We start from the raw sequence: 57,671 nt of genomic DNA, 5'->3' as shown, positions 1-57,671 counted from the left end.
CGCTTTTCGGATTAGAGTTGCCCGTAGCGTCTACTGTATGTTCTTCAAGAGGTTGTGTTCTACTTGTCGCAGATTCAGGAGTACTAAACCAAGTTTTCCAAAAACCCATGCCAACGCGGTTCGGGTAGTATAACTAAATTGGTGTCCACTATCGAGAGTGTTGATTCACACCTGACAAAGCAAGTACCATTGTTTAGCCCTTACACTCAATTTTGTGAGAAGTCTTTAGGACTTTCAATGGTGACAGCCCGTTACGGAGTTTTTCGCACCAATTATTTTCAACTTTAGCACTTTGTTGTAAAGGCTAGGACAAATTCCTCAAAACAAGAGTATCTAAAGAGTGAATTGTATATAAAAGAGATTAGGTATTGGGTATTGGGCAGTGTTGAGTACTGGCTACTGAGGTTTTTATTTACCTCGTAATCAGTACTCATTACCCAGCACTGATTTCCAGTTCTCAGTCCCCAGGCGATAAAAGCAAGCGAGTCTTACACTACGATGGCTTCGGGTTTAAAATCTTCGACACTGGAACTTCTCAAACGCTTTAATCGAGCGTTTCCCCAGTTCTATGAACAATTTGTCAGCAGTGAGATTCAACTGCAAAATTTGCGGCTAGCTTATCGTCTCTATAAAACCAGACGTGCCGTAATTGAGTTGAAGCCGGAAGGTAGTAAAAGTGCGCTGCATTTTGCCTACCGCAATCAGTCATTTCTTCTCAGTGATATTTTCGGTGTACTAGCCGCTTACGGACTAACTATTCATGGTCTGAGTCTATATGGACAAATTAGACCACCGATGTTAGTTTTTATCAAACTTTTGGTATCGCGTGGCAGTAAAGCCTTAACAGAGAAAACCGCAGAAAACGTTTGTCGCGCCATTCGTGAGGCTTTGGGAGGGCGGTTTGAGGTAGAAGAGATGTTGGCTGTGGAATTCAACCTAGATGTAGGTTTAGAACAAGTACAGACTGAATTCTATGTCGATCCGGTTTTTCATCTCCCCGCTTTGGTGATTGAAGCTGACAATCAACCGGGATTATTTTACAAAGTCATGTACGCCATTTGGCAGGAAGATCTACTAGTGGTTAATGCGAATTTACTAGTTTGGCGCGGACGCACTCGGCTAATTCTCTATTTGTTGGGACCAAATGAAAGCCTTATTCCTGAATATTTAGGACACAAAATTGCTGAAGGGGTACGCCAAAGGTTGTTAGGGAAATGATGGTAAGTACTAAGGACTAGGGATTAGGGACTACAGAATTTAAATTAAACAATTATGCGTACTGATCTCCTAAACCCTAAACTCTATTTTCATTTTGAATTTTTAATTGCTTATTTCAGTCGCGCCCACCCTTAGGGTTACGATATAAATATGGCAACTATTGAAATCTTAGGCTTTCCCCACGCCTATGAGCTGACAGCTCCTACATCATGCCCAGATGCTTTAGTATTCATTCACGGTTGGCTTAATAGCCGTGGATACTGGCAACCTGTGATTTCTCGCTTGTCAGTTGATTTTCAGTGTCTGTCTTATGATTTACGGGGCTTCGGAGAGTCTCAGTCACAGCTAGCAACTGATTTTCATCGGGGATCAAGTTCTGCCAGTTTATCTGCTCAGTCTCTTGAGGATATTAATTTATCTTTTGATTCTCTCTATACACCAGCAGCTTATGGTCAAGATTTGGCAGCCCTGTTGGAACAGCTAAATATTACCAGTGCTTGGCTTGTTGGTCATTCATTGGGAGGTACCATCGCTCTATGGGCGGCGGCTCAAATTCCCCAACAAATTAAGGGTGTCATTTGTATTAACGCAGGTGGCGGTATTTACCTAAAAGAAGCGTTTGAACAGTTCCGTGTAGCAGGGCAACGTTTTTTACAAGTCCGTCCGCGTTGGTTGTCCCAAGTACCTCTAATTGACTTATTATTCACCAGAGCTAGTGTATCTCGTCCCTTGGATCGTCAGTGGGCGCGTCAGCGTGTAATAGATTTTGTTGTAGCTGACCCTGAAGCAGCTTTAGGTGCTTTGCTAGATTCCACAACAGAGGATGAAGTTAACCGATTACCAAAGTTAGTATCTCAGTTAAAGCAGCCAGTTTATTTTCTGGCTGGCACTGATGATAAGGTGATGGAACCCAAGTATGTTCGCCACTTAGCAAGTTTTCATCCACTTTTCCAATACTGTGGTGATAACGTGATTGAAATTCCTGATTGTGGACATTTAGCAATGTTAGAACAGCCAGATGCAGTTGCTAGTCATATTAAGTCATTGGTAATTGGTAATTGGTAATCGGTCAACAGCCAAAGATGAACAACTGACTACTGTACAGACGCGATTAATCGCGTCTCTGACAACTACTGATATAACTTCATCACTTGGCTAAGACTTAGCCTTGATTCCACGCCTAAGGTGATGGGGGAAGTATGTCCGCGTGATAAGTGGTCTACGGCTGCACAGGCTATCATGGCGGCGTTATCGGTACAGAATTTTAGCGGAGGGAAGAGGACACGGAGGTTATTTGCGGCGGTGGCTGCTTGTAAGTGTTGTCTCAAGCCACTGTTAGCGGCTACCCCGCCACCAACGGCAATGGTATCTAGACCATAATCTAAAGCACAGGCGATCGCTCTCTTGGTTAATGCCTTGGCTACGGTCGCCTGAAAGCTAGCGGCAATGTCCTCTAAAGGCAGTGAATCGCCATCTTTCTCTAATTGCTGCACTAGACGAAGTACAGCCGTCTTTAAGCCGCTAAAACTGCCATCATAGGGATGATATCCCCCACCAGGCAAGGACACTTTTCCTTCAGGCAACGCAAAGGCTTGAGGATTCCCTGTTTGCGCTAGTTTATCAATGACTGGGCCACCAGGATAACCTAGCTTTAACAGCCTAGCTACCTTGTCAAAAGCTTCCCCAGCCGCATCATCACGCGTTTCACCCAGACTTTCATACCTACCACATTCCTTAACGTAAATTAAGCTTGTATGTCCCCCAGAAACCAGTAAGCTAAGAAAAGGGGGATCTAAAGTTGGCTCACTCAAATAAGTCGCGTAGATGTGACCTTCGAGGTGGTGAACTCCCAAAAATGGTTTGTTGTGTAAGATTGCTAAAGTTTTGGCAGCAGTCAGCCCCACTAACAGCGCGCCTACAAGTCCAGGCGCACAAGTGGCGGCGATCGCATCGATTTTATCCCAACCTAGTTGAGCTTGATCCATCGCTTGGGCGATCGCGCCATTTATCGTTTCCAAGTGCGCTCGTGAGGCTACTTCAGGTACTACCCCACCATACTGCTGATGGACGGAAATTTGCGAGGCTATGATACTACTCAAAACTTGACGATTGTTTACAATTGCCACGGCAGTTTCATCACAGCTGGTTTCGATTGCTAAAACAGTTGTCATTGCTACGAAGAAGTAAGGAGTGCTGAGTGGGGACATGAGGCAGATGAGGCAGATGAGTAAGTCAAGGATGTTCTTTTCCCTCCACTTCCCCAGTCCCCATACCCAGTCCCCAGTCCCCAGTACCTAAAGATTTGTTTGAGAAGCTTTAACTTTTATTTACTTAAACTTTACTCGATTCCCGCGCAAGAGTATGATGACTTGCTAGTTAAGCAAATCAAGAATGTACAAGCCGCTTCGTTTTGTACAAAAAACTTTTTCTTGTGTAATAAAAGGAAACAAATCCATGCGTCGATTGTTTGCTTTGATTTTAGTGATTTGTCTGTCATTCAGTTTCGCTCCCCCAGCCAAAGCCTTGGGAGCTGATCTGACACCTTGTGCAGAAAATCCCGCATTTCAAGCACTGGCAAAAAATGCCCGCAATACTACAGCAGACCCCCAATCAGGACAAAAACGTTTTGAGCGTTATTCTCAAGCGCTTTGTGGTCCAGAAGGCTATCCTCACCTGATTGTTGATGGTCGTCTTGATCGTGCTGGTGATTTTCTAATTCCCAGCATTCTCTTCCTCTACATTGCCGGTTGGATCGGTTGGGTAGGTCGTGCTTACCTACAAGCGATCAAAAAGGACTCAGATACTGAACAAAAAGAGATCCAACTCGATTTGGGTATTGCACTACCCATTATCGCTACCGGCTTTGCTTGGCCAGCAGCCGCAGTTAAAGAACTTCTTTCTGGAGAATTAACTGCTAAGGACTCTGAAATTACTGTTTCTCCCCGCTAATTCCGTCTAATCAATTAACTTGTTTGGAGAATAAATCATGGCAGACAAAGCCGACCAATCTAGCTACCTGATTAAATTCATTTCCACAGCACCAGTTGCAGCTACTATCTGGCTGACAATCACGGCTGGGATTTTGATTGAATTCAATCGTTTTTTTCCAGACCTACTTTTCCATCCCTTACCATAAGTTGATACAGGGATTTTAAGACAGTTTAATCTGTTGTTTTTAGCCTATTTTGTGTGATTAATTTGCTTTATTAATTTAGTCAAATTATCACTCAAATAGGCAGTAAAAATCATTTCTGGAAACTCGTAAAGCTATAATTAGCTTACGAGTTTTATAATTTTAAGTAATCTAAATTAATTTTTCTAAACTTATCGAATAAAAAACGTCTTTAGCTACAATTATTATTAATATAAAAATGCCACCATTGTATTTTTGAGGCAAACATAAAATATGGCGCAAGCAGTAGACGCATCAAAAAATCTCCCCAGTGACCCCAGAAATCGGGAAGTGGTTTTTCCAGCAGGACGCGATCCTCAATGGGGCAACCTAGAAACCCCGGTTAACGCTTCTCCCCTAGTCAAGTGGTTTATTAACAACCTACCCGCCTATCGCCCAGGTCTTACCCCTTTTAGACGTGGATTAGAAGTAGGTATGGCTCATGGTTACTTTCTTTTTGGCCCCTTTGCCAAATTAGGTCCACTGAGGGATGCAGCTAATGCTAACTTAGCCGGGTTGTTAGGTGCTATAGGTTTGGTGGTGCTTTTCACTCTCGCTCTATCTTTGTACGCTAATAGCAATCCACCCACAGCTCTTGCTAGTGTTACTGTACCCAATCCTCCTGATGCTTTCCAATCTAAAGAAGGCTGGAACAACTTTGCCAGTGCTTTCTTAATTGGTGGTATTGGTGGTGCAGTAGTCGCTTACTTTTTGACTAGTAATCTTGCTTTAATTCAAGGTCTAGTAGGCTAATTTAGTTTTTGCTCATTGGGGAGCCACTGCGTTGTAGCGGTTCCCCTTATATTAGTATTGAAACTTTTTGATTGTCAGTGATTTATTACCTAGTAATAATTTTTCATGTACCCATTTCATTATGGAAATAGGATAAGGACACAAAAGAAAAACCTCGTCTTTTCCATGTGTCCTTAGTGATTATTATTTGGTTAAAAAAATGCTTGGCTTTGATTTTATAGAATATCGATTATCCAAATAAGGCTACTTCGATCGCCTGGAGTGCGGCTTCAAAATCGTCATTCACAATTTGAATATCAAATTCATCCGCAGCTTGAATCTCTTCTTTGGCACGTTGTAAGCGACGGGCGATCGCTTCCTCTGAGTCCTGTCCACGCCCCCGAATTCGGTTTTCCAACTCTTCAAAGGAAGGCGGCAGAATAAAAATACTCAGAGCTTCAGGGAAAGAGGTACGGATTTGTCTTGCTCCTGCTAATTCAATTTCCAGCACAACTAACTTACCAGATTGAACTTGGTTCAGTACGGCTTCACGAGGAGTGCCATAATAATTACCCGCAAATTCTGCCGATTCAAGAAATTCACCTTGAGCAATTAATTCTTCAAACTTACTGCGGCTAACAAAGTAATAGCTTTCGCCATTTACTTCCCCAGGACGGGGAGGACGGGTTGTTGCAGATACAGAGTAATAAAGTTCCGGATGACGCTGAAGGAGCGATCGCATTAAAGTACCTTTACCGACCCCACTAGGCCCGGTTAAAATAATCAGCTTGCCTGACAACGGATTTTCTTTGGTAGTAGCACAATTCTGGATGGATAAAACTTGCATCATCCGTTAAACCTGTGAATTAATCAAGAAAGAGCATTCATTAGATAAGTTAGTAATTTAATCTAGTCTACGTTACCAGCGCAAACCTTAACTAACGAATTTGTAGCACGAGTGACAGAAAACTTGTCTAATTCACATAGTACTGCTGATGTGGTGCAAATATGGGCGGGTTTTTCCTCCTCCCCCCAACTAATTTTCTACACTCTGATGCTCACGGGAAATGACGAACCGATTTGCTACCGTTTCCGGTTGAATCGCCGACAAAATTACGTGGCTGGAATCAGTGATAATTACAGCTCTGGTTCTGCGACCATAAGTCGCATCAATTAACTGATTTTTGTCCCTAGCATCGGTGATGATCCGCTTGATAGGTGCTGATTCCGGACTAACAATGGCAACTACTCGGTTAGCAGATACAATGTTGCCAAAACCGATATTAATTAATTGTATTTCCATAAAAAAACTGACACCTTATGTGGTGTACTAAACTAAAGAGGATTGTATTCTCATGTTATCCCGAAAAAATAAGAGTTACAACGCATTACATTTAGCCACGTTGAGTTTTTATCTAACCCAAGCTTTTTTTAGCTATTTATTAGTCAAATTTACTTAAAATATTCCTAAAGATATAGGCATTAGCCAGCTAATAAGAGCTAGTGCCAAGTTGACAGTACAAATACTATCTAAAGATAATTGATGAATACTTTCCTCTTCCCCAAGATATTAAAATCTTGAGAGAAATATCTATGTTAAGTGATATCTATAATAAGTTCCCAGTTTTTTTTAAATGGTTAGCTTAAACGCTTTTAAAAGCTAAAAATAAATACTATTTATCAGTTAATCTATCAAAGTAATACCTCAGTAGAATAAATTCAGTCTGTTGCAAAACCTACGACCATTATTCTTGATCATCTTCATTAAAAATAGGTTGTTGGGCGGAGTGTCGCACAAACAGAATCTGAACATTATCATCAACAATAGTAAAAATAATTAGGCTGGCTTGAGAATGAAAAAATTGAGGCGAGCGAAGCAATATGACTTTTTGCTTCACTCGCCCCAGGTGAATTTAGAAAAAGCTTTGTATCTCTACAGGCTACTATTTACCCGATCGCCACCCACCTTTTTTATCTCTTCCCATCTTTGTCGTAGTTGATTTAGGTTAGGCTTTTGACCACCATACCGCCAGCCAACATAAGCTTGACAAATCTCATCTATAACTTGGGCCGTAGTACTTCCATGATGGTGATAGGCTACTTGGGCATACTCTAAGGGTGTTTGGGCTGGATGTTTACCCAAACCTTTTTTAGCTGTCCATTGCAGCATTTGTTGATAAAGGCTTTCCATTGGTGGTAGTTGACGTAATCGGCGATGGTTACGCCATTCTCTCCACTGTGTCCAACCTAACCAACCAAGGAAAGCTGTGGTTGTTCCCACAAGCAAGCCAGTTAATACACCAAACCAACCTTGAGTAAACAGAGTAATAAACCAAGTGATCGCCCTACCAATCCAACTAAATAATGTCCCAAATATGGTATTAAACAAACCTGTCACCGGAGTAGGCAACCATCCAGCCACCCACTGCCAAAATTGCCGCAATACGCTAAAGGTTTGCACATCTTCAACTGAAGGCGGAATCAAGGGATGATTGGGAATTGGGTCAAAAGTAAACCAACCATATTTAGGGAAATACACTTCTGTCATTGCGTAAGCATCAGTGTTACGTACAACATACATTCCCGTAAATGGATTGAATTCCCCCGCACTGAACCCAGCCACTAATCGTGCTGGGATACCAATAGACCGTAGCATTACCGTCAGAACTGTGGAGAAGTGATCTGGATAACCACCCTTATATTTGAACAGAAACGCTTCTACTAAATCTTCCTGCTCACTCAAATATGGCAATCCTAAAGGATTTTCGGGAATGGAATAGTTTTGTTTGAGATATTGCGCTAAATAAAGAGCTTTTTCGTAGCTGGAAGTTAAAGCTTTTTCAGATTGTCCGACCTGTTTTTGGTTGTAGTTAGCTAAGATTTCTTCGGTGCGTTGCTTAACTTTGGAGGCAATTTCTGGGGGTATTTGTAGATAATAATTTTTGATATTCAGGGGATAATCGTTAGTAGCTTTCCCCAATAAAGTGCGATCGCGGTAAGGAACGTCGGAAATAACTGTATAGGTCAAATCTTCAGATAAACCTACAGGTGCGCGTAACCCACCTTCTTTATCAACAGCAATCATCGGTGTGGGAAAGTAAACTTCCCTGGGATAAGACATAGCGGGAATCAGGTTAGGCAAATCCGACACTACAGTGTAAGTCTGCACTACTTCCCTAGTTTTGCCAGATATTGGTGGTGGTGATAAATATATTTGATAAGACCAAGGCGATCGCCTCAGGGTTGTCACATCATCATTGCGGGAAATATCCCAACCCTTACCTGTGTAACGGTCAAACGCCAAAACTCGCCAAAATCCCTCAGCTTGCGATCGCACTCGCATCACTACCTTGGGTTTCATCTCTCCCCGCAGGTTTTGGTTGATCTGGTTATTGAATCCGTAGTAGAAGCTATCATCTACCTTTCCTGGTTGACCATTGCCAGTTTGTTCATTTTCACCACGACCATTACCTTGATTGTCAGCATTACCTTGACGGACATAACCAGGATTAATAATGCTGCGGCCAGTAAAACTTTGGTTGACTTCGATAGGCGAACTCACAGGAAAAGTCCGCAGTTGATAGCCAGGGAATCGTGGTAATAAGGCAAAGACTACCAATCCTAACCCAACAACTACACCAAACAATAAAAAATAAGTAGGTAACCCAGAGGATAATTTAGTTTCTTTTGACTTTTGACTTTTGATTTTTGAATTCCCCAACCCTAATTGGGAACGGTAATTGATAACTAAAGTGGGAATGGCGATCGCTAAAAACAACAATAAAACAGGTGCGAATGCCAGAGTTTGGCTTAATGTTGCGGCCACACCCAACAAAATCAACCCAATCACAATTGAATAACCCAAGTCTTTGCGACGAGGTACATCAAAACTGTGGAGGACTTGTAATTGAATTAGCAATTCTGCTAAAGCCAACCGCGTATCGTTCAATTCGCCAAATAATCGCCCAAAGAAAGCCCCCAGTGCCATTAACATTCCAATAGCAATGCAAAATTTGATGGGAATATTAGGTTTGCGGCGATGATAATAACCCCAAATTGTCCCAACTACACTTATGGGTATTGCCCAGAAACTGAATGCAGTCCCTGCGGCAATATCCATAGCCACAATTCCAATAATTACCAACGCTAGCACTAGTACCCGCAGCGAAATGGAATTTTCTACTTCCATCAAAGGCGAACCTTGCTGATTTTGTCCCCAATCAAGACTTACAGGTAAACGCCAAAATTGATTCATCCTGGTTAATTTAAACATTTCTATCGTCAGTCAAGAAATAAAGTAGATGCTTGTAGATGCTTATAGATACAAACTTTCGGGAAGTTCCTCTAAGAAAACAGGAACTCCCCGAAAGTAAATTTTGGGAGTATGGGTAAGTTGTAAATTTTCATTCTCGCTGCGGGTTATTGTAGAAGCCCTAATGACCCTTGATTGAGAAAAAATCAGCTGCAAAACCACTTATCGATTGGCGCTAATCAATCATCAGTTGAAAAAGGTACAAAAGCAAATGCTAGAAGGTTTATTACCTCCAGCTTCTTTCTACCTTCATCTCTATTGTGCTAGCAGTGGTAATTTCAGCTATGTTGCGGGATTAATGACAAATAGCAATGGTTGCTGATCGAGTTCGGGACAATCAACCTCTAATGTATAAGATGGTTGGAGTTGTTTACAGGTTAACTCTACACTCAGACATCCTGGGCTTGATGACTGGGCGATCGCAATACTGCCATTACCTTGCAGTGTCAAGATTCCTTGAGTAGGTAAATCACTGTGGACAACTAACTGGGTAACATCACCTTTGGTGTAGTATTCTACCCGCAAAGTTAAAGCACCAAGGCTAGTCAGCCAAAGTCTTTCTACCACTGGTTGGGTTGCTGACACGGGCAAGGTTAAATTAGCTAGCAACTGTTTAGCAGCTAACAAAGACAACGCCATTTGTTGACGAGAGTCTAAATCTGCATAATCGCTCTGAATATTAGGCATTGTATCCAGAGTTTCTGGCGATCGATAGTTGGTTCGCAGTACTAACCCAGCTAAGTCATTGATTGTTTGTGACTCATTAGGAAAGAAACCTTCCACTACCTGAACTAATTTTGCTCCTAAGGGTAGTGAAGATGCCACCATCTGCTGACACTTTTCCAATATTTCTTGGAAAACTCTTTCTGGTAGATTTACTGGTAGATTCAGTTTTGTCTGCTGGGCTAACCATCCCCAATTAGGAGCTAAAGCCAATGACGGCTCTTCAATATAATCTGGGTAATCCACTATTTGGCTTTCCCAGGGAAATAGAGGTGGGTGGTTTTCGATGTGAATCTGTAAACGACGCTTGATTACGGCTTGAAAACGTTCTTGCACAGTAGGAATTTCTCCTAATCAAAAGGTTTGGGGCTGCCTTTTCAGATGATGCTGACCTCTTTGTGAAGTAGCAAGTTGAATAGCATTTTCCCCATCGATTCCTTGGCAACTTTCCCTAATATTCTCGCGTTTGTTGACAGTGGATGCCAACAAACCGAGTAAGTACTGTTGCAAAGATTCTGAGTCACTATTCATGAGTGGATGCACTTGATCCGGACACTAGGGAATTACGAATTTCCCAAGCTTGTTCTAAAATCTTAAACCACCGTTTCTGTAGTTGTGCCATTGATAACCCTAAAGTTTTGGCAATTTTTTCATCTGGTTGACCTTGTTGTTTCAAGTCTAATAGAGACCTTTGTTTGTCGTCTAGCTCTGCTGTGTAAGCTTCCCATTGTTGAGGAGTCAAACCCAAATTAGTATTTAAGGAAGCTTCTAACCACTCGTGGACTAATTCCCAGCGATGTAACAAAGCAAACCGAATCAAATGATACTTGAAGCGTTGCTGTAAGTAATCTCGCTGACGTGGAGTTAAACCTAAAACGTTCTCAATTTCTTGAGCTGACATATCCTGAAGACGTAAAGAAAAGTAATCAGCACAGTCAGATTGTTGTTTCTGCTCCAGATAGTCCATTAATTCTGTAATGACTACAGAACGCAAGGTGTCTTCTTCTGGTTCTGGTTCTGGTTGGGTAGCCATTGCAGAGCGTAAGCGCTGTACTGCTGGTTCTTCCCATGTACCATCACCATCATTAGAGCTACCTTCGGCGGCTTGTTCGATATCGACGTTGGTTTCTGGTGGTTGCTGTTGGGAGAAAGTTTGCGCCCGCAGGATAATCAACTGTTGTTGTCTTCCTGGTAAGGGAATCCGGCGCTTACCATAGCGCTCGGTAAATGCCATATACTCTGCCAACTCTAGAAGAGTTTGGGGACGGTAGGTAGGGCCGAGTTGATTTTCGCGGCGGAAAGCGTTTAATGCTTCTAAATAAAAACTTTGTAAGAAATCTTCTATGATAGTCAGTCGCCCTTGGTAACTTAATTGGCGCTGAGGGGGATTAATGTAACGATAAATAATAGCGCTGAGTGTACTGTGTAGTTCGACTCTGCCTCGGTTAGAACCTTGTTGATAATATCTCAAGCATTGTTGTAGCCGATGCTTGGCTAGGGTCATGGCTGAACTTTCTACAGCACCAGAAGCTTGAATCCGTTTACTTTCGGTGCAAATTCGGTATACTTCTGTAGTGATACGATTTGCTACATCATGACAATTCTGGTCGGAAGCTTTGGTAAACTGTTTTAGCTCTTTGTAAATCAGTTTGAAGATGACCTCTGTACCAAAAGAGTTTTCTTCCAGAAGATTTGCGGTTGGAATAGTTGCTGTTGCGGCTGAATTCATAGTCTCGGCTTTCACTAGACCCTAACATAAACTTAAATACAACCTGTGACGACTGTGGGTATTGGCTTTATGGTTTTGCGGATAAACTAAACGCATACCAACTTGTAATGAGGATGTGGTTGATTTTATTATTCCCAACTTTAGTGGGAGAGATCACATTTTGATAAATGTTATTGCCATTACCCAGGAGCCGTTGACAAGTAATTATGGATTTAGAAGCACAAATACAATTGCTGATTAACAATGCACCCAATGATGGCGTTACGCCACATCTTGTTGCAGCAATTGCTCCTTTGCTTGTAGCGATCGCTCAAAAATTACGTCACACCCAGTACTACATTCTTCAAGATTCGGAAGGTAGCTGGGTCTTGACCACATTGAGAAATCGAGCAAACCCAGGAATTGAAAAGCGTGTTGTTTACGCTTTCCCTACCATACAGGATGTTTCTCTAATCCCACCTGCTGGGCTAGACCCTCACATTAGTGGGCAGATCACCCCAGTTACCCATATTTTGTTCCAATTGGTGGCTTTAGAACCCGTAGATAGTATCCTTTTTTTGGAAACGCCGGGTAAGACCACTCACACATATGAATTACGGCGGGCTGATTTCCAGAAACGCATACAGCAACAGTTAAAAAAGCAGCGATCGCTTAAAACCATACCCCCAAATATTGCCTAAAAAAATTTTGGATGTGGGACTTTTTAAATACACCCCACATCCAAAATTGTAAATGTCAGAAAACGCTCATTTAAAATCGAAATTTTTAAATCCGGCTAATACAATCGGCTTATTGCATATTCAGCTATCTTGATCAGTGCTTGGTGAGATTCTGAGGGTGGCAGAGTTGCCAAATGCTCAATTGCTAACTTGGTGTGGTGAGCAGCTAACTCTCTTGACTGCTGTATGCCTTGACTATCTTGTATGAGTTCTAGTGCTTGCTCTAAATCTCCTTCTTGGGCAAACTCTCGTTCAATCAACACCTCTAGGTATGGTTTTTCTGCTAGAGCAAATAAAACCGGCGCTGTGAGATTACCGCTTTTTAGATCCGACCCTACTGGTTTACCAAGGGTATCCGTAGTGCTAGTAAAATCTAAAATGTCATCAACAATTTGAAATGCTATGCCTAAATGACGACCATAGGCGTAAAGATGTTCGGCAGTTTCTGGAGACACTTCACTCAATAAACCAGCTGCTTTAGAACTGTTAGCAACTAAAGATGCTGTTTTGTAATAGCTCTTCTCGATATAAGTCTCAATGGAAATACTCGCGTCAAAGCGGTTTAGTCCCTGCTGAATTTCCCCAGTAGCCAAATCCATAATGACTTCTGAGAGTAGTTTCACCACTTGCAAATTATCCAAGTTGGCTAAATACCAGGAAGATTGAGCAAATAAAAAATCTCCTGCTAGAATTGCAATTCGATTGCCAAACAAACTATGAACGGTGGGGACACCTCGTCGCACTTCAGATTCGTCTACCACGTCGTCATGGACTAAGCTGGCCGTGTGAATCATTTCTGTAATCTCGGCTAGGCGGCGGTGACGCGGTGTAATGCCTTGGTCTAACATTGTTGCTCGTGATATCAGCAGCACGATCGCTGGTCTTATACGCTTTCCCCCAGCTCCGAATAGATGCTCGGCTGCTGCAAACAAAATGGGGTGGCGATTTCCAACTAGCTGTTTCAGGTTATCTGCTAGTATTCGCAGGTCTGCTTCCACAGGGGTAAACAGGGAGGTGGCTGGGGTCATGGATTGGCGGACTCTGACTTTGGTTACGAAAGTTTACATATCCTATACTCATTTTAAGATAAGCCTGTGCCTGTGCAAGGTTTTGCTTGGGATATTCTCATTTTCTCTGCTGGGATGGGAGATTAGGCACTGGAGATGGGGGATTGAGAAACAATTATTGAATTTTGAATTGATTTGCCCCCTTTCCGGAATTTGTTAATGTCTACTGAACTTGACTGACGGCTAAGTACTTACCGTAATAGAATTAAGTTTGCAAAATTTTATACATTTAGGGGAATAATAAAAAGTCCTTGTTGTTTTCAGATAATTCGTGGATCTCAAAAATCTGAGTTGTAGGACACATATCTTTAGTGGCCTGGAATACAACCTTAGATATATACTCATTGTCCTCACTATTACTTCTTACACATTAGTTATTTGTAGGTTAAGACTAAGTTCTTCTAACCTCTGTGTAACCATCTAGAAATTTTGAAATTTAGCCTCAAAGTTGGCTTCAAAGTTTGAGTTGTTGTGTTACGCTAAAATGTAAGGATTTTAAATTTTTCAAGTATTCACCGCACAAAATTAACTCACTTTTCAAGTGATGTTAATTTTCTCGCGTGGCGAATCGAAAATAGTGCATTGTCAAGAATAGAATCAAGGAAGTATTTTCTCGTCTCTTTTCTTGATGATCAGAACTCTTTATTTGGAGCTAGGCAACTCTCATGGGAGAAGTTGCTGCAAGTTTCGAGCTTGCGTTGAGCGTAAGCATGGCTCCTGATATAAGATGTCAGCAAAATTCACGCGGACTAGGTAGGCTGCTGAGACAAGCTTTGTTAGTCACTATTTTAGTGACCAATTTGCTGTCGTATGTATGGTCTGCAAAAATCAATTAAATAGTAAATCCGTTGGGCAAAGAGAATTAAAACTCTACGGAAAGATTTGCCAATGCAAAATGTGGCCATCAAGAGTTAACTTGGTTGGTTGAAGTTTTGCTAATTTTATGCAATTTCATTATGTATTTGAAAAAGTGTGGGTGGCACAATGATTTACGGGAATATGCCTATGATGATTTTTATTTTAGCTTCTGGATACCTATTCACAGTTTACCTATTATTAGGATTAGCTAAACGAACTGGGAAAAAATCTAATATTAATAATCGATCTGTAGTGGCTACAAGTAATAGTCAACAACAATTGTCTGTTTCACCTACAGTCACTGAGATAGCCAATAGTCAATAGTTATTAGTAATAATTTGAAATAAAGATTAGTGAGGCTATAACTACTAATTTTGAATTCGTAATACCCTACAGGAGCGGCGCGCCTAAGCAATTGATTTAGGTAATTTTGTCACAAATAAATTTACTGACAAGTGCCTAAATACTCTACCGTGAAGCAAAAATTTATAGTTAAACAGCAAGACGAGCTTCTATTTGTAGGGTAATCATTACGAATTAGGAATTACGAATTATGCCAAATCCTGTTGAAGTTGGGAAACTGGTACGCCAGCAAAGTCCACGGCTTCAACTAATGGGGTGTAACCTAACCAATGTACTCCTGATTGAGAAAACTGTTGGGGACAACCACTAACGGCAAAGCGCGTTGGTAATGGTGGGTGAGTGTTGCTTAGTCCAAGTAAGTCTAATTCTTGGGTACAAGCTGTGACGACGTGAACAGCAGGGTCAATGATTTTGACTTGGGGAGGGAGTAGCGATCGCAGTACTGGCGCAAGCAAAGGATAATGGGTACAGCCATAAACTAAAGTATCAATATCTTGCTGAATTAGGGGTTCTAAATAAGCCCTGGCTACTTCTGTGGTGTATGGGTCTTGAATACGGTTTTGCTCAATTAGGGGAACAAATTCCGGACAACCAACTTGCCAGACTTCGACATTGGGGTCTATTTCCCAAATTGCTTGACGATAGGCATTACTTTTGGCTGTAGCTGGAGTAGAAATTACACCAATACGCTTACCTTGCTGTACTGCGGCTTTAGCCCCAGGGAGGATGACACCAAGAATGGGAAAGTCATATTCCTCACGAACGATATCTAAAGCGAGGGCAGAACTAGTATTGCAAGCCATGACTACCATTTTGACGTGTTGTTGCTGCATCCAGTCAAGGATGTCACGCACAAACGTTAAAATCTCCGCTTGCGAGCGGATACCGTAAGGTAGTCTAGCTGTGTCACCAAAGTATATTACCGATTCATTGGGTAGTTGGCGATAGATTTGACGCAGTACCGTTAGCCCGCCTACACCACTATCAAATACGCCGATGGGGGCGCGTTGAGGTTCTTGTGCTGAGAAACCGTAAAGATTACCTTCAATGCTGGAAGATGAATACACAGGCAGATATTGTTAGAGATTTTGGAATATTAAAATACAGAATTTAACAGACAATTTACCAATTGACTACTAAATTCTGTATCTACACGCAGTTTACATACCACCTCTAGAGTGAGTAATTGAGACTAAATGTTGAACTTAATGAAAATTTTACTGTCTCTTTAAATATTGCAGGATACCACGAGCGATCGCATCTGCCATGCGATTTTGGTATTCTGGTGAGCCTAGTCTGGGATTATCTTCCCTACCACTCATATAACCTGTTTCTACTAGAATCGACGGCATAGAACTCTTCCTCAAGACGTAGAACCGAGCTTTGCGTGTGCCTCGGTCTTTGAGTGTGCCAATACTTTGGAGAATAGTCTTGCGGACTGATTCGGCTAAAGCATAACCACTATCGTAGTAATATACTTCCAAGCCATTAACATCAGGGCGGCCTTCTACGGAGTTGGCGTGAATACTGACAAACAAAGTCGCGTTAGCTCGTTCGGCAATATCTACCCGTCCTTGTAACTCCACAAAAAAATCTGCATCGCGCGTCAAGACTGCTTGGATACCATTCTGCTCTAAAATAGCGGCTATTCTTAAACCGATAGGTAGGACTACATCTTTTTCTAGTAATCCACCCAAACCAGGAGCGCCAGAATCTTTACCACCATGTCCAGGGTCGATGACGACTAAAAGTCTTCCCCTGGGAACTGACCTGGGTATTGGTTGTGGGATATTTATGGGATTATCGATATTTGGATTTGGCAATTGACTACGATTTGTTGATGGTAGGGGTGGTAAACCTACTGGTGGTATCAATTGCCGAGAAGATTGTAATTCTAGAGCTAAAATTTGGTTACTTACTTGATTGAGTTCCCCTATTTGTACTCCGGCTGCTGGTTGTACCAAAACAACTACTGTATTGGCTACTTGGGGTTGCAGACGGACACGGAGAATAGGGCTGTTAGCATTAAAAGCTGGGCCTGTAACTCTAGGAGATAACTTGGCGTTATTAATAATGATGCGGTAAAGTCCAGAGGTTCTGTCCCAGCCGCCTTTAGCTGTTACTGCTTGGTCAGAGCGAATTAAAAGTTGTGTACCATTATCACCTAGTTCCACCGCTTGAATGGTGGCGGGTGAGTTGGTATTGGATGAAATGGTGTTGGGAGTATTATTTTGGGGTAAGTTGGCAATACCTTTACTGGGGAGAAGCACAAACCCACCAACGCTGCTAGTACTAACTCGCCAGTCAGGACTGTTGCTATCCACCTGCATGGAGATACGTACAGTTTGCGTTGACAATTGCGTCAATTGGATGCTGCTGACACCATAACGATTAATTGATAAATCTCTCTCGATGTTTGGCGATAAAGATGCGCCGGTAATGTTGATATTAATTACCCGATTATCATCTGTACGATTAACTTGAATTTGGGGGGTAGCACCACGGGTACGGATAAAAAATCCATCGCCTGTAACTCGTAAGTTATCAATTTGAGTTACAGATGCAAGATTACTAATCGGTGCTTCCTTGGTAGTTGGAGTGACAGAGTAAACATTTCTGGGTGATAAAACCGAGGGTGTGTCCACTCCGGTTTCTGAGGGAATGGTAGGTACTGGCTGCTGTGCAGTTTCTCTGGGCGATGCGACTCTTTCAACTGTTGGGGTAGGTAGCTGCACAGTCCAGCGACTAGGGCTGATACCGACAAATTTGACTTGTTGGGGGTCGAGTGTGTAACCAGGATTGAGTTCTACGACAATACGCGTGGTCTGTGGATCAAATTGTCCTACACGTATAGCCCGAATTGCACCGCCTATTTGCTGTGTTGATGGGGGCTGACCAAATGTGGTTTCGGGTAAATCAATAACTAAACGTGTCGGATTGAAAATCAGTTGCGCCTTGGGTTGTACAGCGCCATTAGTATTAATCTCTAAACGATTTTGGCTAGGGTCAAATCGCCAAGAGTCTAGCCTTGCTGCTAAAGCTGGTGACGATAGTAAGAAGATGGTTCCAACCGTACCGGATAGTAACCAGTGTAATTTCACAATCTTTTCTCCTGATGTGCGTTCATGAGAGCCGTTAAGGCTCCAAAATGTTGGCTAATCCTCACACCATCACCGTTCAAACTTCAGCTTTACTGCAATAAAAATTTTGCGCTGGTATAAAAATACAACTAATGGCGACACATCTTAACACGCCCTTTTGATTTTGCCATGTCGTGAAGGCATAAGATCCAGGTTCAGAATATAAGGATGTGGTTAGTATTCACACAAAATCTTCAGGAATAACAGGGATAGTGTGGCAATCAGGATGATTATAAGTTTGTGAAGACTGACTGATTATCTATCGTTTGAGGTACTGAAGAATACCGCGAGCGATCGCATCTGCCATTTGTCTTTGGTAAGCTGGACTTTGCAGTTTACCATTATCATCTCTACCAGTTAAATACCCTGTTTCTACCAGAATAGAGGGCATAGAGCTTTTTCTAAGGACATAAAATCTGGCTCGACGTACTCCTCTATCTCGGACATTTACGTTTTGAAGAATGCTCCTATGAACTGCACGAGCTAAACCTAATCCGCTATCGTAATAGTAAGTTTCCAAACCATTGACATCTGCACGATTCCCACCGATGGCGTTAGCGTGGATACTGACAAATACATCAGCCCTGGCTCGTTCTGCCATTTGTACTCGTCCTGGTAGGCTGACAAAAAAGTCAGAATTTCTTGCCATCACCACTTGTACCCCATTTTGCTGTAATACTTGGGCAATTCTTTGACTGATGGGCAAGATGATATCTTTTTCCCGCACTCCACCAATACCAATGGCTCCTGGGTCTTTACCACCGTGTCCGGGGTCGATGAATACTGATAATCTGCCTTTGGGAACTGGTCTTGTTCCTGGTTGGGGTAGAGGACGGGGATTTGTTGGATCTGGTAATTGTCCTTGGATGGGGGGTAAGGGAGGTGTGGTAGCGAGCCGACGTGAGCCTTGTAATTGTAGAGCTAAAAGCTGGTTGCCAACTTTGTTGAGTTGACCAACTTGCACCCCAGCAGCCGGCTGGACGAGAACAACTACTGTGTTGGGTTCTTGTTTTTGCAGACGTATTCTGAGAATGGGGCTATTAGCACTTAAACTTGGCCCAGTGACTTGGGGAGCTAACTGGGCGTTAGGAATAGTGATGCGGAATAGACCAGTGTTTCTATCCCATCCACCGTTACCAGATACTGCTTGATCAGCTCTAATCAGTAGTTGTGTGCCATTACTAGAGAGGTCAACTGACTGAATTGTGGCAATGGCACTGGTTGTAGTTATTCTGTCAGGCAAGGTCGAGGTGTTACCTTCGCCGTTGTCATTATTGGGCAGTCTGACTACACGACTAGGTAGAACTACTAAACCACCTGCATTACTGTTAGTTGCTCGCCAGTCTGGGCTATTCTTATCTACCCGCAAGGTCATACGGACGCTTGGGGTTCTGGTTTGTAATGGAGTGAGTTCAACCCGGTTGACACCATGTTTATTAACGGGTATGTTTCTTGGGGCGCGTGGCGATAAAGTTGCCCCAGCAATATCCATAAAAATAGTAGCGCGATCGCGGCTGCGAATGACTTGAACTTGAGGATTGCCACCACTGGTGCGGACAAAAAAACCATCCCCAGTCACCTGTAAGCCTTCAATTTGTGTCGTTCCGGGTGCAGCACTGATTGTATTATCGGAGAACTCTGGTCTTGTATTATTTGGTAACTCCGGTCTTGTGTTATTGGGTAAACTTGGCCTGGTGTTGGAGTCAATAGTCACCACATTATAAGTGTTGTCTGGTGAAGACTCTGCTTGCTCTGATGTGGGAGTTGGTAACTGGACTGTCCAACGGTTAGCTGTAAGCCCGACAAATTTGATTTGCTGAGGATCAAGAGTGTAACCAGGAGCCACTTCCACAACTATACGCGTGGTTTGCGGATCAAATTGCCCTACGCGGACAGAGCGGATTCTACCACCGATTGGTTGTGTTAACTGCGATCGCCCAAATGTCACATTTGGCAAATCTATTACTAACCGTGTGGGATTAAAAATTAGTTGCGCCCTTGGTTGGACGGCACCTGTAGTATTAATTTCCAAGCGGTTTTGATTGGCATCAAAGCGCCAAGAATTTAACCTCGTTGCTAAGGCTGGCGACGATAGTAATAAGACAGTTCCAACTGTACCAGATAGTAACCAGTGTAATTTCACAATCCATTCTCCTGATTTGCATTCATTAGAGCTGTCAATGTCTCAACATATCGGCAAGTTGTCACATCTTTGCCACCTGATCTTGAGTTTTGATACGCTCTATATTCCTGGGAATTTGGTATAAAAAGACAATATAATGGCTTTGAGTCTCAGTATTCCCTTAATTATTGCCGTACTATCAGAACACAATATTTTGGCTTTAAAGCATTAAATACAACATTAATAGCTCCGCAATTTACTACATTCATCCAAAAGTTTTGGTGAGCGATCTTCGAGCTTACCAAAAATTGGGAATTGAGTTATTTTATGACCAATAAATCAAATTTTTAAATAAACACTCCAACGATTTGGTAAACGGCTGTGGGGATAAAAAAGTTTCAAGGTGTAAGAGAAAAATATTATCATTCTTTGGCAGTTGACCTAATCACAAAAGTGTTTGGTTTTTAGTTTTGCAACAGATAACATTCCGAATACTAATAGTTATGAGATAAAAAATAAAATTGATAATTCCTCAGGACGAAGATGGGAAGATAGAAGTTTCCATGTATGGGGATGGGGAGTAGAAAAGCCACGGGAGCAGGGAGCAGGGTGCAAGGGGGATAAACTTAGGGAAAAACATTCCATCTGCCTACAGCACTCTGCACCCCTACTTTAAGAACTTACATTCCCACTATCCTTGGCAGTAGATACAACAGAAGATGGTGTTTCTATAGCTAATTGTTTCCCCGTGGAACCATCTAAAATCAATTGTGCTGAGTCGTCTATCCCATCATCTGAGTCTGGAAAAACGAATCTTAATAAAGGGGGAGCGAGAAAAGTTGTCAGGATAACCATCATGATGATTGCTGCCCCTAACGGTTTAGAGAGTGCGCCACTGGCTGCACCGACACCAGCAAATACTAACCCTACCTCACCTCTAGGAATCATCCCCACGCCAATCGCTAGGCGGTTGATTTGGGATTGACCAAAGACGCTAAAGCCTGTGATTACTTTACCGAAGATAGCGACCATGATCAGGAAACTTGCCATAATTAACCCTTCCCGATTGCTGGGGATGGCTGGGTTAAGTACGCCTAAATCAGTTTTCGCACCTACGGTAACGAAGAAAATTGGCACTAACATATCAGCAATGGGGCAAACTTGCCTTTGTAGCTCTTTGCGCTTGTCTGTTTCTTCCAGAACTAAACCTGCGGCAAAAGCGCCAAGAATGGCTTCTAAATGGATGATGGCAGCGAGATATGCCATAACAAAAGCGAAGATGAAAGCTGGTATTACTAGTTCACCTCGTGTTTTGAGCATATCAGCGATCGCGACAAAGGTTTTGTTGAAAACATTACCCAAGACAATCGCACCCAAAAGAAAGCCACTAGCACTAATAATCAGATAGATGACTTGACCTACATCTACAGTCCCTTCTTTAGCGAGGCTGGCAACCACCGCTAAGACAATAATTCCCAGTACGTCGTCAATTACAGCCGCACCCAGAATTATCTGTCCTTCTTTGGAATTGAGCCTTCCTATTTCTGAGAGTACCTTAGAGGTAATCCCGATACTGGTAGCCGTTAAAGCTGCCCCAGCAAAGATTGCGGGTACAGCATCGATACCAAACAAAGTCATCAAGCCTATAGTCCCGGCGGCAAATGGGACTGTAACCCCCACCACTGCGACTACTAAAGCTTGGACACCAACTGCCATCAAGTCTTTTAAGTTTGACTCTAAGCCAATTTCAAACAGTAGGATGATCACACCCAGTTCAGCTAAAACAGAAATCACTTCTGATTGGGCTGTAAATACGGCTGGTGTCGCTTCTGGACTTAAACCAGCCGTAGTTTGGAGGAAGGTCATAATCATAGAACTGGAACCGTCTGCACCACCTTCAGGGAACACCAACAGGTGCAGAACAGAAACACCCACGACCACACCACCTAAAAGTTCGCCTAAGACAGGTGGTAAACCCACTCGGTTGGATAACTCGCCACCAACTTTGCTAGCTAGGTAAACTACCACTAAACTCAGCAAGACTGCGGCGACAACCATTGAACTGTCTGCGGCTTCAGTTGTGCTGGCCAGCAGAGGAAAAGCGAAGTTGATTGCATTGAAAAACTGCATTTGTTACGCGTTGTTACGTGAACATCCTTCTATTCCATTTTTACTCTTTTATGGAAAATACACTTCGTTCAGGTGCGATAAATGATGTTTGGCGGACTAATTTGCGTAACATCGGAGTGAATTGAGGAGAATTTTTAACACAGAGGATGTGGAGGTAAGCGCTGAGGTACGAGGAGAAATATCTATGAAGACAATTGAATAAGTTTGGTCTAAGTTTTTTAGTTTCAAAAAATGTAACCGTTTTAACTTTTGACTATGGCAGTGTCAAAGTAGGAACATACAAATCGTATCGACTAACTGCATAAGGTATAACAGTGCAGGGTTCTCAGTGGAGGGATTTTACTTGGAACTCAGCGCTGAATAGATACGGTTTAAAGGTATCTGCATATATTTATGAGGAGTGTAAATCATGGTTAGAACTGCTTTATTTGGTTCTCAGTTGCGTGCTGGAAAATTTTGGCAAAGTTTGCCGTTGGCGTTGTTAGTTTTTGTGAGTTTTGTGCAGCCTGGACTAGCACAAGAGAAAGAAAGAATGTGGCGTACTTTGACTGTCAGTGGTCGTGGGGTTGAATCGATTCCTACCACATTGTCGGAAGTTAGTTTAGGAGTGGAAATTCAGGGTAAAACTGCTCAGGAAGTGCAGCATGAAGCAGCACGGAGGTCATCGGCTGTGGTTGCTTTACTGAAAAGCCGAAATGTGGAGAAGTTACAAACAACTGGTATTCGTCTCAACCCGGTTTATAGCTATAACAATAATGTGCAGAGAATTACTGGATATGCTGCTAGTAATACGGTGAATTTCCGTATTGCTACGGAAAAAGCTGGGACATTATTAGATGAAGCGGTGAAAGCTGGCGCAACTCAAATCAATGGTATCAGTTTTGTGGCTACTGATGAGGCGATCGCCTCTGCTAGGCAACAAGCCTTAAAGGAAGCGACCCAAGACGCACAACAGCAAGCCAGCGCGGTGTTTAGTAGCCTCGGTTTTCAAGCTAAAGAAGTAGTAAGTATTCAAGTTGGTGGTGCAACTGCGCCTCCACCACCCATATTGTACAGAGCCGAGGCTGCCAAACTTAGCAGTGCAGATGCGTCTACTCCCGTAATTGGTGGCGAACAACAGGTTGAAGCCTCAGTCACGTTGCAAATTAGTTATTAGTCAGTTGTCATTGGTCAGTTGTTTCCTTGGCTGCTAACAACTGACCACTTACTTCACCTATTAAAAATTTTCTGGTGCGAAGTCGCTACTACCACCGTCTCTATCTTGTTTGGAACCTAGTAGTTCTAGTTGATCTACTCTAATTACTGGCGTAGATCGATTAACTCCAGTTTGGCGATCGCTCCATGAGTCAAACTTCAAGGAACCTTTAACTCCTATTAAACTACCTTTGCGGACATAATTGCCTGCGACCTCTGCTGTCTTATCCCACAGTTCTAAGGTGAACCAATCAGGTTTATCGTTCTTTGAACGCCGATTGACGGCTAGAGTTAATCTACACTTTACACTCCCAGACTCAAAATATTTAATGTCTGGATCAGTGCCTACGCGACCTACTAGGGTGACAATGTTAATGCTCATCTGCCTTATCCTTTAGTACATAAGTACTTATTAATTTTGACTTTAATCATAACTAATTGTGACCTGATTGAAAATGTGTTAGAAACTTAGCAATAAATTTACAGTATAAAAATATGCAGAAATACTTGACAAAATTGAAAAACTATACGGGTATACTGAATTAGTCAGAGAATATCAATACCGTGGATATTTGAGACTGAGGAAAAATTGCCGAAAGTTATCGACATATAGCCTATTTGGCTGGACTCAGGCTCAAAATCATAATAAAATCCAGCACGATTCGCATTAACAGTTGTAGTCTATAAAATGTCAGGAATAGGGGGCATAGAGACGCGTGGGGCTTTTTAGGAACTTTCGCTCATCGTGGGATATGGGTATCGACCTCGGTACAGCAAATACCCTCGTTTATGTGTCTGGTAAAGGTATTGTACTGCAAGAACCTTCTGTGGTAGCTATCGATCAAAATGAAAAGGTAGCTTTGGCAGTTGGGGAAGAAGCTAAAAAAATGCTCGGTCGCACACCGGGAAATGTGATTGCCCTGCGACCTTTGCGCGATGGGGTAATTGCTGACTTTGATACAGCTGAACTAATGCTGAAAAGCTTTATTCAGAGGGTCAATGAAGGCAGGTCTTTAATATTACCCCGGATTGTAATTGGCATTCCCAGTGGGGTAACTGGGGTGGAAAGACGCGCCGTCATGGATGCGGCGGCGCAAGCTGGAGCTAGAGAGGTATATTTAATTGATGAACCTGTAGCAGCTGCGATCGGTGCGGGATTACCAGTTGCGGAACCTACTGGTAACATGATTATCGATATTGGTGGGGGAACTACGGAAGTTGCTGTGTTGAGTCTCCAAGGTACTGTAATTAGCGAATCAGTACGCATTGCTGGGGACGAATTAACAGAGTCCATCATCATGTACATGAAGAAAGTTCATAACTTGGTGATTGGGGAACGTACTGCTGAGGATATTAAAATTCGCATGGGTTCTGCCTATCCTACCCATGATGATGACGATGCGATGATGGAAGTCCGAGGTTTACACCTGCTCTCAGGTTTACCAAGAACTGTCACGATTAAGGGGCCAGAAATTCGTGAAAGTATGCTGGAACCTTTATCTGTAATCATCGAAGCGGTGAAGCGGACATTAGAACGTACACCTCCTGAACTGGCGGCGGACATTATTGACAGAGGTATTATGCTAGCTGGCGGTGGTGCTTTGCTCAAAGGTATAGATACCCTCATTAGCCACGAAACAGGAATTGTCACCCACATCGCGGCTGATCCTCTCAGCTGTGTTGTGCTGGGAACAGGTCGTGTATTAGAAAACTTCAAACAGCTAGAAAGAGTTTTTAGCGGACGATCTCGAAATATGTAGCGAAAAAAATATTTAGATATTGGGTTCTATTTGGCTGTGATTTGGGTTTTATATAAATAGAATCCAGTATCTTCTGAATCTGAGAATAGGTATAAATGGTTACTGTACGTCGTTGGTGGGATCGCAAAGCCTTACAAGTTGGTTTATTAGGGTTAGCAGTTGGCAGTGCTTGGGTGTTGCGTCAGACTCAAGGCGGGTTTTTAGCGGAAGCATACCAAGTAATTACCCGTCCTTTGCAAATGTTGCAGACAGGCCCAAGCTTAGAGGAACGTCAGGAAGAACGTCTCAAGAAAGCGCAATTCTTGGAGATGCAAACACGCATTACCGAGTTAGAAAGTCAAAACAAAAAACTAACAGATTTATTAGGCTACGTTCAAAACCAACCACTAGCATCGCGTCCAGTACCTGCAAGGGTGATAGGACGCAGTGCTGACCATTGGTGGCAACAAGTAACTATTAATCGCGGTGCTAATGCTGGGATTAAAGAAGGTTATATTGTCAAAGCTGAGGGGGGATTAGTTGGTCTGGTGGATAGCGTTACACCTAACACCAGTCGCATATTGTTAATTAGTGACCTCAAAAGTCAAGTAGGTGTTACTATTAGCCGGACTTCAGCCAAAGGTGTTCTCCGGGGAGATTCTTCTTCGGAGGCTGTGCTGGAATTTTACGAAAAAGTGCCAAATGTGAAAGTGGGAGATTTAGTTTCTACGTCCACTTATAGCCAAAGATTCCCCTCTGGTTTGGCAGTGGGCAGAATTAAATCACTGGATTTGAAGAAATTACCTGCATCAATCGCCAAAATTGAACTTTTTCCAGCGCTCAGTTCATTAGATTGGGTGGCTGTATATCCCAAGGTGACAAACCCCGATTTGGAAAATCAACAGTCCAATAACTCACAGCAACAAAAGTCCAACTAGATTTTCTGGAAATCTCTCAAAACAATGAAGACACCTTCATTTAACGGTAAATCAAAACCGCCGGCGCGAAGATTCAGCGTCCGGCGTATGCCTTTGTCGCGTTGGCATCCGGGTTTGCTTCACCTACTCGATTGGGGAGTAACGATTGGTTCGGTATTGTTATGTTTATTATTGTTACCAACCCGCTTACCAGGCATGGAATTATTGGGGATTGGCCCTAATTGGCTGTTAATTTGGGTGGTAGCTTGGAGTGTCAAACGTTCAGTATGGGCGGGAACTTTTGCTGGTATTGTGTTAGGGCTGCTGCAAGATGCCATTACATCCCCTCATCCGTCCCATGCCATCACCTTGGGGTTAGTCGGCTTTTTGACTGGATTATTACAAAAGCAGCGTTTTATCCAAGAAGATTTTATTTCTATTGCCTTAATTGTCTTTGGGATGGCAATTTTGGCAGAAACGGTTTTTGGTCTGTTATTGACTTTAGCAGGCGATCGCCAAACAGAATACATTTGGGCATATTATCAACGTGTCACCCTAGCCTCTGCTATTCTCAGCAGTCTTTGGGCCCCTGTGCTGTACTATCCCCTCAATAGTTGGTGGCAAAGAATGAAGATGTTGGAAAGTTAGTAGTTAAGCTCATGGGCGGCTAAATTGTATAACTACTGATAAGGGCTGTTAAGTGTTGACCGTTGACAGTTAACAGTTAAGAGCCCTCACGATGGATTGTGCAACTTAAAAGCAGAATAGCTTATGATAATTTTGGTATTGAGTCGAAATCAATAGCTCAATACCTTTTAGACACAAGCTAGTATGGCAAATTTTTGCCACTAAAGCAGACCTATCTCCTGTTAATCGCCCCAGCTTATTCAGCTTGATTTGGTTCAGGCGATCGCAAATTCAGTCAGTCCTCTTTTGCTGGGGTGATGAAAGCCCAAAATAATGTCGGTTTGGGGAATACCTGCTACCAGCATCTCATCAACAATTGCTAAGTCGGTGCTATCTTCTTCTATCCAGATTTTACCGTTTTGAATCTGGAGGTATAAGATAATATGCTGTACCCGTTTTTTGCCATCCCAGCCACAACGTAACCATAGATATTGGTCGCGTTGTTCGTCTATAATCATTCGATCGCCCACGGTGTCCGGAACGCCATCGCTAATTTTAGTTTCTGTGGCAGTAGCGAGTTGAGAATTGCTCAAGTCATAATATTTTTTAATTATTTCTTGGACAGTATGCCGATAGTAGCTTAATTTATCCATTGCACAATTTGCTCCTGTTCAGTGTATCTACGACAATTAATTGCAAGTTGTTTTGACGGGCAATGAGTTGGATGGATCGACGTTGAAAAAAATTGAAATAAACAATGTCGTCAATTGCTAGGTATAAATTATATTCAGGTTCGCTGACTTGGATAAGGTTGCGATAGACGATGTACTGCCCCAGGGCGTTATGAAAGTCATACATCTGAGACTTACCGATAAAGCTTTTAATTTCTACAACAATTTTCTGTCCCTGACGTTCTGCTGCGATTGGTTTTTCTGCGGCTAAATCAGCATAAAGTTCAGCATCTTCATATTTAATTATGAAAGGGTCAGCAATTATTAGCCATCCATCTTTAATCAGAGCATTTTTTACCACATCATGATACAGGTCTTTGGTAGGCATAGGAGAAGGTGCAGATAAACAACCCGCGAAGGGATATTACTGTTTAAATATCACTATAAGAGCATTTAAAGTGCAGAATATTTACAGTAATTCCCAAAGTTATGGATAAATTTCCAGTGGTCGCTCAAGCAGGTGCATCCCAACCCAACAACATTCAGCAACACGAACCCTCAATACAGCCATCAGTGCCACAGAGGGTAGGAAATGATTTTGATGTCCGCATGATGCAACGGTGTTTAGAACTGGCACGTCGTGCTTTAGGGCGTACTTCGCCTAACCCGTTAGTAGGGGCAGTTGTTGTGAAAGATGGGGAAATTGTGGGGGAAGGGTTTCATCCCCGTGCAGGTGAGCCTCATGCAGAAGTTTTTGCTCTCAGGGCAGCAGGAGAACTGGCTCGTGGTGCTACTGTATACGTTAATTTGGAACCTTGTAATCATTACGGACGTACTCCCCCTTGTTCGGAAGCATTGATTGCTGCTGGTGTAGCGAAGGTAGTGGTGGGTATGGTTGACCCGAATCCCCTGGTAGGTGGTGGTGGGATTGCCCGGTTACGTGGGGCTGGGGTGGAGGTGTTGGTGGGTGTGGAAATGGCAGCCTGTCAGCAACTGAATGAAGGCTTTGTACATCGGATTGTCCACAAAAAGCCTTTGGGTATTTTGAAATATGCCATGACTTTAGATGGCAAAATAGCAACTACGTCTGGTCACAGCGCTTGGGTGACAAATCCATCAGCTCGTGGCGAAGTTCATCAATTGCGGGCTGCTTGTGATGCGGTAATTGTTGGTGGGAATACGGTACGGCGAGATAATCCTTACTTAACTAGTCACCAAGAAGGGGTACATAATCCTTTGCGGGTGGTGATGAGTCGTCAGATGGATTTGCCATTGGATGCTCATCTTTGGGAAACAGTCGAGGCTCCAACTTTAGTATTGACTCAAGTAGGCGCTAATCCAGATTTCCAAAAACTGTTGCAGCAAAAGGGAGTGGAAATCGTAGAGTTAGCATCGCTGACACCAGAAACTGTTATGTCTTACTTATACGATCGCGGTTTTTGTAGCGTATTGTGGGAGTGTGGTGGGACTTTAGCTGCTAGTGCGATCGCTCAAGGTGCTGTACAGAAAATCCTGGCTTTTATCGCTCCTAAAATCATTGGTGGTAGCCATGCACCTACGCCTGTGGGTGATTTGGGCTTTGATACCATGACAGAGGCTTTAATTCTAGAACGAGTGCGTTGGCGTGTGGTGGGTTCTGATTGCTTAGTAGAAGGTTATTTGCCCTCACTAAACCCATAAATGGTAGTTCATAGCCAATAGCGATCGCCATTGACTATGGACTAATTTATCGTGGAATTATGACTATGAATATTGGCGCTCATAAGCAAGATCACGTATTAGTGCTAGCCGAGATTGAATATAGTCAACCAAGAAATCGGTTTCGTTGGGTTCTAACAACGCTTGTGTTGTTGTCTGGTGTACCAACCATTGCACCAAGCTAGCATCGTCCATCTGCAAGAGGGTCTTCGTTTGCGAGTTTTCAACTACAGACCAAAGCTGACGCAGAATTTTAGGAGTCATCAGACCTCAATTTAATCATGAGCTTAGTTACTTTCACATTACACAATTACAGCAGTAGATCACGACATTAACCTACAAGCTGAGACAAGTATTATTAAAAACTTCACATAGCGATTTATAACTTGATTAAGTTTAAGGATTGACTCGCTATATATCAGTCTTTACATAAGTTAATTTTCTCTCAATATTTTAGTCTAGTAATTAATACTCACAATTGACGGACGAGGGACTAGAAAATACTAATTATAAAATTTTGTTAAATCATTTAATAGTTAATAAGTTAATTTGAGTGAATTAGATATTCATTTATATTGGATTGTACATCTGAATAGATATTATCATAATTAGCGATATTATCTATTATTAAAAATAACTATATGAATACCATTTGACTATTGAAAAATCTAAGTATCTGTAGGGTGGGCATTGCCTGCCAAAACCCTTAACGCCACTTGCGTGACTGCCGGGTACTCCTCTGGAGAAGCAAGCTACGGCAGGCAGTCCACTCGGTGGCATAGTCGAACGTGTGGCTGCACTCACCGTCCAACGCAGTGGCTCCCCTACGTATATTTCATAAATCAAGTATGAATCCTATAGCAAATAAATAATAGAGTGCATTATTACTCATAATGCACTCTCGTTAACAATAAAATTTTAGTCTTCGTATTCTACCCAGCTATTAGGTGTTTCCGAAACGTTAACTTTTAGTTGTACATCTGGTGGTACTCGTTTCTTCGTTTCATCATAGATATACTTAGCAATCATCTCAGCAGTTGTTTCATACTCAGGAGGCATCACTTCGTTTAAAATACCGTGATCAAGCCCTCCTTTTGTCACATCTTGTTTAGCCCAACGTAAGGTGCGGAAATCAGCTACCATTACAGGGTGTGGACAATATTGAGAAGAATGTAGTTGCGTTGATATCGCTTCAATGCGGACTTGATAATTATGTCCGTGCATCCGCCCACAAGGGCCATTGTAATCTTTAATGTAGTGAGCGCTATTAAATGAAAATTCCGTTACTACCTTCCATTTTGGCATTTTAATATTACCTCATAGCCCATTTTGATATAAATGCTCATGTCACCTGATTTCATTAGTTAATGCCACCAGGTATTTACAAGTATTACTTATATATAGATTAAACAACCAACTGAGCAATTAGGCTGGTTATGATTACAAAGTCTTCAATAAATTATGGATACTGCAAAAATCATGCAAGGCATCTGCCAGTCAATCAGAGGGAAATCCTAAAAGCGAAAATAAAAATTTTCTCCAGTTCTATCTACAAGTAATATCGTGTCCAGTTGAACACATATAATAGCTGTGGATTTGGCAATTGATTGTAGGTAATTTTAAAAACCAATGACTAATTAGCTATTACCCATTACTACTTAGACAAACCAGATGTAAGCAATTAACTTCATACTTTTTCTTGCAATGCCCACGCTAAAAAACGCTCAGTGTGGTACAGGGCTAACTGATTACTTGCTCCATTGAAGATATAGTCAAAAGCGTGTTCCGCCCAAGGAATTTCTAATAAAATCGCTTGATTACCACCATTTTGCAAAGACTGAAACAAAATTCTGGGGAAAATGATCCGGATGATATGGTCACGACCACCATGAATTAACAAAGTCGGTGGGAGTGGACGGTTAACGTAATTAATTGGGGAAGCTTTAGTATATTGCTCTGGGACTTGATCTGGTGTACCACCTAAAAAAGCTTCAAGTACTGATCGTACATTTAAGGGGTCTGGTGTAGGTGGTTCTCGATAACCTTTTGCTAGGTTGGATGGAGCATAATAACTAATGACTGCACGAATGGGTAAAGTATTTTGCTGATAAGCAGTTAACATTGCTAACTGTCCGCCGGCGGAACGTCCAAGTAAGGCGATACGGCTAATGTCGGTTTCATACTCGGTGGCGTGTTGCTGGATAAAAGTTAAGGCGCTGCGGACATCATCAAGTTGAGCGGGAAATTTGTACGCGGGTGCATAGCGGTAAGTAATAGCAAAGACTGTATAACCTCTAGCGGCCATATATCGACTGAAATCGGCGTTACTTTCTGGACTCCCACTTTGCCAACCTCCGCCGTGAATGACGACGATTCCGGGGTATTTGCCAACTTGCTGAGGACGGTAGATGTTGAGGCGCAGCGATATTCCATCGGGTGATGCAAATTCAATGTTAGGTGTGTAACGTACATCATCTATGTGAATACCTTTAAACGCATCTATCACATTAAAAGGATGCGATCGCCTAAGCCCCAAGATAGGCGATCGCCCAAAATGTTTTTGTTCTAGAATTGGTTTGAGGTAGTCTTTACCTAATTGTTTCTCCATTGCTGACTGCATCTGCTGTTGCGTAGTTGGTATTTGCAGCAGTGGCGTTATACTGAGAATAATTCCAACTATACTAATACTTAAAGTAACGTATTGCAGTAAGTTACCACGCAATCTAAAAAACGAGAGGGCAAAAGCCGTAGTATTTAACAATAGTAGCCAATGACAGACTTCTGGCGCTCCCACCCCTAAAGGTAGTAAAAGGTAAATGGGTGCTGGAATTATAATCCAGATGCTCAAGAAAAGGCCAATAAAACTCAAAAGTAACCCCAGAACGGAGAAGGCTTCTTGGATAGGGGGGAGCAGATTTGGCATTATTTTCTCATTGCTTAAATGTTTTATTGTCAAGAGGGGTAAAATCACGAACAATAATTCTTCTGTTGAGATAGCCAACTAATGTGCAGTTTCTTCCAGGATATATATCACTCAAAGAATTGAAGTGTAACCAACGTTTTTCCGGTTGTAATTTAATTGCAACTCGACGCGGGTATCCAAATTGAGCATCATAAGTAGCATCTACTCCTATAGTTCCATCACAAGCACATCCATTTGGCCCGCATTCTTTTCCTGTTGCAAGAAGTTCAATTTCCTTGAACATCTCCGTAATAGTTAATGGAGGTATATTTGTGCAAGTATTTTTCTTGATAGTAACTACTGCTTCATTTTTAATCTCCACTTCTTGCTGACATTTATTCGGAGACGAATAATTAATAGTAATTCTATAATGTGATATTCCCTGTTTAAGCCAGTTTGTTTGGGCTACCTCTAATTGCTTTTTTGCAGCATTTTTGAAAATAAATTCATTGCTGAGATAGGCAATACTACTGATTGAGAGTATAAAAATTATAATTATCCATTCTAGGGATGGGCGCTTATTCATAGATGTGTTTATTTATATTTATTGTTTATTACATCAATCTATACGAAAGCGGGAAATGTGTTTTCGGAGATTTTAAATTTGTTGGGTTACTTCTAAATAAATATGTTCTAGTCGTACTGGCTGGCGAGAAATTGCATCAATATTTATGCCTTCAAAACGAGAAATTATTTCTTTTAACTCCAAAGATTCATGTAGCCAAAAAGCTAGTTCTTTATCATAGTGTCTATGGGTGAAACCGTACATTTTAGCGCGAGCGATCGCCTCTTTTTCTTGTGTAGTTTTCAATGATAATATTTCTTGTGCTGGAATTAAATTACGTAACTCAGCTAAACTACCCTCCACTAAAATCTGTCCGTTTTTAAGGATGCCAATTTTTTCACATAAGCGTTCTGCTTCATCTAATAAATGAGTAGTGAGTAAAACTGTAATTCCCTGAGCTTTCAGTTGTCGAATTAATTCCCAAATTTCGTAACGTGCTTCGATATCTAAACCTGTAGTTGGTTCATCAAGAATTACCAGTTTCGGCTGATGTACTAATGCTACAGCAATATTTAATCGCCGTTGCATCCCACCACTTAAAGTTTCTACCGGACTTTTTGCTCTATCTGATAAGTTGACAGCAGCTAAAATATCTTTAATTTGTTTTTGAATATTTTCTTTACTTAAGCCATAAATTTCTGCAAAGAATTGGAGATTTTCTTCGCAAGTCAAAGTTTTATATAAAATATTTTCTTGAGGAGCAACACCAATTAACTTTTTGGTTGATTCAGAAATAACCTGATTATTAAGTTTAATATCACCACTATCAGCTTTGAGTAAATTACAAATAATGTTAATTGTTGTGGTTTTACCAGAGCCATTTGCACCTAGTAAACCGTAAACTTCACCGTTAATAATATTGAGAGTCAAATCTTGAAGAACATGACGATCTCCATAGGATTTATTTAAATTATGAATATTTAACATTTTTCACTCAATTACAATCTTTTTTCTACAACTAACATTCGTTGATAAGATAACCAGCCACCAATAGTCATCACTATAGCGAATGCTAATAAAAAAACAATATGCGAAGTTATTTTATCAACTGTTTCTCCTTTTGAAGAAACAGAAACTAAAGCTTCATTCATGTGATATATGGGATTATATTTAGCTATATTGATCAGGGTTTGAGGAAACAATGCAGTCGGTAAAAATGCTCCACCCAGAATTAATAGAGGAACGCCAAAGGCGGCTACCAAAGAGTTGACATCTTCAATCCGCCTGGCTAATTGTGTACCGAGAATAAAACCCAAACCAACGTAAGCAGCAATACTTAGAAAAATAATGGTCAATCCTAATAAAATTGAACCTTTAAAAGTTGCGCCCCAAAAAGCAGCGATCGCATAAATTAATAAAGCCTGACCAATACCAATGCAACTATGGGCCAGGAAAATTCCCAAAAAATAAGATAAACCACTTAAGGGAGAGAGAAAAAGACGTTTGAGGGTTTGTTGTTCTCTTTCCGCCACTACAGTAGAAACAGTACCGCCCAAGCAACTAAAGAACAGTGCAGCACCGACTAAAGTTGAAGGTGCAGCATAGGAAAAAGCATCAGCTAGGGGTAATTCCGCCCGTTCTGCTAATATAAAACCACTCAAAGTCAGTACTGAAATCGGGAAGATACTCCAAAAAATCAAACTGCGTCTACGGCGTAACAGTTCAATTAAAATACGTTTGGTAACTGCGATGGTTTCACGCCAATATTTCATCGTTGGGGATTGGGGATTGGGGACTGGGGACTGGGGAGGTAGGAGGAAGAAATTTGACTATTGACTATTGACTACTGACAACCGACTATTGACCACCCTCAGAAGGGTTTTTTGGTTCAGTGCGTAAGTCCTAAAATCATCTCCTCAATTAGCAACGCCTTAAAATCTTTGCCCAGTTGTAATTTCAAATCTGACTTCTCCTTGGTCACTAACTCCCAAGTCACCACGAAATAAGCCAAAAGGAGAGTTTAAGCGGACTCCTAAACCGTAGCCAAAGCCGCTTCCGGGTTTGTTTCTGACTACACCTGGTTCCCCGATGACCGTTTTACCAGAACCAAAATCTGAGGCGAAATCAGTAAATACAACTCCGCCAATTGACTCCACAATGGGAAAACGATATTCCACAGAAGCTAAACCATAACTGCGACCACTGGCGAGTTTTCCTGAACCATAACCGCGTACCGAATTTAACCCGCCTAGATTAAACGCATCAGCCGGGGGAAATTCTCCAAAAATTGTGCCAAGTTGCAAATTTACAGCCACCATCTCCGGATTATCTGTCAGATTCTGATTTCCTATCCAGGTGACTGGTAGATATTGAATATAGTTTCCTTGGAAACGGTTACTAAAAATATTCCCTAGTCCCAAGGGGATTGCTTGTTCGGTGCTAAGGGTGAGAATTGAACCTTGAGTAGGATTGAGGCGATGATCTCGTAAATCTCTGGTTACAGCCAAGGATAATGTAAATAGATCATCAATACCCTTACCACTCACCGAAAGCGGATTACCTAAGCCATCAGCCCGAACAACGTTGTAATCTTTATCACGAAGACTAATCCTGGTGTAGTTAAGACCTAACGCCGCATCCCACTCATCAAAAGAACGGAGTACAGCCACAGAACCACCAAATCTACCTTCTCTGGTTCTGTTACCATTGGCTAGTTTTATCTCATCATCAAAGGTACGGGATATTTGGCGATCGCGGAAAGCTGTTACACTATAACCCAAGCGTTCTGGTTGCCCTAGACGATAAGGACTCGTAAATCGGCTATTAAATTGGACATCTTTAGTGCTAACTTGCACGGTTGTTGCCAGTTGGTCATTTAAACCGCTAATATTGGCATCCTTGTAACTTACTCGACCAGACAAGCCAATATCATCGTTATTGCCTATACCATAATTCCAACTAGGAAAGCGGCGCTCTTTAACATCATAAATAATTCTTACCCCAAAGGGATTTTCTTCTCGGTAAGCCCTAACATAAGTGAATGATTCTAGTTTCTGCAATCTTCCTAAATCTGCCTGTAGAGCTTCTTCACGGAATATTTGACCAGGCTTGAGTTTTAACAGACCCAAAATAAAATCTTTTTGGGTACGTCCTATAATCGGTTTTCCCTGATCATCCAGAGACTGATTATTGTCGTCGATAAACCGAATTTGGATATCCTGAACAATTGTTTGGGAAAATCCACCCGTTTCCGGAACACCTACATAATCACCATATTGGGCGTATCCATCGATAACCTTTCCGTCAGACAAATCTTTCGTTCCGACTGGAACATCAGCCAGTACTTGCTGATGTTCCAGATTCACTAACAGCCCCACCACCAAAATCACAACTATTGGAACACGCATATTGGCAACCAATTAGTGTTATCAATTTTGCCTTATTTAGTGAGTGTAAGCAACTATTGGAGGGTGTAGGGGGCAGTTACGCGATCGCCTATTGCGTCGGGTGAATTAACCTGAGTCTCCAACGGAAGCGAAGTTGGAGACTCAGGTTAAATTAATTTTGCGTGTAATCAGCACATCTGACCGAAGAAGAAAAGGATACTGGCCGTTGTTTACGAAAATATTTCTTGATGTATGCTTTCCAAATATAGGGAGGACTCAGCAAGCTACCAATAAATAGTTCCAGTTCACAGGCTGCAATCAAATCGCTTTTGACCCTACCGCGATATTTGTATAAGTGCAGAATAAGTTTACGTACGTCGTTAAAAATATATAACCAAAATAAAACAGGAGCTTGCCAAGGTTTAACACTCAACATCCGCGTGTGATAACGGCTCAACCCAATACCACGGCATAAATCAACAAGATAATCTTTTTTTAACCGCCAGTGAGGGATTTGGTGAGTTATTTGCATTTCTGGGTTATACCAAATGTCCCATCCGGCTTGTTGAATGTGTAACAGTGCTTCTAAATCTTCCCCTGGTAAATAGGGTTCACAAACTCGACCTTGGAGAAAACATCTTTTTGGCACATTTTCTAACCAAGCTTGTTTTCGCACCACTAACCCGGCTCCAGGGGGAAGTACCTTTTTTTTCGGCTCATAGAGAAGCTTTTTCGAGCCTCGCTCTGTTAATGCCAGTAGTGCCGCTATGCGTTTGAAATCATCTGGAGGAGGAACTTCAAATTCACCCTGAATACGGCTACCATAAGCACCTGCACAAGGATGATTTTGAGCAAATAAATAGGCACTAGCAACCCATGTAAGAGAGGGAATATTGTCGTCATCTAAAAAGCCAATCAACTCTCCTCTAGCTGCTGTAACAGCGTGTTGACGAGCGATCGCCAATCCTTGTTCTGGCTCAAAACTATATCGCAATTGCCCTGGTTTAAAGCAAGTATTTTGATACTGCTGAACTACTTGTTTGGTGCTGTCCGTACTGTTGTTATCAACTACAAGTATTTCCCAGCTAATCGCTTCTGTATCTATTTGATTTTGCAGTTCATCGAGTACTTTAGGCAGTCTTTTTGCACCGTTATAAGTGCATATCACCACGGTGAATTTTATGATCATATTTCTTTAAATGACATGAAATAAAAGGAATCAATTAATGCTTGAGCCAAATGCACCTAAAGTTCTTAATGTTTTTTGCAGCGCTATATACAGTATACGTAAGTACACTTATTTGAATATAAAAAATTGATGTATTTTCAGTAAAAAAACGTGATTATAGTATTTTTTTCGGAGTAAAATATTACGCATTTAATTGATTGATCTAGCAGATATAGGAATCCGATTTGATTTCTAAAAAATTCTCAGTATCTGTAGGGTGGGCATTGCCCACCACATGAGCCGGTGGGCAATGCCCAACGCCACTTGCTCCAAGCCGGGAAACCCTTTCAGCAGTTACTCCACTTGGGGAAACCCCAAGACCGTACTGCTTCACCAACGCAGTGGCTCCCCTACGTGTATTTCAAAAATCAAGTATGAGTCCTATAGATACTTATTTATTTAAGTATTTTTGCCTTTATTTTTGGTTACAGAAGCAATACAGGTTTTATGATGCGGAAAATTACTGAGGAGGCTATTAACCCCAGTTGCTAATTATGTAAATCTAGCCTCTAGATTTGGTAATTTTTTAAAAACCTATACTTGTGAGCCTCCCTGCTCCCTTTCCCCTTGCCTTTTCCGGTCAACACAATTGCTGTAATAAATCTTGTATTTGCGCTGGATTTAACTGTTCAACATTACTCAAAACTACTGCTGCACCGGCTGTTACTAGTGTTTGTGCATAAGCTTCTCGACGGGCTGCTGTTTCTTGGACATGAGGAGGTAAGATACCTACTCCAATCCAAGTACGGTGAGGTTTGAGTTCTCTAGCCTTGCTGACTGTGTACATATCTGCTACCGTGTCTCCGACATAGAGAACTACTGATTTTTCCTCTAGCCCATCCTCTAACTGGTTAATAGTTGCAAAAAGACCTGTGGGGTCTGGTTTACCTGGCGCATCTTCCATTGCAATGAGTACAGGAGACTGTAAACCCAAACGTTGTTTTAAAACATAGTTAGCAGAACCACGAGTAGCACCACTAAAAAATCCCCAAGCAATACCCGCTTGTGTAAGTTCTTCTAAATAACTTGGTTGTAATAATAACGGTTCATCACAGATATATCCCGTCCAATTATCTGGGTCTGGGCCACGGTAACGGGATTGAAAAAAGGCAACTATAGTGTTGTAGTTTAGCTGCAATTGTTCACGGGGTGTTCCTTGCTCCGCAAGGTAACGGGAGATTAATTCTTGAGACGCTTCCCAATCGTTATTCCAAATACCTTCGGATTTGAGTTCGTCAATTTCTAAAGAGGTGGGACGATAGGCGTTGTTTGTAAAATACTCTACCGTGTCTGCTAAGGCTCGACGATAGGAACCACCAACATCGCGGATAACTCCATCTATATCAAATACAGCGATCGCTTTTGTAGTCATCAAAACTGTTCATGGGTAATGGGTAATAGGTAATGGGTATTAGTTATGTTATCTGGTTTTACCTAGTTCCCAATTCCCAGTCCCTATCTTTTACGCAATTATCCCATTGATTGACAATATTTAATATTGTGGATTTAGGCGATAACCCATACCATAAACCGTTCTAATCCACTCTGCTGCATCTACTTGCTGCAAACGGTGTCGCAGCTTGCGTACCAGTACAGTTAAAGCATTGCTTTCTGGTTCCATTCCCCACTCCCACAGGGCTTCTTCTATCTGGCTGCGAGTTAAAACCTGATTGGGGTGACGCATGAGATATTCGAGTAATCGTGCTTCGCGGGGAGATAGCTCGACCTTAATTTGCTCTCGTTCTACGGTTAAATATGCTAGATGCAATTGTAAGTCTGCAACGCGCAAGCTGTCTCCTTGCCAATTAGGGACTCGCCTTGCTAAAGCACGAACCCGCGCCAACAGTTCCACTAAGTCTGCGGGTTTGACGAGATAATCATCTGCACCAGCATCTAAACCCATCACTTTGTCTGGTGTGGTGTCTCTAGCTGTTAGCATCAATATAGGTGCAGTTTTGCCCGAACAACGATACTGGCGACACAAACTTAATCCGCTTATTGTGGGTAGCATCCAATCTAAAATCAATAGGTCATAATCCTTTTGGGAAATCAACCACTCGGCTATTTCTCCGTCTTCCGCCGTATCTACAATATAGCCAGCTTCCGATAAGATACCTTGTAATGGCTCTAATTGTTCATAATCATCTTCCACTAGTAATATCCGCATAATATTTTTGGGGATGGGATTGTTAGATGCTTTTTAATAAAGATAAGTGTTTTTCTATCATCATTACTATCTCAATTTTATATTTTGATTTGTTCGACCAGGAGACAGATTATCTATCTATCAATAGATAGTTTTACTAGAAAATTGATAAATTTTTTCAGACTTTAATCGTGTTCAAAGACCATTTTTCTTTAAAAATTACGTCTATGCCTGATTTACGTCCACAGATTTTGCTGATTATTCTGTCCCTTTTGCTGGTGGGTATTTCCTTTTGGGCTGGCAGTGATTTGTTAACTAAGCACTTATTAGCTTTGTCTTACAGGACAATAGATAAGTTGCAAGCTGATCAGCTGACGCAAGTTATATTGATGATGAGTTTTACAGTGATTGATACTCAAATACATCAAGATCAAACCCTCACTAAAGTTAATATTAATATTGGTAATTCTCTGCTTAAAACGGTAGAAATGGAATTTCCTAAATCTAATTTTGATGAACTAGCGATCGCCAAAACATTTGGATTGTATCCTCAAGTAAAAAAGATAGATCGTAATCAACCAGTGACAGTAAATATTCCTGTGGCCTTGAAAGCAATTAAGGCTGAGATTAAAAAAGAAAAAGAGTCAACATTTATTGAAGTAATAACTGCTAATAAATCACTGAGAAAGTTAAGTTTTGTATTTCCATTCACCGAAATAAATATGATAGAATCAATGACTGCTCAAGTATTAAACCTTCAGCCTAAAGATGTTCAAGAGCTAGTACGTTATCAAGTGAGAAAATCGTCAATGTAGGCTAGCTTTATAGCTAAAAATAATAAAATCGAATTGGCGTATTACTTATTATCTATTAACTCTGAATCCAGATTAAGTTATTGTGTTTTAAGCGCCATATTGAGTCCAATTTTTCTGGCAATTATTCATTCTTTGCTATTCAGAATTTTGGCATCAACTATATAAGCAGAGAGTATTATAGCTCAATTTAAGAACAAATAAGAGGCAACAACATGAAATCATCTCTGTGGCAACGGTTTATTGGCTTTTTCATGGTCATTCTAGTGACATCTATGCTTTATGCTTGCCAACCTCAAGAAGCAGCAAATTCCCTGCCGACTAACGTAGCAAGTCCTGTACAAACCACTACGCCCACAACAGATAAACGTTCCATAGGTTTTATCGATCGCCAACTGGGTACAAATCCAGCCGAGTTACCACCATTACCTTACGGTTATGATGCCCTAGAGAAAGCGATTGATGCAGAAACCATGAAACTGCATCACGATAAACACCATGCAGCATACGTTAATAACCTTAACAATGCTTTGAAGAAGCATCCAGAACTGCAAAATAGTAGTGTAGAAGCTTTACTACGGGATTTGAACAGTGTACCTGAAGATATTCGCACAACGGTACGTAACAATGGTGGCGGACATCTCAACCATACAATTTTCTGGCAAATCATGAGTCCTGATGGGGGTGGACAACCAACAGGAGACATCGCCCAAGAAATCAACCAAACCTTTGGCAGTTTTGAAGAGTTCAAAAAACAGTTTAACCAAGCAGGAGGCGATCGCTTTGGTAGTGGTTGGGTTTGGTTAGTGCGAAATCCCCAAGGACAGTTACAGATTGTCAGCACTCCCAATCAAGATAGCCCTATCATGGAAGGTTCATACCCAATCATGGGGAATGATGTCTGGGAACACGCTTATTACCTCAGATATCAAAACCGTCGTCCTGAGTATTTAAATAACTGGTGGAATGTAGTTAATTGGTCAGAAATTAACAGACGCACCCAAGCTTCACGGCAAAGTAATTCTTAATTCATTTGTAAAGACTAATATCCCTATTCCCGTTGGGACTTCCCGGCGGGACGCTACGCGAACGGCGTGAGCGCTCAGTTGAACGCTCACGCTCACGGCGGAAGCCCACTTTCTATTTGCCAACAAACAACCTATCCCAATCAGTAATTGCTTGCTGTTGGGCAATTAATAGTTGCTGAATTCCTGTTTCGGCGCAATCTAGTAGCTGATTCAACTGGGTACGGCTAAAACTGCCTTCTTCTGCTGTTCCCTGAACTTCGATAATTCCTAAGTTTTTATTCATCACAACGTTAAAATCTACCGTTGCGGCTACATCTTCTATATAGTTCAAATCTAAATATGCTTCTTGTTCTAATAAACCCACAGAAACGGCGGCGATTTGTCCGCAGAGAGGCGATCGCTCTAATACCCCTCGCTGCAATAATTGAGAAATAGCCTCAGCTAATGCTACAAATCCGCCTGTAATTGCTGCCGTTCTTGTACCTGCATCGGCTTGTAACACATCTGCATCTACAGTTAAAGTCCGTTCTCCCAACGCCTCAAAATCTAACGCTGCTCGTAAACTACGCCCAATCAAACGTTGAATTTCTTGCGTCCGTCCAGATAACTTTAATAATTCTCTCTCATGCCGTTGCTGTGTAGCTGATGGTAGCATCCGATACTCAGCCGTTAACCAACCTTTGCCACTACCTGTAAGAAACTTGGGTACACTTTCCGCAACGCTAACAGTACACAGTACCTTAGTCTCACCGCATATTGTCAGCACCGAACCAGGGGCAAAACGAGTAAATTTAGTATGAAAATTTATAGGACGGAGTTCATAGGGTTTTCTACCGTCGGGACGTTGCCAAACCATGAGAGTTGCCTCTAACTTTTAATTGTAGAATACCCCTTTAAAGTTACCTTAGTGGTGCAAAACATTAAGTACTGTGTGAGGTTGTGATCTCATGCCTACAGTCAGATAAATTCCCGAAAGTTTTAAGATAGCTAAAAACTCTAAGTTACTAAAAGTAGTTTGAGGATACTTTGCAATACTAATTCCGGGGACTGATCACCGTTAATTGTCAACAGGCGGCGGCGACGGTCGTAATACTCTAAAATAGGAACAGTGCGATCGTAAAAAATCTCTACTCGACGCTGCACAATTTCAGGTTGGTCATCTGGTAGAGAACGCCCCAAAGAACGACTCACCATCACTGCTTCCGGTACTTGTAAATAAATTGCCCAATCTAATTTCTGCCCCAACTCATCAAGCAAAAAGTCCAACTCTTCAGCTTGGAAGGCAGTACGCGGATAACCTTCCAAAACCCAGCCATCAATTACATCAGACTTTTTCAGACGCAATCGGATTAGTTCAATGATCATTTCGTCAGGGACTAGTTCCCCTTTAATCATGTAAGGTTGGGCATGACGACCTAATTCACTAAGATGGGAAATAGCTTCCCGTAAAATCTCGCCCGTAGAAATCTGAGTAATTTCTAAATGACTGCAAAGCCTTTGTGCTTGAGTGCTTTTTCCCGACCCTGAACCTCCCAGAATCACTAATCTCACAACAATTCACTCCTCAACCAGTAATATTTAAAACATAATAAATTTGTTTTGCCCAACCCTGTCAGAAATCTAACATTTAGCCAAAGAGTATGAGTCGGGGAAGATGAGGAAAATACATAATTATTCGCCTATTAATCCCTACCCCCGATACTCAACTAACTCTTGACTTCAGACAAACCTAGTGTTTGACTTATAAAGCAGATTGCCAGACACATAACGCTGAATCAAAATCAAATTGATTATACAGGTAGATTTTCTCCAAAAATCCCGGCACAACCTATTCTATCTATTGTAATTTTTTGAAATTTACCCTATGGTTGCCCAGTTAGAAACGCCCAGCGCAAATTCGCCCCTCAACTTACCCTACCCAATTGAAGGACTAGTACAAGTTTTCACTAGCTCACACCGTAACTTTTTTACCAGTGTCATGGGACAAGCCCTCAGAATTGCTGGGCAAGGTACACCAGTGTTAATTGTGCAGTTTCTCAAAGGTGGGATCAAGCAAGGACAAGAAAGACCAATTCAATTGGGTCAAAATCTAGATTGGATTCGCTGTGATTTACCACGCTGCATCGACACCCCACATTTAGATGAATCAGAGAATCAAGCTTTACAAAAGTTATGGCTACACACACAGCAGGTTGTCGATGAGGACAAGTATTCTCTTGTTGTTCTAGATGAGTTAAGTTTGGCGATTCACTTTGGGCTAATTCCTGAAAGCGATGTTTTAGCCTTTTTAGCCAAACGCCCTCCCCATGTGGATATTATTTTTACTGGTACAGAAATGCCCCAGTCTATTTTAGATGTGGCAGATCAAATTACAGAGATTAGGCGTAGTCATTGCCCCTAAACAAGATATCCTAGTAATTCGGCTGCAATTACCTGTGAACTTGTGATTAAGAACGACATCTGGATTACTGAAATGGCTCAAAAAGGGATGATTGCTCCTTTTGAGTCTAGTTTAATCCGAAAAATTCCCAAAGATACCCCTGTAGCTGCTCAACCCGTCATCAGCTACGGCTTGTCTTCTTATGGCTACGATATCCGCCTCTCATCTGCTGAGTTCCGCATTTTTCGCCACATCCCTGGAACTGTAGTTGACCCCAAAAACTTCAATCCCCAAAATTTGGAACCAACACCACTGCATACAGATAATGATGGCAGTTACTTTATTTTGCCAGCTCATAGTTATGGTTTGGGGGTGGCTCTGGAAAAACTAGAGGTGCCAAATAATATTACAGTTATTTGCATAGGTAAATCAACTTATGCCCGTTGTGGTATAATAGCTAACCTAACACCTGCGGAAGCTGCTTGGCGGGGTCATTTAACTCTAGAGTTTTCTAATTCTTCTAGTGCTGATTGTCGTATATACGCCAATGAAGGCGTTGTACAATTACTCTTTTTGGAGGGTGAACCCTGTGCTATTAGTTACGAAGCACGTCAGGGTAAATATCAAGATCAGTTAGAAAAAGTGACTTTGGCTAAAGTTTAGTTTTTGAGACTGGGAATATTCTTTGACGATCGCTCTTCATCTAACCCCAATATTATAGAGCGATCTCTTCCTACACTTCATCGTGAGTGAATCAGGTGGGATTCCAGTAATATAGATAGAACAATAATTAATCGGTTTTTATTAAAAGCTTATGTCTTCTACTCCTCTCGTGCTGAACCTAGTTGAAGGTTCAGTGTCTTTCAGTTTTTCCCCCCAGGCGGCGAGGGAATTAAAAGCAGCGATTAATCAATTAATGGAGAGTCTCAAGGCTGTTAGCACCAAACCAGCTTCAGGTAGCAAGGTCAATCCCCAGCCGCCCTTAGAATATCGTTACACTGGCGATGTCTTTTTAGAAATTTTCTGTAATCCCAATATCTGGCCTACGCCCTTTGCGGCAAAAGTACTACTCACAATCCGTGATGTCAGCATTCGTTTGACTACAGAAGCTGAACTGACACGAGTAATTGAAGATATTAATCAGTATTTGGAGCAAGTGGGCTAGGGTTTCTCAACGGGAAATTATGAAGTTTTGATCAACAAGTTTGATATTGTGAGTTAGCAATACTTAACTTATGAGTCGTTCTTATGGAAATATTCCCTGAAAAATTAACGGGGCAGTTTAGCACGGTAAACTACCCCGGTCAGAGATTTTACATAAGTTAATCAAGTTATTACACAGGATCTACACAAAAGCTTGTTTTTTAGACGTTCATTATTGGAAAAGTTGTAAAAACGAAAAATAGAGGATTCTGGATCGGGACGGAGTTATTAAAACCAGAGATTATCCCTCAGCTTGGGAAATGAATCCTTTGTTGTCAAATCCAGTCATCCAAAAGTAAACTCCCAATCCAAAATCACCAGTATTTATGAATCTTGGATTAGTCGTTGTCCCATTGTTCACGACCAATGAGGTCGCCAATGCGATCGCGTAATAGAAAGTCACATTTCTCTAACTCACACTCTACACAAACCCACTCTCTAGCAGGAATATATTGGCACAGAGTATATATGGGCTGTTGCCTGCTGATCATTCCTTTTTCTACTAGTCGGCGTGCTTCGTCCTGAATTACGTCTAGGGAGTAGTAATTGATAGAGGGCACCGTATTCACACTCATGGTTTTTACTCGCAATTTTACACTTTAGATAGTGTTCCCACTAAATCAAAGGGAACAAACATGACAGGAATTGGACTCGCGCTTAGGGTTTTGTATTTTGCTATACGGAACTAATTTCATTTTGACGCTAGACACCCTCAAATAATTTAAAGAAATGTTAAGTTTGTCAAAATTTCCTGACATCAATACCATAAGCGTTACACAATAAGATATTTCACCCGCTAACTTAATTCGTGAAAAAATTCATGCTTAATGTGAATCAACAAGGTGTGAAACTCCTGCTGCTTATGACTTGAGATATTCATTGGTAGATGACAATTATTCATAAAGACAGATGGCCGAGGTCAGAAATCATTAAAGTGGGAGTATTTATTACCACCCAAAATTCAGCAAACTCAACAGTTATGATGAAAATAAAGGTATAAACTGTTGCGTAGCCAAGGTTACCCTACACTAGGAAGACTCGCAAAGTGCCATAAGTTAATAATTTCTTAAAGCAGCTCATAATGTATGAAGTTGATGAATTTCATTTGAACTAAATGATCTATTGAAATCAACATCTGTCGTCGCTTGAGATGACATCCCTCTAGAGTAGCAGTGGTCATATAAAGGCATATCCTGCTTGAGATGTAGCTAGAAAGGGTTGATTGTTACAACTATTACTTGAGTCATAATTCCATGACATATATTTACGTAAGTAAATTCTATGAATAATATGAATTTTTGTTAAAGATGAGGATTTTCCTGTCAGCGAAATTATCAAGGCTGGAAACAATAAGTTTGGCGTTCAAATCCTAACATTGCCGATCAGTAAAGTCTTAGGGGTTCTCACCCCTGATAATGGGTAATGGGCTGAGGAATTAGATATGAATAAATTTAAACAGACGCGATTGAGTCACGTCTGTCAAATCTTGGTGGATTCTGCGGAGATTGATTGTTCTCTAGTCACATTGTGATTGAGGCTACAGGGAAGTGAAGAACGCTGAGAGTGATTGCTGGTGGCTCCATGTCTCCTGCTTTCTCTCAATCCCCAATCCCACAAAAAATTATGCCTAATCTTCGTCTAAAGAGTCATCTGCTGATGGTATATCATCAGGTGATCGCGCATTCTCAAGTTTGTTCAACAAAGTTAGTACTTTTGTTCCGCGTTCTATTGAACGATCTTCGATGAAAGTCACTTCGGGAGTACGACGTAACCTTACCCTTGCCCCTAGTTCACTACGGACAAAACCAGTGGCTGATTTCAACCCCGCCATTGTTTCTGCTTTAGCTTCTTCTGTACCATATATACTGACGTAGATTTTGGCGTGTTGCAGATCCCCAGAAACATCTACATCTGTGACACTGACCATGCCTGTACCCACACGATCATCTTTAATACCGTTAATTAGCATTTGGCTAACTTCCCGTTTGATCAATTCAGCAACACGGGAGACGCGGCGATTTGTAGCCATAAAAACTTTCCCTCCTCACAGAGGTTGGACAACAACATAAATTTCAGTTAGATAGGACAGCAAAACTATGGGGAACACCCTCAAGAAAAATCCGCCTACAAAATCTACAAACCTTATTTATTAGGCTTTTCGTTGATTTTGTGGACTGAATCACTCTCTTCGGTTTGGTCTGACCTATTCTAGATTGTACCGAAGCCAAGCATGGCTCTTAATGTAAAAGTCATGAACGCTAGCCCGCCTACCAATAAACCCAAAATGGCGATTAAAGTAACGGGGCGTTTTAACAGAGGGAATAGTGGCTCGAAAGTGTTTAGGAAAATACCTAATACAATAGTGATCAAGTAACGGGGGTAGCGAAAAACGTTATCCCAAAATCCATCAAACATTTTAATTGAAACTGCCTTCTTATATACTTAACGTTCATTTTGATTTACTTTATCAACATAATTGTAATATATGACGCTAGAAAAATACTCGATCAATATAAAATATGGTTCGTTGGTTATATTTGCTATATTTAATAGCCTATAGCGTAGTTCCAGCCCTATGGTAAGCCAAATCCCTAAAGAAACTTGCCCACGTCCATTTTTAAAGTGGGCTGGGGGTAAAAGTAGGTTAATTCCACAATATCTGTCACATTTACCCAAGAATTATCGGACTTACCATGAGCCGTTTTTGGGAGGTGGTGCTTTATTTTTCTATCTCCAACCGAGCAAATCTATTTTAACTGATATTAATTCTGAGCTAATTACTACTTATCGTTGTGTCCGCGACTGCATCGAGGAATTAATTGGCCTTTTAAAAGATCATAAAAGCCAACATAATAGAGATTATTATTATAGTGTCCGAGGAAAAACTGTTGATAATGAGTTAGAAGAAGCTGCACGATTTATTTATCTCAATAAAACTTGTTATAACGGTCTTTATCGGGTAAATTCCCAAGGTCGATTTAACGTTCCTTTAGGTAAATATAATAATCCTAATATTTGTCAAGAAGATTTACTCAGAGCCGCTTCCAATGTGCTTGCCACCTCAGAAATCAAACAAGCTGATTTTACACAGGTGTTGGATTACGCTACTGGTAGCGAGGATTTCGTTTTTTTCGATCCGCCGTATTATCCTATTAGTAGTACTAGCTATTTTACAGGTTATAGTAAAAATTCTTTTGGGGAAAAAGACCAGTTAATTTTAAGAAATACTTGTGTAGAATTGGCTAGCCGTGGTGTTAAAGTAGTTGTATGCAATTCTGATTGTGAATTTATTAAAAATATATATCAAGAAATAGGGTTCAATATTTATTTTATTGAAGCTAAAAGGTCAATTAATTCTAATATAAAAAAACGAGGTTTAGTTAAAGAATTGCTCATTACATCATATTAAAATATCGGCATTAATGAATTAATTAATATATTGATTTATATAGGAACAACTTAATATTTTCTATTATTAAGCAATAAATTGATAGAGTATTTTAGCATTTCCCCTGAGTTGTTAGTGATAGTCATATCCCCGAATTGTTGCCTGTAAAATTAATGCGATAGACCACTGGCAAGTATTACATTCACCATAAATCCAGTATAAATCTCAGTATATTGAGAAAATACCCCGATTTTTACACATAGTTTTCCTCAAATACTGGAAGCATAAAATGTCAGAATGTTAAATGTAAACTTTCATCACAAACACACTTATGCCAAAAGCCATCTGGAATGGAGCTGTGTTAGCCGAGAGCGATAACACCGTAGTCGTGGAAGGTAACCATTATTTTCCGGCTGACGCAATTAACAAGCAATATTTTCAAGCAAGTGAAACTCACACCACTTGTCCGTGGAAAGGTGTTGCCAGTTACTACAGCATCGAAGTTGATGGACAAGTTAACAAAGATGCTGCTTGGTACTATCCCAGCGCCAAAGAAAAAGCAAAGAATATTGAAGGTTACGTAGCCTTTTGGAAAGGTGTAAAGGTTGAGACTAAATAAGCATCATCAGCCTAACAACTAAACTTTGTGGAGACGCGAGCAATCGCGTCTTTTTTTTATCATAATAAATTTTTTTCATCTACCATCAGTTTCTCTTGTCGCCAGGAAATAATCAGGGAATTTCAAGTAAGCTTTAAATTTCATATTCAAAATTTAGTTGTAAATCAGATAATATTCATTATTTTTAACCTAGAAATTACTGTTAACAGTGAATCAACCTATACCTTGGGAAAATTTAATTATTTGTTCATGTATATTTTTTTCGAGAATATCAGATTTACTATGATGTTTAGTTAAATAAATAATGCAATATTTAATTGTAATTATTTTAGCGATCGCCTACACATACACTATCCCTAAAAGCTATACAAATATTCAAGATATCGCCTTACATACTAATATGTACAAGTAATACAAGTCACTTAATTACAATCAAGTGAATTAAATATTTTTGTATTTTAAATATCCTGCCATATAAAAAATAAACTGTCTACTGATGAATTGGTAGCGTTATTTATAACAACCTCTTCCTTTAAAGAAGAACCTGAATATTACTTCTAACATATTAATAAGGATATCGTGAAAAAATATCAGAGAAGTTGACACTACAAACACTCTTGTTTTAAGCTCAATGTGCTTGTTATTCATTAACTATGTAATCAATAACTTCAGTTTTTATACAAGTAATAGTTGTAATTAAATCAAGTATATATGTGTCCGTAATATAACTTTTAATGGAAAGATTATGTTTAAGAGAGTATTTAATTAAAAATATTTATTTTTTCTAGAAACTGACCGATATCCGAGGGATTGTATAGTGGCTAACATCAGTTTAAAGCAAGGACAATTTGTTACCAATTCTTTGCCAAATAAATGGAAATTTAGAAATCTTACTAAAATTCTTCTAAGACGACGTTTTATAGTGTTGGGTGTTTCTTGTATGGTGATATCAGCTACTAGCTTTACAGCCATAACAAACAAACCCACTTACAAAAGCCAGATGCAAATATTAGTAAGCCCTAATGTATCTGAAGAAGTAGGTATAACAAATAATAATATAGATATTCCCATAAGTATTGAACAATACTCTGTGCAGAAGAACTTGATGCAGAGTTCTAAATTAATAGATAAGGTGGTAAATCTACTAAGTTTTGACTATCCCAATATTACTAAAGAAAATATTTTAGGTAAAACAGAGAATAGCGAAAATTCTCCCTTAAAAGTAACTCAGCTAGAGACTAATAAAGGAGCAAAGCAAGTTCTTAGCCCTGTATTTGAAATTTCTTTTCAAGATAACGACCCATTGAAAACTAAAAAAGTACTTCTAGCTTTACAAAAGGTCTATCAGGATTACAATCTAGAGCGAAGACAAGAGCGATTTAATCAAGGATTAGCATTTATTAATGCTCGTTTACCAGTAATTAAACAACAGTTGAGACAAGCCGAAAGAAAATTAGAACAGTTCCGTAAAAAGCACAATTTACTAGATCCAGAATTACAAAGTCAAGTTTTAATAAAATCTTTGACTAAAACTCAAGAACAGTTACAATTAACCCGCACCCAACTACAAGATATCAATTCCCGCTATCAAAACTTAGAAGAAAGAATCACGGAGGCTAGCCAAAAAGCACTGGTCTCAATGCGTTTGGCTCAATCAAGTCGTTATAAAACACTGACAAGTGAATTACAAAAGACTGAACAATCTCTGGCTAAAGAGCAGCTACGTTATACAGATGACTCCCCTATTGTGCAGAGTCTCAAGCAGCAACGTCGCAGTCAATTAACTTTAGTACGGCAAGAGTTAAAACGGTTAACGGCGGAACTGAAAACACAAACAACTCCAGAACCAGAACAACTGGTTGGAGTTGATCCAAATTTAGTGGAAGAATTTGTTCAAGTACAGACGACTGCTTTAGGATTAATTGCTAATGAAAAGAGCCTCAGAGAATCAGAACAACGTATCCGTTCTGAATTGAGTAAATATCCTAGTTTGATAGCAGAATATCAACGTCTTTTACCAGAAGTAGAAACGCAACGCAAAACACTTGAGCAAATGTTGCAAGCACAACAGTCAATGGGAATGAAAATTGCTCATGGAGGTTTTGATTGGTTGGTATTAGAAGAAGCAAATTTGGGAACTTATGTTGGTAATGATAGGTTCTGGTTAGTATTTGTCGGTATGATTACTGGCCCGATTTTGGGTGTTGTCTTGGCGTTGATTTGGGGAATGCGTCATCGGATTATTCATTCTGCACAAGATTTGCAGAAGGTGAGCAACCTAAGATTACTGGGAACAGTACCGAAGTTAGCACCCCGGACGATGGAAAAACGCCTTCCCAATTTATCTTGGCTTGGGGGACGCAACTTAACCGAGTCTGAGGAAGTAGGTAATTCTTGGTTACCTTGCCATGAAACCTTAGATATGGTTTACCAAAACACACAAATATTGAAGTATCCTTTCCCTTTTAAGTCCATGATGGTAACTTCAGCGTTACCAGGAGAAGGAAGGACAACTTTAGCGATGGGGTTAGCTGCTAGTGCGGCTCATATGCACAGACGAGTGCTACTAATTGATGCTAACTTGCGATCGCCTAAACTCCACAAAATCCTCCAACTATCAAACGACTGGGGATTATCTTTACTACTTCTTGATGAGACAAACACCGAAGTTCAAGATTATATCCAGCCAATTCACCCTTCTATTGATATTTTGACTGCGGGGCCAACACCAGAAGACGCGGTAGAATTGCTCAGTTCTCAGCGATTGAAAGATTTAATTGAATTATTTGAGGAAACCTACGACTTAGTATTGATAGATGCTCCACCCATTTTAGGCACAGTCGATGGCAGAATAGTTGCCTCCTACTGTCATGGAATTATGATGGTAGGGCGTATTGGTTGGGTAACACAAACTGAACTAACTCAAGCTGTGGAGATTTTAAATAGCTTAAACTTAGTTGGCATTATCGCTAATGATATGAGCAGCTATCACAAGGGTTGAAATATTTGATGAAAACTTACGCACCCAAGTTGTCTGTTGAGACTAGGTGTAAGGGTGTAAGGGTGTAGGGGGATAAGGGTGTAAGAGTGTAAGGGTTTTCAAAATTTCTACCCCTAAACCCCCACACCCCTATACTCAACTAACTAAAACCTTAGCTTCTACTTCTGGTTGATAACGGATTTCATTGGGACAAGAACGACCTTGCTCAATATCAGCAATGTTGTTTAAGGTTGTCTCTGCTATGTTGCGTAAAGCGTCTTCTGTAAAAAATGCTTGGTGTCCTGTGATAAGTACATTAGGAAATGTTGTCAGTCTTTGGAAGATATCATCTTGAATGATTTCCCCTGATAAATCCTCAAAAAACAATTCTGATTCCTGCTCATAAACATCTACACCCAAAGAACCGATTTTGCCAGTCTTGAGTCCTTCAATTACAGCTTGGGTATGAATAAGCGCACCTCTGCTGGTATTGATTAACATTACCCCTGGTTTTACCTGCTCTATTGCTTCCGCGTTGATTAAGTGATGAGTTTGGGGCATCAGGGGACAATGGAGAGAAATAATATCAGAATTGGCAAATAGTTCTGGTAATTCTACATATTCGCCGCCTAATGATTCCATCTCTGGGTTGCGGTAAACATCATAGGCGAGTAGGCGACAGCCAAACCCTTTCATAATTTGTCCCAAAATCAACCCGATTTTGCCAGTACCGATAATTCCCACCGTGCGTCCATTGATGTTAAAGCCTAAAAGTCCATCTAAAGCGAAATTACCTTCGCGGACGCGGTTATAAGCACGGTGAATTTTGCGATTGAGGCTCAAAATCAAACCCACTGCGTGTTCGGCTACCCCATAGGGTGAATAGGCGGGAACACGCACTACAGTAACGCCTAACTTATTAGCAGCTTTTAAGTCTACATTATTGAAACCTGCACAACGGAGGACAATCAAGCGAGTTCCTCGTGAAGCAAGAATTTCTAAAGTAGCTGCATCAACTTGATCATGTACAAATACGCAAACCGCCGGAAATCCGGCGGCTAAAATGGCGGTATCTTGATTGAGACGGGGTTCAAAGAATGCCAACTCATGATGCTTTGGAGCATTTGCAGCTTCTAAAAACTGCCGATCATAGGCTTTTGTACTGAAGACTGCTACTTTCATGCCAAACCTCAGGCTGTATGCCGGATATTTTTCACATACATATTAGCTTGGTGTTTGAACAGGCGATGTTCACTAAGGGCTAGCTGAAAATGTCTATTATGCTTACCAGTTATAGATTTTAGGGGTTTTTTACCTGTGAATATAACTAAAGCAAAAATTAATGCTTTGAGTATCATCAATTAGATGTGCATCAGTTTAGTTATTAGCTGGTATGACTTTCCTGAGTGAATCAATATTGAGTTCTAACTTTTCTCCCAACCACAAGGCAAAATGGGTATGGTCGCTGACATCATCCCCTGTCAAGGGATGGACGAGAATATCTAATCCCTGACGGTGAAGCATTAACCAGGGGACAATTTGAGCGAATTCTGTTGATGGGAATGCAACTTGGTACATGGATTTAGGGTGGGGGCCAATGGGTTTTTCATGCGATCGCCCAAGCTGTACATTGAATCTATTACCTAATTCTTCACGGATACTCATAGCTGTAGGAAAACTAGCGCTATCAAAGTAAACGTGAGCATGAAAACCGGTGATGTTCAGAGATTCTTCAGTCATAACTTTAACTGCCAATTTATAAGCTTATTTACCCCGAATATTTGTCGATTTTGAATTAACTCCTTGAGCTGGAGTATTTTTTATTTGCCAAAGTCTTCCAGGCTCAAACACTGGGAAAACATAGTTTTCATTTTGCTTTAAAGCCCCCAAGATTTGCTGTGATGGACGAAATGTCAACAATTGATTATTTTGGGAAAGGAAAAGATTTAAATTAGCATTCTCCAAATTAGTAGGCTGAGTTAATAGCAGTAATCTTACATGATTCTGAAGTGAATAACTCTGGGCAATTAGATCGCCAGTGTTGGTGTATTCATCTCCAATATCACTGACTATCACTGGTGAGGAAATACCATTAATCCGATTAATTATTTCAAAATTATGATAGCTTAAATCCTTGCTCCACCAAGTATGTGCAGAAGCACTGACAGTAGATGATGCGATACTACCTGCGAAAATAAGTAGAGTCAGACTTTGCCATAACCAGCGTTGGTAAATAATTTTAGTTCCTAATAAATAAGCAACTGCAAGTTGCACACCAGGATAGGAAGATATCAAGTAACGGCTGACAGTAGAGCGCCTGCCTCCTAATAGTAAATCTGGCAAAGCTAAACTGAGGAAAGGAACGAGAATTGTAGTAATAATAAATAACCAGGTTGCTCTTTCGGTTTGGCGACATACTAAATAAGTTGCCCCAGTGATTAATATAATAACGGCTAGTTTCAGTAGAGAAGAACGGATACCGTTCCAGATAGTGTCAAAACCAAAGTCTAAGTCAAAAAATAAAGAACTAAAACTAACCAGCCATAGTTTTAACAAATACCATATATCAACTTTGTCTCCAGTCCAACTTGTGGTTTGTAACACTCGTTGACGGTTGGTGACTAGTACTACTAACCAAGGAAGATATAAAATAAGCGAGCTAGCGATCGCCACTAAAAAATATATGACATTCTTTCTAGGCGATTGCCTATTTTCTTGCTGAAATGTCCGCCCTAAAAATATATAAGTTCCTTGAGCAACTACCGTTAGACCAAAAAAAGGATGGGTGTACCAGCCTATAATGTTGCTGAAAGTGTACAAACTCCAGTTTTGCCAAGTAGGTAAGCGCCAAGCCCGTAATAATAAAAAATTGCTCCCAATGACTGCTACTGTTAGTAAGCTATACTGTCTGGCTGTCTGAGCAAACAGAATATCAAAAGGAGACAAAGCTAACAGCACTGTTGCGAACAAAGCCACTGTAGTAGAAGCAAATAACTCCAACCCCAAAGCATACATTAATGGCAACGCCAACAAGCTTAGTAAAGCAGGCAATGTCCGCGACGCAGTGAGAGAACTGCCAAACATCTGCATCCAAAAGCGAGCCATTAAGAAGTAGAGTGGTGGATGATGTGGGTCTTCAATTTTTAGTGAGTTAATTGTATCTACTACAGTGCTTCCTGGTTTCAATCGCTGAAACTTCAGTAAATATGGTGCTGGTATGATGTGATTTTGAAAAATTTCTTGGTCTATTTCTTGGCGTGTGAAGCCCGCCGCCCGTATAGATGTATAGGCTTCATCGTGCCAGTAAATTTTGTAGTCGAGATGAAAAAAGCGGAAAAATACACCTGTTACCAACAGTATTAGTAGAAACAACCTCAACCAACGCGGAGTAAGTTTGAGATCCCGCATAGCAAATCACCGCATGAATTAGAAATCTAAAGCATAGTCACTGTAATCACCGAAGAGGCAGAGGGGAAGGGGGCAGGGAGCAGGGGTAACAAGCCCTTCTCCTCTGCGCGGAGCGTACCACTTCGTGGAAGCAAGCTACGCGTAGCGTCTCGTAGAGAAGCCCCGCCTATAGGCGGGCGTTTTTACTGGGGCGGAGTACAAGCTCTGTCTCAGTTTTCTCCCTTGCTCCCTGCTCCCCTGCATCTTTTGACCACAATCACCAATGCTTCAGCGAAGTACCTGCTTAATTTCGTGTAGTGATACTAGTTGCAGTGTAAATAAACGCCTATCGGCAAAGTTTATAACCCTCACAACAGCATAATTACGAATTACGCTACTAGCCACCATACACAATTTCACTGCGGTTAGTATTCCCCAGATCGGGTAAAGATTTAGGTGAATGGGGGGTAAGAGCTGTGGGTGTGCTAGGGGCTACTTGTAATTGCTGTACTAGACGTTGTAAAAGTTTGTCTTGTTGTTGACGGAAAGCGCCAATTTGAGGGCCACGGTTAATGATAGCGAACCAAACCAAACCGCGATTGCGTGTGGGTACAACTCCAGCTAAAGCACTCACATCCCGCAAAGTCCCGGTTTTCATCACAGTAGCCATCGGCAAATGTCGAGAGTGCATTGTGCCTCGTTTATCAAAGCCAGCAATGGGAAACAAATCCGCTAGATTGAGTTGAGCCGCCGCCGCTTCATGTTGCAGCGCCATCAACATCGCACAAGCCGCCCTGGGAGAAATCCGATTTTCCGGGCCAAGTCCCGAACCATTGATTAATTGAATTTCTGTCTCTGGTACTCGCGCTAATTTAGCGGCTTTGGCTTGGACTACAGCATGGCCTCCCACTGCTTCTGCCAACATCTGCGCCATCTCATTATTACTATAAACATTCATCTCCTTGATTAATTGCTTCAAGGGTAAGGAACGGTGACGCACTAGCAAAGTTTGTTTGGGGTTAGCCTGGGCAGCAAATTTGATTGTGCCGTTAATAGCTACCTGGGGCTTTGGTGTCCCCTTGGGCATAATGGAATGTATATAATTTGCTGGACGAGTCCAGGTTTTAGAATTTAGTGATTGTTTGAGCATTTGCCCAGCTAATAGGGGATGGCGCTGGAAATTCATGGCGAAATTGCCTGTAATTACCAAATTTCCCTTTACCTGCTTGATTCCCATTTTATTGAGCGTATTACCCAGGGCGATCGCTTCTTCCCAAACAAACATCGGGTCGCCGCCGCCATTAATGATTAAATCACCTTGTAATACGCCATTAACAACTGAAGCATTAGTGGCGATCGTCGTTTCAAATTGATGTTCTGGGCCGAAAGTAGTAAAGGCCGCTAGTGAAGTAGCAATTTTAGTGAGAGAAGCAGCCGGCAAAGGAGTGGTTCCTTGATGATTAGCCATCAACATCGGCCCTGACTGCAACCAAATTCCTTGGCTTTCTGCTAAATTCTGAGCAATTAATTTTGTCGTGACTAATCCCTTCAGATATTCCTTGACTGTATTAATTCCTGCTGGATTCGGATCAGGTGCAATAACCAAGCCTGGGCTACTTTGCCAAGTTAGCGCATCTAAAGCATCCGCAGGCTTGATTTGCACACCAGCCATTTCCAGCCAGATAGAAACCAAACCCGAACTCAACAATTCCAGCATGATTCACTCCCCACTTATGACTGTAATATATTGTTTCCTGTGCTAATATACGCGCTTTATGATGTTCATCAGCATTGAGTTATCATAACTGGTATTTTTTTCTCCTCTCAAAGTAAGTTGGACGGTATCAAGTATTGGGTATAAATTACCAATGACCAAAAACTATTTCCTCTCTGGATGTACCTGCTCTTTGGTAGCAGGAATACCCATTTGATTAATTACCGCAATCATCTGATATAAACGTCCCAAGTCTCTTTGATTGAAGGATAAAACTAGGCGAGGTAGTCCCACGGTTTCATCTTGGTTTTCTTGAGGCAAAGACTGACTTTTTTCAATCTTTCCTTGGACTAGAATGTCGCTAAATTCAGCATTCAGTTGCTCAACCTCAGCGTCTGATAATTCTTGGGTTAAGCGAATTACCAACCTATCACCCACATAGCGACAGGAGTGATACACCTGATAAAAGCGGGTTATGGCATCACAGGCTACTTCTAGACTATCTGTGACGGTGTATAGGTTAGGGTCTTCAGGATTTACCAAACCTGTTTTCACTAGATGCTGATTGATGTATTCACTCCAAGACTGCCAATAATCACCGCCAGGATGATCTATTAAAACCACTGGTACGGGGCCAAATTTACCTGTCTGGCTTAAAGTCATGCACTCAAACGCCTCATCTTGAGTACCAAACCCACCAGGAAATAAAGCTATCGCATCGCTTTCTTTGAGGAGAAACAGCTTGCGGGTAAAGAAATATTTAAAGTGAATTAGCTTAGGATCACCCTCAATAATTGGGTTT

The 57,671-nt window shown here is 41.2% G+C and carries 55 protein-coding genes and 1 pseudogene (2 of these 56 cut by a window edge); 20 read left to right on the top strand and 36 right to left on the bottom strand.

Translation table 11 applies throughout. From position 1 onward, the window contains the following. Positions 1-109, bottom strand: the 5' end (the start) of a protein-coding gene (locus ACN222_RS00540; protein WP_010994290.1) for a GNAT family N-acetyltransferase. The gene continues 443 nt to the left of window position 1, outside the view; 109 of the gene's 552 nt are visible here — the first part of the coding sequence; its start codon is at positions 107-109; its stop codon lies off the left edge, out of view. Between the two features lie 389 nt (positions 110-498). Here ACN222_RS00540 and ACN222_RS00535 point away from each other — a divergent pair, with 389 nt between their 5' ends. Together ACN222_RS00535 and ACN222_RS00530 are read left to right on the top strand one after the other, a co-directional pair. After that, complete coding sequence (locus tag ACN222_RS00535) at positions 499-1,218, top strand: hypothetical protein (RefSeq protein ID WP_010994289.1); 720 nt, start codon at positions 499-501, stop codon at positions 1,216-1,218. 150 nt (positions 1,219-1,368) lie between these two features. Further along, complete coding sequence (locus ACN222_RS00530) at positions 1,369-2,283, top strand: alpha/beta fold hydrolase (protein ID WP_010994288.1); 915 nt, start codon at positions 1,369-1,371, stop codon at positions 2,281-2,283. 65 nt (positions 2,284-2,348) lie between these two features. Here ACN222_RS00530 and tsaD read toward each other — a convergent pair whose 3' ends face one another. Next, on the bottom strand, positions 2,349-3,389 hold the full coding sequence (gene tsaD, locus ACN222_RS00525) for a tRNA (adenosine(37)-N6)-threonylcarbamoyltransferase complex transferase subunit TsaD (RefSeq protein WP_010994287.1): 1,041 nt from the start codon (positions 3,387-3,389) through the stop codon (positions 2,349-2,351). A gap of 283 nt (positions 3,390-3,672) precedes the next feature. On the opposite strand from tsaD, the gene ACN222_RS00520 reads away from it, so the two are divergent. From ACN222_RS00520 to ACN222_RS00510, 3 genes are all read left to right on the top strand, one after another. Continuing rightward, a complete protein-coding gene (locus ACN222_RS00520; RefSeq protein ID WP_010994286.1) occupies positions 3,673-4,167 on the top strand; it encodes a photosystem I reaction center subunit III in 495 nt (164 codons plus the stop codon). Between the two features lie 37 nt (positions 4,168-4,204). After that, complete coding sequence (gene psaJ, locus ACN222_RS00515) at positions 4,205-4,354, top strand: photosystem I reaction center subunit IX (RefSeq protein WP_010994285.1); 150 nt, start codon at positions 4,205-4,207, stop codon at positions 4,352-4,354. 270 nt (positions 4,355-4,624) lie between these two features. Further along, a complete protein-coding gene (locus tag ACN222_RS00510; protein ID WP_010994284.1) occupies positions 4,625-5,143 on the top strand; it encodes a photosystem I reaction center protein subunit XI in 519 nt (172 codons plus the stop codon). A 229-nt stretch (positions 5,144-5,372) separates the two neighbouring features. Here the strand turns inward: ACN222_RS00510 and gmk are convergent, their stop codons facing one another. The 6 genes from gmk to hetZ all read right to left on the bottom strand — a co-directional run bounded on the left by gmk (position 5,373) and on the right by hetZ (position 11,886). Then, positions 5,373-5,972 carry a guanylate kinase gene (gmk, locus tag ACN222_RS00505; RefSeq protein ID WP_010994283.1) on the bottom strand — a complete coding sequence of 200 codons (600 nt, stop codon included), beginning with the start codon at positions 5,970-5,972 and terminating at the stop codon, positions 5,373-5,375. A 186-nt stretch (positions 5,973-6,158) separates the two neighbouring features. Then, positions 6,159-6,425 (bottom strand): extracellular matrix/biofilm regulator RemA, encoded by a 267-nt coding sequence (remA, locus tag ACN222_RS00500; RefSeq protein ID WP_010994282.1) that lies wholly within the window; start codon positions 6,423-6,425, stop codon positions 6,159-6,161. A gap of 630 nt (positions 6,426-7,055) precedes the next feature. Beyond that, entirely contained in the window at positions 7,056-9,377 is a 2,322-nt protein-coding gene (locus ACN222_RS00495) for a transglutaminase TgpA family protein (RefSeq protein WP_044520488.1), read from the bottom strand. A 339-nt stretch (positions 9,378-9,716) separates the two neighbouring features. After that, positions 9,717-10,493: a hypothetical protein gene (locus ACN222_RS00490; protein WP_010994278.1), complete on the bottom strand. Its 777-nt coding sequence runs from the start codon at positions 10,491-10,493 to the stop codon at positions 9,717-9,719. Between the two features lie 18 nt (positions 10,494-10,511). Next, positions 10,512-10,688 (bottom strand): hypothetical protein, encoded by a 177-nt coding sequence (locus tag ACN222_RS00485; RefSeq protein ID WP_010994277.1) that lies wholly within the window; start codon positions 10,686-10,688, stop codon positions 10,512-10,514. Continuing rightward, on the bottom strand, positions 10,681-11,886 hold the full coding sequence (hetZ, locus tag ACN222_RS00480; RefSeq protein WP_011318294.1) for a heterocyst differentiation protein HetZ: 1,206 nt from the start codon (positions 11,884-11,886) through the stop codon (positions 10,681-10,683). The genes ACN222_RS00485 and hetZ overlap by 8 nt, the downstream gene beginning before the upstream one ends. Before the next feature lie 206 nt (positions 11,887-12,092). Here hetZ and ACN222_RS00475 point away from each other — a divergent pair, with 206 nt between their 5' ends. Further along, positions 12,093-12,566, top strand: coding sequence for a hypothetical protein (locus ACN222_RS00475; protein WP_044520486.1), 474 nt, complete (start codon positions 12,093-12,095; stop codon positions 12,564-12,566). 95 nt (positions 12,567-12,661) lie between these two features. Here ACN222_RS00475 and sds read toward each other — a convergent pair whose 3' ends face one another. Next, positions 12,662-13,633, bottom strand: coding sequence for a solanesyl diphosphate synthase (sds, locus tag ACN222_RS00470; protein WP_010994273.1), 972 nt, complete (start codon positions 13,631-13,633; stop codon positions 12,662-12,664). A 1,023-nt stretch (positions 13,634-14,656) separates the two neighbouring features. Between sds and ACN222_RS00465 the strand changes: the two genes are divergently transcribed. After that, entirely contained in the window at positions 14,657-14,854 is a 198-nt protein-coding gene (locus tag ACN222_RS00465; protein ID WP_044520484.1) for a hypothetical protein, read from the top strand. Between the two features lie 227 nt (positions 14,855-15,081). Here the strand turns inward: ACN222_RS00465 and murI are convergent, their stop codons facing one another. From murI to ACN222_RS00445, 4 genes are all read right to left on the bottom strand, one after another. Further along, positions 15,082-15,960, bottom strand: a complete 879-nt coding sequence (gene murI / locus ACN222_RS00460) for a glutamate racemase (RefSeq protein ID WP_010994271.1) — start codon at positions 15,958-15,960, stop codon at positions 15,082-15,084. A 150-nt stretch (positions 15,961-16,110) separates the two neighbouring features. Next, on the bottom strand, positions 16,111-17,994 hold the full coding sequence (locus tag ACN222_RS00455) for an N-acetylmuramoyl-L-alanine amidase (protein WP_010994270.1): 1,884 nt from the start codon (positions 17,992-17,994) through the stop codon (positions 16,111-16,113). A gap of 298 nt (positions 17,995-18,292) precedes the next feature. Continuing rightward, the gene (locus ACN222_RS00450) at positions 18,293-20,176 is read right to left on the bottom strand and encodes an N-acetylmuramoyl-L-alanine amidase (protein WP_010994269.1); all 1,884 of its coding nucleotides are present in this window, start codon (positions 20,174-20,176) and stop codon (positions 18,293-18,295) included. A gap of 651 nt (positions 20,177-20,827) precedes the next feature. Next, the gene (locus ACN222_RS00445) at positions 20,828-22,285 is read right to left on the bottom strand and encodes a cation:proton antiporter (protein WP_010994268.1); all 1,458 of its coding nucleotides are present in this window, start codon (positions 22,283-22,285) and stop codon (positions 20,828-20,830) included. A gap of 409 nt (positions 22,286-22,694) precedes the next feature. Between ACN222_RS00445 and ACN222_RS00440 the strand changes: the two genes are divergently transcribed. Beyond that, entirely contained in the window at positions 22,695-23,441 is a 747-nt protein-coding gene (locus ACN222_RS00440; RefSeq protein ID WP_044520479.1) for an SIMPL domain-containing protein, read from the top strand. 60 nt (positions 23,442-23,501) lie between these two features. Here the strand turns inward: ACN222_RS00440 and ACN222_RS00435 are convergent, their stop codons facing one another. Beyond that, complete coding sequence (locus ACN222_RS00435) at positions 23,502-23,861, bottom strand: single-stranded DNA-binding protein (protein ID WP_010994265.1); 360 nt, start codon at positions 23,859-23,861, stop codon at positions 23,502-23,504. 370 nt (positions 23,862-24,231) lie between these two features. Between ACN222_RS00435 and ACN222_RS00430 the strand changes: the two genes are divergently transcribed. The 3 genes from ACN222_RS00430 (at position 24,232) to mreD (ending at position 26,783) form a co-directional block, all read left to right on the top strand. Next, positions 24,232-25,239: a rod shape-determining protein gene (locus ACN222_RS00430; protein ID WP_044520478.1), complete on the top strand. Its 1,008-nt coding sequence runs from the start codon at positions 24,232-24,234 to the stop codon at positions 25,237-25,239. 95 nt (positions 25,240-25,334) lie between these two features. Further along, positions 25,335-26,156 carry a rod shape-determining protein MreC gene (gene mreC / locus ACN222_RS00425; protein WP_010994263.1) on the top strand — a complete coding sequence of 274 codons (822 nt, stop codon included), beginning with the start codon at positions 25,335-25,337 and terminating at the stop codon, positions 26,154-26,156. A gap of 24 nt (positions 26,157-26,180) precedes the next feature. Further along, positions 26,181-26,783 carry a rod shape-determining protein MreD gene (gene mreD, locus ACN222_RS00420; RefSeq protein WP_044520477.1) on the top strand — a complete coding sequence of 201 codons (603 nt, stop codon included), beginning with the start codon at positions 26,181-26,183 and terminating at the stop codon, positions 26,781-26,783. Positions 26,784-27,037: 254 nt separating this feature from the next. Here the strand turns inward: mreD and ACN222_RS00415 are convergent, their stop codons facing one another. Further along, on the bottom strand, positions 27,038-27,415 hold the full coding sequence (locus tag ACN222_RS00415) for a XisI protein (RefSeq protein WP_010994261.1): 378 nt from the start codon (positions 27,413-27,415) through the stop codon (positions 27,038-27,040). Beyond that, positions 27,403-27,821: pseudogene (locus ACN222_RS00410) on the bottom strand (XisH family protein). The gene ACN222_RS00415 and the pseudogene ACN222_RS00410 overlap by 13 nt, the downstream one beginning before the upstream one ends. 101 nt (positions 27,822-27,922) lie before the next feature. Here ACN222_RS00410 and ribD point away from each other — a divergent pair. Then, positions 27,923-29,113 (top strand): bifunctional diaminohydroxyphosphoribosylaminopyrimidine deaminase/5-amino-6-(5-phosphoribosylamino)uracil reductase RibD, encoded by a 1,191-nt coding sequence (ribD, locus tag ACN222_RS00405; RefSeq protein ID WP_010994259.1) that lies wholly within the window; start codon positions 27,923-27,925, stop codon positions 29,111-29,113. A gap of 63 nt (positions 29,114-29,176) precedes the next feature. Here the strand turns inward: ribD and ACN222_RS00400 are convergent, their stop codons facing one another. The 10 genes from ACN222_RS00400 to rppA all read right to left on the bottom strand — a co-directional run bounded on the left by ACN222_RS00400 (position 29,177) and on the right by rppA (position 39,379). Continuing rightward, complete coding sequence (locus ACN222_RS00400; protein WP_010994258.1) at positions 29,177-29,395, bottom strand: hypothetical protein; 219 nt, start codon at positions 29,393-29,395, stop codon at positions 29,177-29,179. A gap of 654 nt (positions 29,396-30,049) precedes the next feature. After that, complete coding sequence (locus ACN222_RS00395; protein ID WP_010994257.1) at positions 30,050-30,436, bottom strand: 6-pyruvoyl trahydropterin synthase family protein; 387 nt, start codon at positions 30,434-30,436, stop codon at positions 30,050-30,052. 382 nt (positions 30,437-30,818) lie between these two features. Beyond that, positions 30,819-32,054, bottom strand: coding sequence for an alpha/beta hydrolase (locus ACN222_RS00390; RefSeq protein WP_010994256.1), 1,236 nt, complete (start codon positions 32,052-32,054; stop codon positions 30,819-30,821). Positions 32,055-32,061: 7 nt separating this feature from the next. Beyond that, positions 32,062-32,619, bottom strand: a complete 558-nt coding sequence (locus tag ACN222_RS00385; RefSeq protein WP_010994255.1) for a DUF6174 domain-containing protein — start codon at positions 32,617-32,619, stop codon at positions 32,062-32,064. A gap of 72 nt (positions 32,620-32,691) precedes the next feature. Continuing rightward, entirely contained in the window at positions 32,692-33,585 is an 894-nt protein-coding gene (locus ACN222_RS00380; RefSeq protein WP_010994254.1) for an ABC transporter ATP-binding protein, read from the bottom strand. 11 nt (positions 33,586-33,596) lie between these two features. Next, the gene (locus ACN222_RS00375) at positions 33,597-34,370 is read right to left on the bottom strand and encodes an ABC transporter permease (protein ID WP_010994253.1); all 774 of its coding nucleotides are present in this window, start codon (positions 34,368-34,370) and stop codon (positions 33,597-33,599) included. A gap of 159 nt (positions 34,371-34,529) precedes the next feature. Then, a complete protein-coding gene (locus tag ACN222_RS00370) occupies positions 34,530-36,005 on the bottom strand; it encodes a BamA/OMP85 family outer membrane protein (RefSeq protein ID WP_010994252.1) in 1,476 nt (491 codons plus the stop codon). 151 nt (positions 36,006-36,156) lie between these two features. Then, entirely contained in the window at positions 36,157-37,173 is a 1,017-nt protein-coding gene (gene hpsE / locus ACN222_RS00365; protein ID WP_010994251.1) for a hormogonium polysaccharide biosynthesis glycosyltransferase HpsE, read from the bottom strand. A gap of 619 nt (positions 37,174-37,792) precedes the next feature. Next, the gene (locus tag ACN222_RS00360; RefSeq protein ID WP_010994250.1) at positions 37,793-38,584 is read right to left on the bottom strand and encodes a TIGR01548 family HAD-type hydrolase; all 792 of its coding nucleotides are present in this window, start codon (positions 38,582-38,584) and stop codon (positions 37,793-37,795) included. Between the two features lie 120 nt (positions 38,585-38,704). After that, a complete protein-coding gene (rppA, locus tag ACN222_RS00355; RefSeq protein WP_010994249.1) occupies positions 38,705-39,379 on the bottom strand; it encodes a two-component system response regulator RppA in 675 nt (224 codons plus the stop codon). A 206-nt stretch (positions 39,380-39,585) separates the two neighbouring features. Between rppA and ACN222_RS00350 the strand changes: the two genes are divergently transcribed. Further along, complete coding sequence (locus ACN222_RS00350; RefSeq protein WP_044520475.1) at positions 39,586-40,173, top strand: hypothetical protein; 588 nt, start codon at positions 39,586-39,588, stop codon at positions 40,171-40,173. Positions 40,174-40,385: 212 nt separating this feature from the next. Further along, positions 40,386-41,198: a superoxide dismutase gene (locus ACN222_RS00345; RefSeq protein ID WP_010994247.1), complete on the top strand. Its 813-nt coding sequence runs from the start codon at positions 40,386-40,388 to the stop codon at positions 41,196-41,198. 112 nt (positions 41,199-41,310) lie between these two features. Here ACN222_RS00345 and rph read toward each other — a convergent pair whose 3' ends face one another. Both rph and ACN222_RS00335 read right to left on the bottom strand, forming a co-directional pair. Beyond that, on the bottom strand, positions 41,311-42,054 hold the full coding sequence (rph, locus tag ACN222_RS00340; protein WP_010994246.1) for a ribonuclease PH: 744 nt from the start codon (positions 42,052-42,054) through the stop codon (positions 41,311-41,313). Between the two features lie 140 nt (positions 42,055-42,194). Then, positions 42,195-42,749, bottom strand: coding sequence for an adenylate kinase family protein (locus ACN222_RS00335; RefSeq protein ID WP_010994245.1), 555 nt, complete (start codon positions 42,747-42,749; stop codon positions 42,195-42,197). A gap of 313 nt (positions 42,750-43,062) precedes the next feature. On the opposite strand from ACN222_RS00335, the gene ACN222_RS00330 reads away from it, so the two are divergent. The 3 genes from ACN222_RS00330 (at position 43,063) to ACN222_RS00320 (ending at position 44,743) form a co-directional block, all read left to right on the top strand. After that, the gene (locus tag ACN222_RS00330; RefSeq protein WP_010994244.1) at positions 43,063-43,599 is read left to right on the top strand and encodes a P-loop NTPase family protein; all 537 of its coding nucleotides are present in this window, start codon (positions 43,063-43,065) and stop codon (positions 43,597-43,599) included. 72 nt (positions 43,600-43,671) lie between these two features. Continuing rightward, positions 43,672-44,241: a dCTP deaminase gene (dcd, locus tag ACN222_RS00325; RefSeq protein WP_044522646.1), complete on the top strand. Its 570-nt coding sequence runs from the start codon at positions 43,672-43,674 to the stop codon at positions 44,239-44,241. A gap of 151 nt (positions 44,242-44,392) precedes the next feature. After that, positions 44,393-44,743 carry a hypothetical protein gene (locus ACN222_RS00320; RefSeq protein ID WP_010994242.1) on the top strand — a complete coding sequence of 117 codons (351 nt, stop codon included), beginning with the start codon at positions 44,393-44,395 and terminating at the stop codon, positions 44,741-44,743. A gap of 376 nt (positions 44,744-45,119) precedes the next feature. Here ACN222_RS00320 and ACN222_RS00315 read toward each other — a convergent pair whose 3' ends face one another. From ACN222_RS00315 to ACN222_RS00305, 3 genes are all read right to left on the bottom strand, one after another. Then, positions 45,120-45,356 (bottom strand): DUF4327 family protein, encoded by a 237-nt coding sequence (locus ACN222_RS00315; RefSeq protein ID WP_010994241.1) that lies wholly within the window; start codon positions 45,354-45,356, stop codon positions 45,120-45,122. A gap of 1,052 nt (positions 45,357-46,408) precedes the next feature. Beyond that, positions 46,409-46,810 carry a 30S ribosome-binding factor RbfA gene (gene rbfA, locus ACN222_RS00310; RefSeq protein WP_010994240.1) on the bottom strand — a complete coding sequence of 134 codons (402 nt, stop codon included), beginning with the start codon at positions 46,808-46,810 and terminating at the stop codon, positions 46,409-46,411. A 179-nt stretch (positions 46,811-46,989) separates the two neighbouring features. Next, the gene (locus ACN222_RS00305; RefSeq protein WP_010994239.1) at positions 46,990-47,196 is read right to left on the bottom strand and encodes a DUF751 family protein; all 207 of its coding nucleotides are present in this window, start codon (positions 47,194-47,196) and stop codon (positions 46,990-46,992) included. Positions 47,197-47,356: 160 nt separating this feature from the next. Between ACN222_RS00305 and ACN222_RS00300 the strand changes: the two genes are divergently transcribed. The 3 genes from ACN222_RS00300 (at position 47,357) to ACN222_RS00290 (ending at position 51,789) form a co-directional block, all read left to right on the top strand. After that, positions 47,357-48,190: a DNA adenine methylase gene (locus tag ACN222_RS00300; protein WP_010994238.1), complete on the top strand. Its 834-nt coding sequence runs from the start codon at positions 47,357-47,359 to the stop codon at positions 48,188-48,190. A gap of 310 nt (positions 48,191-48,500) precedes the next feature. Next, the gene (locus tag ACN222_RS00295) at positions 48,501-48,788 is read left to right on the top strand and encodes a DUF427 domain-containing protein (protein ID WP_010994237.1); all 288 of its coding nucleotides are present in this window, start codon (positions 48,501-48,503) and stop codon (positions 48,786-48,788) included. An 817-nt stretch (positions 48,789-49,605) separates the two neighbouring features. Further along, positions 49,606-51,789, top strand: a complete 2,184-nt coding sequence (locus tag ACN222_RS00290; RefSeq protein ID WP_010994236.1) for a GumC family protein — start codon at positions 49,606-49,608, stop codon at positions 51,787-51,789. Between the two features lie 135 nt (positions 51,790-51,924). Here the strand turns inward: ACN222_RS00290 and ACN222_RS00285 are convergent, their stop codons facing one another. The 5 genes from ACN222_RS00285 to ACN222_RS00265 form a co-directional block, all read right to left on the bottom strand. Then, entirely contained in the window at positions 51,925-52,950 is a 1,026-nt protein-coding gene (locus ACN222_RS00285) for a 2-hydroxyacid dehydrogenase (protein WP_010994235.1), read from the bottom strand. Between the two features lie 195 nt (positions 52,951-53,145). Then, positions 53,146-53,508 carry a DOPA 4,5-dioxygenase family protein gene (locus ACN222_RS00280; protein ID WP_010994233.1) on the bottom strand — a complete coding sequence of 121 codons (363 nt, stop codon included), beginning with the start codon at positions 53,506-53,508 and terminating at the stop codon, positions 53,146-53,148. A 24-nt stretch (positions 53,509-53,532) separates the two neighbouring features. Beyond that, positions 53,533-55,176 carry a glycosyltransferase family 39 protein gene (locus tag ACN222_RS00275; protein ID WP_010994232.1) on the bottom strand — a complete coding sequence of 548 codons (1,644 nt, stop codon included), beginning with the start codon at positions 55,174-55,176 and terminating at the stop codon, positions 53,533-53,535. A 376-nt stretch (positions 55,177-55,552) separates the two neighbouring features. Further along, complete coding sequence (locus ACN222_RS00270) at positions 55,553-56,872, bottom strand: D-alanyl-D-alanine carboxypeptidase/D-alanyl-D-alanine-endopeptidase (protein WP_010994231.1); 1,320 nt, start codon at positions 56,870-56,872, stop codon at positions 55,553-55,555. A gap of 162 nt (positions 56,873-57,034) precedes the next feature. Beyond that, positions 57,035-57,671: the 3' portion of an LOG family protein gene (locus ACN222_RS00265; protein WP_044520472.1), read on the bottom strand. The gene runs 434 nt beyond the window's last position; 637 of the gene's 1,071 nt are visible here — the last part of the coding sequence; its start codon lies off the right edge, out of view; it ends in the stop codon at positions 57,035-57,037.

The sequence above is a fragment of the Anabaena sp. FACHB-595 genome, assembly GCF_048568275.1.
GTDB lineage: Bacteria > Cyanobacteriota > Cyanobacteriia > Cyanobacteriales > Nostocaceae > Trichormus.
The sequence above is the reverse complement of the archived record's forward strand: the minus strand, read 5'-3'. Positions and strand labels throughout refer to the sequence as shown.

What these genes read in the sequence shown, in the direction of transcription:
- ACN222_RS00320 (WP_010994242.1), top strand. Translation starts at nt 44,393, where the DNA reads ATGTCTTCTACTCCTCTCGTGCTGAACCTAGTTGAAGGTTCAGTGTCT.
- rppA (WP_010994249.1), bottom strand. Translation starts at nt 39,379, where the DNA reads ATGCGGATATTACTAGTGGAAGATGATTATGAACAATTAGAGCCATTA.
- sds (WP_010994273.1), bottom strand. Translation starts at nt 13,633, where the DNA reads ATGACCCCAGCCACCTCCCTGTTTACCCCTGTGGAAGCAGACCTGCGA.
- ACN222_RS00390 (WP_010994256.1), bottom strand. Translation starts at nt 32,054, where the DNA reads ATGCCAAATCTGCTCCCCCCTATCCAAGAAGCCTTCTCCGTTCTGGGG.
- hetZ (WP_011318294.1), bottom strand. Translation starts at nt 11,886, where the DNA reads ATGAATTCAGCCGCAACAGCAACTATTCCAACCGCAAATCTTCTGGAA.
- ACN222_RS00440 (WP_044520479.1), top strand. Translation starts at nt 22,695, where the DNA reads ATGGTTAGAACTGCTTTATTTGGTTCTCAGTTGCGTGCTGGAAAATTT.
- mreC (WP_010994263.1), top strand. Translation starts at nt 25,335, where the DNA reads ATGGTTACTGTACGTCGTTGGTGGGATCGCAAAGCCTTACAAGTTGGT.
- hpsE (WP_010994251.1), bottom strand. Translation starts at nt 37,173, where the DNA reads ATGATCATAAAATTCACCGTGGTGATATGCACTTATAACGGTGCAAAA.
- ACN222_RS00280 (WP_010994233.1), bottom strand. Translation starts at nt 53,508, where the DNA reads ATGACTGAAGAATCTCTGAACATCACCGGTTTTCATGCTCACGTTTAC.
- rph (WP_010994246.1), bottom strand. Translation starts at nt 42,054, where the DNA reads ATGGTTTGGCAACGTCCCGACGGTAGAAAACCCTATGAACTCCGTCCT.
- ACN222_RS00375 (WP_010994253.1), bottom strand. Translation starts at nt 34,370, where the DNA reads ATGAAATATTGGCGTGAAACCATCGCAGTTACCAAACGTATTTTAATT.
- remA (WP_010994282.1), bottom strand. Translation starts at nt 6,425, where the DNA reads ATGGAAATACAATTAATTAATATCGGTTTTGGCAACATTGTATCTGCT.
- ACN222_RS00270 (WP_010994231.1), bottom strand. Translation starts at nt 56,872, where the DNA reads ATGCTGGAATTGTTGAGTTCGGGTTTGGTTTCTATCTGGCTGGAAATG.
- ACN222_RS00430 (WP_044520478.1), top strand. Translation starts at nt 24,232, where the DNA reads ATGGGTATCGACCTCGGTACAGCAAATACCCTCGTTTATGTGTCTGGT.
- psaJ (WP_010994285.1), top strand. Translation starts at nt 4,205, where the DNA reads ATGGCAGACAAAGCCGACCAATCTAGCTACCTGATTAAATTCATTTCC.
- ACN222_RS00475 (WP_044520486.1), top strand. Translation starts at nt 12,093, where the DNA reads ATGGATTTAGAAGCACAAATACAATTGCTGATTAACAATGCACCCAAT.
- ACN222_RS00535 (WP_010994289.1), top strand. Translation starts at nt 499, where the DNA reads ATGGCTTCGGGTTTAAAATCTTCGACACTGGAACTTCTCAAACGCTTT.
- ACN222_RS00295 (WP_010994237.1), top strand. Translation starts at nt 48,501, where the DNA reads ATGCCAAAAGCCATCTGGAATGGAGCTGTGTTAGCCGAGAGCGATAAC.
- ACN222_RS00395 (WP_010994257.1), bottom strand. Translation starts at nt 30,436, where the DNA reads ATGCCAAAATGGAAGGTAGTAACGGAATTTTCATTTAATAGCGCTCAC.
- ACN222_RS00510 (WP_010994284.1), top strand. Translation starts at nt 4,625, where the DNA reads ATGGCGCAAGCAGTAGACGCATCAAAAAATCTCCCCAGTGACCCCAGA.
- ACN222_RS00495 (WP_044520488.1), bottom strand. Translation starts at nt 9,377, where the DNA reads ATGAATCAATTTTGGCGTTTACCTGTAAGTCTTGATTGGGGACAAAAT.
- ACN222_RS00300 (WP_010994238.1), top strand. Translation starts at nt 47,357, where the DNA reads ATGGTAAGCCAAATCCCTAAAGAAACTTGCCCACGTCCATTTTTAAAG.
- ACN222_RS00350 (WP_044520475.1), top strand. Translation starts at nt 39,586, where the DNA reads ATGCCTGATTTACGTCCACAGATTTTGCTGATTATTCTGTCCCTTTTG.
- ACN222_RS00370 (WP_010994252.1), bottom strand. Translation starts at nt 36,005, where the DNA reads ATGCGTGTTCCAATAGTTGTGATTTTGGTGGTGGGGCTGTTAGTGAAT.
- ACN222_RS00360 (WP_010994250.1), bottom strand. Translation starts at nt 38,584, where the DNA reads ATGACTACAAAAGCGATCGCTGTATTTGATATAGATGGAGTTATCCGC.
- dcd (WP_044522646.1), top strand. Translation starts at nt 43,672, where the DNA reads ATGGCTCAAAAAGGGATGATTGCTCCTTTTGAGTCTAGTTTAATCCGA.
- ACN222_RS00520 (WP_010994286.1), top strand. Translation starts at nt 3,673, where the DNA reads ATGCGTCGATTGTTTGCTTTGATTTTAGTGATTTGTCTGTCATTCAGT.
- ACN222_RS00400 (WP_010994258.1), bottom strand. Translation starts at nt 29,395, where the DNA reads ATGACTCCTAAAATTCTGCGTCAGCTTTGGTCTGTAGTTGAAAACTCG.
- ACN222_RS00305 (WP_010994239.1), bottom strand. Translation starts at nt 47,196, where the DNA reads ATGTTTGATGGATTTTGGGATAACGTTTTTCGCTACCCCCGTTACTTG.
- gmk (WP_010994283.1), bottom strand. Translation starts at nt 5,972, where the DNA reads ATGATGCAAGTTTTATCCATCCAGAATTGTGCTACTACCAAAGAAAAT.
- ACN222_RS00530 (WP_010994288.1), top strand. Translation starts at nt 1,369, where the DNA reads ATGGCAACTATTGAAATCTTAGGCTTTCCCCACGCCTATGAGCTGACA.
- ACN222_RS00345 (WP_010994247.1), top strand. Translation starts at nt 40,386, where the DNA reads ATGAAATCATCTCTGTGGCAACGGTTTATTGGCTTTTTCATGGTCATT.
- ACN222_RS00465 (WP_044520484.1), top strand. Translation starts at nt 14,657, where the DNA reads ATGATTTACGGGAATATGCCTATGATGATTTTTATTTTAGCTTCTGGA.
- ACN222_RS00385 (WP_010994255.1), bottom strand. Translation starts at nt 32,619, where the DNA reads ATGAATAAGCGCCCATCCCTAGAATGGATAATTATAATTTTTATACTC.
- ACN222_RS00415 (WP_010994261.1), bottom strand. Translation starts at nt 27,415, where the DNA reads ATGGATAAATTAAGCTACTATCGGCATACTGTCCAAGAAATAATTAAA.
- tsaD (WP_010994287.1), bottom strand. Translation starts at nt 3,389, where the DNA reads ATGACAACTGTTTTAGCAATCGAAACCAGCTGTGATGAAACTGCCGTG.
- ribD (WP_010994259.1), top strand. Translation starts at nt 27,923, where the DNA reads ATGGATAAATTTCCAGTGGTCGCTCAAGCAGGTGCATCCCAACCCAAC.
- rbfA (WP_010994240.1), bottom strand. Translation starts at nt 46,810, where the DNA reads ATGGCTACAAATCGCCGCGTCTCCCGTGTTGCTGAATTGATCAAACGG.
- ACN222_RS00315 (WP_010994241.1), bottom strand. Translation starts at nt 45,356, where the DNA reads ATGAGTGTGAATACGGTGCCCTCTATCAATTACTACTCCCTAGACGTA.
- ACN222_RS00275 (WP_010994232.1), bottom strand. Translation starts at nt 55,176, where the DNA reads ATGCGGGATCTCAAACTTACTCCGCGTTGGTTGAGGTTGTTTCTACTA.
- ACN222_RS00485 (WP_010994277.1), bottom strand. Translation starts at nt 10,688, where the DNA reads ATGAATAGTGACTCAGAATCTTTGCAACAGTACTTACTCGGTTTGTTG.
- ACN222_RS00330 (WP_010994244.1), top strand. Translation starts at nt 43,063, where the DNA reads ATGGTTGCCCAGTTAGAAACGCCCAGCGCAAATTCGCCCCTCAACTTA.
- ACN222_RS00435 (WP_010994265.1), bottom strand. Translation starts at nt 23,861, where the DNA reads ATGAGCATTAACATTGTCACCCTAGTAGGTCGCGTAGGCACTGATCCA.
- ACN222_RS00285 (WP_010994235.1), bottom strand. Translation starts at nt 52,950, where the DNA reads ATGAAAGTAGCAGTCTTCAGTACAAAAGCCTATGATCGGCAGTTTTTA.
- mreD (WP_044520477.1), top strand. Translation starts at nt 26,181, where the DNA reads ATGAAGACACCTTCATTTAACGGTAAATCAAAACCGCCGGCGCGAAGA.
- ACN222_RS00380 (WP_010994254.1), bottom strand. Translation starts at nt 33,585, where the DNA reads ATGTTAAATATTCATAATTTAAATAAATCCTATGGAGATCGTCATGTT.
- ACN222_RS00445 (WP_010994268.1), bottom strand. Translation starts at nt 22,285, where the DNA reads ATGCAGTTTTTCAATGCAATCAACTTCGCTTTTCCTCTGCTGGCCAGC.